We start from the raw sequence: 56,378 nt of genomic DNA, 5'->3' as shown, positions 1-56,378 counted from the left end.
CTCCGCTGCTCGACGCCGCACAGGAAGTGGATCTTTCTAAGGCGATCGAGGCGGGGTTGTACGCGGAGCACCTGCTCGACGAGGGGGAGCAGCCCGCGGGCATCCGCGAGTCGGAGCTGGCCAGGCTGGTCGCAGACGGGGAGCGGGCCAAGGACCAGTTCATCCGGGCCAACCTGCGCCTGGTCGTGTCGATCGCCCGGCGGTATGTCCGCTCCGGGATGCCGATGCTCGACCTGATCCAGGAGGGCAACACCGGCCTGGTGCGGGCCGTGGAGAAGTTCGATTACGAGCGCGGATACAAGTTCTCGACGTACGCGACGTGGTGGATCCGCCAGGCGATCAGCCGGGCGATCGCCCAGCAGGAGCGCACCGTGCGACTGCCCGTCCACCTGGTCGAGGACGTCAACCGGATGCGTAACGTGCAGCGGCAGTTGACCCGCGAGCTGGGCAGCGACCCGGAGCCGGAGCAGATCGCGACGGCGCTCGGCGTGCCGGTCGAGCGGGTGCACGAGCTGATCCGCTGGTCGCAGGACACCGTGTCGCTGGACACGCCGGTCGGCGACGACGGGGACACCAACCTGGGCGATCTGGTGGCGGATTCCGATTCGCCCTCGCCTGAGGAGATCGTGCTCGGTGCCCTGGAGCGCCAGCGCATCGAGGGCCTGCTGGGTCACCTCGACGACCGTTCGGCGGGCATCATGCGCGCGCGGTACGGGCTCGAGGACGGCCGGGAGCACTCGCTGACCGAGGTCGCCTCGCGGTTCTCGCTGTCCCGCGAGCGGATCCGGCAACTGGAGATCCAGGCGTTGGGTCGGCTGCGTGAGCTGGCCCGGGCCGAGGGCCTTCAGGCGGCATAAGGCGCACGCCAACCGACACGCGGCAGACGACGTAACCGGGCCGGCACCCCTGCGGGGGAGCCGGCCTCGTCGTGTGTCCGGCACGCGTCGCCGGTGCGGCGACGGTGCCGGAATTGTCGTGTCTACGACGGGACGCGGTGCCTGCGACGGATGCCGGCGCCCACGACGGGTGCGACGTCCGCGGCCTATGCCGGGGCGTCGCCGAGCTGAGCGCCCGCCCGTAGCGCGTCGGTCAGCTCCGCCACCTGCCTGCGCAACTCCTGCTGCTCCGCGGTCATCTGGTCGAGCCGGTCGGCGAGGCGCTCGACGAGCCGCTCGGCCTTGCTGTCCGTCTCGTAGTCGTGTTGAGCCAGCTCGGAGGCGATCTGGTCGCTGCGCTTCGCGGCGATCAGCAGGATCGCGCCCTGCAGCGCCGCCAGGCAGCTCAGTACCAGATTGAGCAGGATGAACGGGTACTTGTCGAAGCCCGCGTTCCGGTTGAAGCCCATCCACGCGGCGAGGAACAGCAGGGCGGCGAAGACGAAGAGCCAGGAGCCCATGCTGTTGCGCATGTGATCCGCCGCGCGCTCGCCGAGGGTCAGCTGACCGTCGCTGCGGACGCCGGGGTGGCGGTGCCAGCCGTGCACCCGGTTGGAATCGTCGGTGGTCGTCATGGGCACCAACGATGGCAGAACCGGGCCGGCCGGGTCGAGGGTGCGGCTACCGGCGGTACGCGATGACGAAGGTCCGGTTGAATGGCAGGAGCGTGCCGTACGGCTGGCGGGGGAAGGCGGCCCGGAGTTCGGCTGCCACCTCGGCGCGGAACTCCTCCCGCCGCTCGGGCTCCAGCGCCTGAAGGTACGGCCGCAGCCCGGTACCCGCGTACCAGTCCAGCACCGGGTCGTCGCCGGGCAGCACATGCTGGTACGTGGTGGCCCACGCGTCCACCCGGCAGTCCAGCCGGGCCAGCAGGTCGACGTACTCCCCGGCCGGGCGCACCACCCCGCCGGCCGCCGACGGGCCTGCGGACGCGGCGACCGCGGCCAGCCGGTCGGCGAACCGCGGCCCGGTGGCCACGGTGCGGAAGACCCGCGCGGCCGCGCCCTCGCTGTTCGCTGGCACCTGGAACGCCAGCGCGCCGCCCGGTGTCAGCGCCTCGACCCAGCGGGGCAGCAGATCGACGTGGGACGGCACCCACTGGAGGACGGCGTTCGACACGATCACGTCCACCGGCTCCTCGGGCCGCCAGGTCTCGATCTGGCCCGGACGGAACTCCAGCCCCGGGCGGGTCAACTCAACCGCCCTGCCGATCATTTCGGGTGACGAGTCGATGCCCAGCACCGAGGCGTTGGGCCAGCGGTCGAGCAGGGTGACGGTGACGTTGCCGGGGCCGCAGCCGAGGTCCACCACCCGGCCCGGCGACGGCACCGTGATCCGGCCCACCAGATCGGCGAACGGCCGGGCGCGTTCGTCGGAGAAGCCGAGGTAGAGCGCTGGGTCCCAGGTCGGTGAGGTCATAGCTACATGATTTCAGGTCTGGCATCGCCGCCGGCGCCCCGCGAATGGCCGCTGTACATGCGGATCAGCCGATGGCAATGTGTGCCGCGTGACGGATTTTCGGATCACCGAGGCGGCCGAACTGCTCGGCGTGAGCGCCGACACCGTGCGGCGGTGGGCGGACTCCGGACGGCTCAGCGCTCGCCGTGACGAGCACGGCCACAGGCTGGTGGACGGCGTGAACCTGGCCGACTACGTGCGCCGGGTGGGCGAGGGGACGTCACGGGACAGCCGGGCCGCGTCGTCGGCCCGCAACCGGTTCCGGGGTCTGGTCACGTCGGTCACCAAGGACACCGTGATGGCTCAGGTCGAGATCCAGGCCGGGCCGCACCGGCTGGTCTCGCTGATGAGCCGGGAGGCGGTCGACGAGCTGGGCCTGGCGGTGGGCTCGGTGGCCGAGGCCGTCATCAAGTCCACCAACGTCATCGTCGAGTTGCCGCGGGAGTAGGCGTCAGACGGGCACCCGTCCGCGCCCCCGCGGGGAGGTCGGGGGCGCGGACGGGGACGTCGCGGGCCGGCGCGAGTGGGGGGTCAGGCCGGCCCCGCAACGTTCCTTACTACGGACGTCCGTACGCGTAAGGGGTCATCATGTCCACGCTCGCCAGCTTGACGACCTCGCCGGGCTGCGGCGCGTGGATGACCTGGTTGTTGCCGACGTAGATGGCCACGTGCCCGAGGCTCTCGTAGAACACGAGATCGCCGGGTTCGAGCTGACTGCGGCTGATGTGACTCACCGCGCTGTACTGCTCGGCGGCGTTGTGCGGGAGGCTCACGCCGGCCGCCGCCCACGCCTTCATGGTCAGCCCGGAGCAGTCGTACCCGCTGGAGCTCGCGCCGGCCCACACGTAGGGCGTGCCGAGCGCGGCGTACGCGAACTTGACGGCGGCCCCGGCCGCACCCGCCACGGGCGGTGCCTTGGCCGTGGACTTGCTCGCCTTCTCGGTGGCCGTCCCGTACGCCTTGGTGCGTTCCGCGTACAGGGTCTTCAGGTCACCGTTGATCTTCGTGCGCTGTGCCGAGAGCGCGGCCTGCTGGGTGCGTTGCGAGGCGAGGTTGGCGTCGAGCAGCTTCTTCTGGCCGTCGAACTTGGCCTTGGCCGCCTGGTACTGGCTCACCTCGGCCTGCTGTCGCCGGCTGATCTGATTCAGCGTGTTGAGCTGATCGATGAGACCCTGCGGTGAGCCCGCCTGCAGCAGGGCATCCGCGGTCGTGGCGGGTCCGCCTATGTAGGCGGCGACGGCCAGCTTATCGATCTTGTCGGAGGCGGCGTCCAGGCTCGTCTGCAGCGGCTTCATCTGCTGCTGGAGCTTGTTTTCCGCAGCCTGACTGGCGGTCAACTGCCCGGTGACCTTGTCGTACTGTTCGATGATTTTTTCCAGGTTCGTCGAATCCTGGTCGATTTGTTGCTGAATTTGTGCCGCGGTCGGCTCGGCATTGGCGACAGACGCCGGCGCCACGATGGCGACCGCGGCTACCCCGATGAACAGGGCCCGCAACATTGTCCGCGCGGTGCGCAAGGGCAACCCTTTCTTCCTTGACAGAGACACGGGAACTTGAGTCTCCGTCGCCGCCTACCGGGTTAGCTGACGGATTCGGGCCGGAAGTAGCCCTACCGCGAGAATCTCGCGGATTCACCCCAACGAACCTGGTTCCCCGGCTCGCGTTCCCTGCCGTGATGGGGGCAGAGTCGGCAACTCGGCGGTGCCACCCGGTATCGCCTGGAATGGTCGACTGGACTTCCGGTTGGCTTCTTCAAGCTAGCGGGAAGATGCCGACCGGGAAACCCAGTGCGCCGGATCTGCTCCAGATTTGGCCTAACAAGAGGAATGTCTGTTGCGGCGCCGGGACGTGAATGGCATTCACGCGCAGCGGCGAGTGGCCGGTCGACCACTCCGCGCACTCGCGCTAGCTGCGCAAACGTGGGCGCCAAGGATCGCTCGTCGCCCGTGTGTGCCATATCGCTCAATGAAGGAAGTCGAACTGACATATAGCAGATATACAGGCTTCCCTTATACAGGTGGCTGTCGCACAATGAGACTCATCATCATGTTGCGCTACCCGCGCAACGACAGAAGCGGCACCCGGCTGCCACCGGATGCCGCTCAGACCTCACTCCATCGCCCGTCTCAAGAGCCCGGAGGAGACACTTCAATGGAGCGTACCCAGAGGGGTTCCCCCGTACCAGAGCGGAGGCGCCCCGGCGAGACGATCCTGTACAACGCGGACGGGGTCAAGGTCACGGATCGTTGGCTCGTCGTCGGTGGACGCCGGTACCCGATCGAGTCGCTGTGTGAGCTGCGCGTGGTGCGCGCCCCGCACAGCCGGCTGACCATCGACGCGGGGATCGCGTCGGGCGTGATCGCGTTCGGCATCGTCCTCACCGCGCGCTACCTCGACCCTGCCGGCTGGCTCGGCGCGGCCGTGGTGCTGGCCGTGCCGTTGAGCCTGCTGGTGTACGGCCTGCTGCGCCGGCCCAGGCCGTTCGAGATCTGGGCGCAGTACCAGGGGCTGACGGTTCGGCTGCTCTCAATGCGGGACCCGCGGCGTTTCGGCCAGATCAGGCGGGCGCTGATCCGGGTCCAGGAGTGGGAGCCGGACCTGCCCAGCCGCCCCCGGGACACCGCCGCCTGAGCCCCGCTGACCACGCTCACACCTCGCGCGCGGCGCGATCGATGAGCGCGAGCGAGTCCGTCTCGTCCAGTGCCGCCGAGCGGACCCGCTCGAACAGGTTGGCGTAGGCCGTGACGGCCGGGTGCTGGGTGCGCATCGACTGCACCCCGCGCAGCCCCTCGACGTACAGCGCGGGACCGTCGCCGTCGGCATCGAATTCGAGCAGGACGAAGGTGCCGAGGGTGGCCGCCGTCACCGATGCCGTGAACGGCACCACGTGGATGGCGACGCCCGGCCGGTCCGCGAGCTCCCGCAGGTGGGCGAGTTGGGCGCGCAGGGCGTCCCGGTCGCCGCAGCTCCTGCGCAGGCATGCCTCGTCGAGCAGCGCGACGACCTCCGGCGGCGACTGCTGGCCGAACACGCCGCGCTGCCGTCGTAGCCGGACATTGAGCTCCAGGTCGAGCCGCTGCGGGGGTACCGGTTCGGGTGCTGTGGCCAGGCTCACCGCCCGGGCGTACCGCTCGGTCTGCAGCAGGCCGGGCACGCAGCCGGTCTGGTGGAACTTCAACGCCGACGCGCCGGGCTCCAGGTCGAGGTAGGACTGGAAGGCCGCGGCGAAGTGGTCCCGGTAGGCGTACCACCAGGGCCGGCGGCGGGCCGTCCGGGCGAGTTCGATGAGCCGGGCCGCCTGCTCGCCGTCCTGGACGCGGTACAGCCGCAGCAGGCTCCGCACGTCGTTGACGGAGACGGCCACCGCCCCGGCCTCGATCCGGATCACCTTGGACAGCGACCAGTCCATCTCGGCGGCGACCCGCTCCTGGGTCAGCCCCGCCCCGGCGCGCAACTGCCGCAGGGCGGAGCGCAGCCGTCGCCGGTGGCCGGAGGAGCCCGCGGCATTCGGGTCGATGCCGGCCGTGATCCGGGTATCGGACATCCACCCTCCGTCCGTCGCGCGAGGGTCGCCCGGTCGTGCCCACCCTCGACCGCCCGCACGATCCAACGAACCGTCGCGCGCCGAGGTTGCGTGGCGCGCCGCGAGGCGTCGCCGACAGGGCCTAAGCGGTGTGCAGGCGGATCCGGTCCCCGTGGTGGTCGAAGAGGAAGACCTGGTCCAGGTCGACGGCGAGCGACAGCGGGTCGCCGGGGCGCGGCGGCGGCGCCGGGTGCGGGAATCGCACCGAGACCGTGCCGCCCAGCGACGCCGGCGCGTGCTGGTCCCTCTCGTACACCGGGTAGAAGCCGTACCGGGTGCGCGCGGTGGCCGGCAGCGGCTCGGCGTGCTGGTGCGACCGCAGCCGGGCCAGAGTGCCGCGCAACGCCTCCACGCCGTGGGACTGCGCCGGCCGCTCCGCCACCGTCTCCGCCAGCAGCCCGGGCGCCTCGGGCAGTTCCAACTGGCTCTGCGCCGCCGCGGTCGGTACCCCGCCGATGTCGACCGCGACGACCGCCTCGTTGCCCAGCCGTTCGACGTGGCTCACCCTGCCGTGCAGCGCACCGAGGGTCGACGGCGACACGACCCGCAGCGCGTCCGGGCGCATGCCGACCGTGATCCGGGCGGTGTTGTACTCCGCCAGGGCCGGCGCGCGCGGATCCGACCAGGGCGTGGAGATGGCCTGCTCGCCCAGGTCGAGCACGGCCTCCTCGCCGGGGCGCGCGTAGACCGCCGCCTGCAGCAGGCTGGTGCGGGGAGTGCCGAGGAACGCCGCGACGAACAGCCGCTGCGGGTCGCTGTAGACCTGGCTGGGGGTGCCGATCTGCTCGACCCGGCCCCGCCGCATGACCGCTATCCGATCGGCCATCGCCATCGCCTCGGTCTGGTCGTGCGTGACATACAGCGTGCCGACGCCGAGTCTCCGGGTCATGGTGGAGATCTCGGTCCGCAGATCGGCCCGGACCGCCGCGTCCACATTGGACAGCGGCTCGTCCAGCAGTAGCGCGCTGGGTCGCCGCACGATGGCCCGGGCCATGGCCACCCGCTGCCGCTGGCCGCCGGAGAGCTGGATCGGCTTGCGGTGCAACAGGTCCTCGACTCCGACCAGCCGGGCGACCTCGGCCACCTGCCTGGCGATCGTGGCGTCGTCGACGTGCTCGGTGTGCAGCGGAAAGGCGATGTTCTGCCCGGCGGTCAGATGCGGGTACAGCGCGAAGTCCTGGAACACCATGGACACGCGGCGCTTCCTGATTGAGGCCTCGTCGACCGGGCGGCCGCCGAGCCACACCTCGCCCGCGGTGGCCGTCTCCAGGCCCGCGACGATGCGCAGGATGGTGGTCTTGCCGCAGCCGGTGGGGCCGAGCAGGGTGACGAACTCGCCCTCGTCGACCTCGAGGTCCACGCCATCCACCGCGACCGTCCCGTCGGCGTACACCTTCCCCACGCCGGACAGGGCGATTGCGGCCACCATTCGTATATCTGACTCCCCGCCACCGAGCTGACGCAAGCATCGATACCCGCACGTGATCAATCGACATTTTGCGAACAGCGAAGGGTAACTGTTCTGATGCCCAAAGTATTGTCCGGTGCCGGTGCACGGGCGAATTCACGTGAGCATTCATCTGCGCCATTCATTGAAATGCTCCGGGCCGACCTGATCCGTCCCGAATTACCAGATGCGTGCCGACGCACACAAGAGGTGCGCGGGCGGTGCTACCGTTCGCGGAGTGACGGATCCCACCGCGGCCTGGTCCGCGTTGCTGCGGGTACACGGCACACTGGTGCCGGCCCTGGACCGGGAACTGCAACGGACCCACGGGCTGCCCCTGACGTGGTACGACGTGCTGGCCGAACTCGACGGGGCGCCGCGGCGCCGGATGACGATGAGCGAGCTGGGCAACGTCGCGATGGTCAGCCGGAGCAGGGTCAGCCGGGTGGTCGACGAACTGGTGGCCGCCGGCCTGGTCGCGAAGGAGTCCAACCCGACGGACGGGCGCTCGGCGTACGCGGTGGTGACGACGGCGGGGCGCCGGCGGCTGCGCCAGGCGAGGCCGAGCTACCTGGCAGCCATCGAGCGCGGGTTCACCGCCAAGCTGTCGGCCCGCGAGGCCGAGATGGTGGCGCGGGCGCTGGGCAAGGTGCTGGCGGCGGGCGAGCCGGACGGCGCGGGCGCGTACCGTCGTTGATGTGAAGCTGAAGCTGGACCTCCACGACATCTTCAACCGCGGTCAGGACATCGACCGGGCGCTGCGCGGCGTCATCGACGAGGCGATCGCGAAGAAGGCGTCGGTCGTGGAGATCATTCCGGGCAAGGGGTCCGGGCAGCTGAAGAAGCGGGTGCTGCGGTTCCTGGACCAGAAGGAGATCAAGGCGCTGTACCACCGCGTCGAGAAGGATTCCCAGAACTGGGGCCGGTTGTTCGTCCATTTCCGGCATAAGTAGCCGAGGCCTCGATCGCGGGCAGAGCTTCACATTCGCCTTTCTGACCCCGGGATGGGGCAATCCAGGCGGAACGCCGAACGGTCGGGCGGCGTTGGCCCTGACACCGGCGTCAAGGTTTACCGTTGCAGTATGCGGATCGGGGAACTGGCCGAGCGGGCGGGCACGAGCGCCCGGTCGCTGCGCTACTACGAGGCCCACGGGCTGCTCGAGGCGCGGCGCAGCACCAACGGGTACCGCGACTACGACGAGGGTGATCTCCGGGTGGTCAAGGAGATCAGGTCGCTGCTCGACATCGGGTTCGGTCTGGAGGAGACCCGGCCGTTCGTGGAGTGCCTGCGCGCCGGCAACGACTCCGGTGCGGTGTGCCCCGATTCCATCGCCGTGTACCGGCACAAGCTCTCCGAACTCGACGGCTGCATCGACCGGCTGCAAGCGGTCCGTGACCGCCTGCGGGGAGAGCTGGACGAGGCGATCACGCAGGCCGGCTGAGCAGAACAGAAACGCCGTAAGTGACAGAAGGGAACAACATGACCGCGAGCGTCACCGACGCCACCTTCGCCGACGAGGTCCTCGCCAGCGACATCCCGGTGCTGGTGGACTTCTGGGCCGAGTGGTGCGGGCCGTGCCACCGGATCGCGCCGGTACTGGACGAGCTGGCCACCGAGTACGAGGGTCGCCTGCGCATCGTCAAGCTGGACGCGGACAACAACCCGCAGACGGCCCGCGCGTACAACATCATGTCGATGCCGACGCTGACCGTCTTCCGCAACGGCGAGGTGGTCTCGCAGGTGGTCGGCGCGCACCCGAAGTCCAAGCTGCGCGCGCAGATCGAAGAGGTGCTGGTCAACTCCTGACCGATCGGGTTACCGGCCCGTAACGGCAATGCGCGGCGGCGGCCCGAGTGGGCCGCCGCCGCGCTGCCGTACCGGCGGAGTCAGCCTCTCGGGGACCGGCCCTGCCGCAGCGGCGCGCCGACCTCGTGCAGGTACCGAAGGACCTGCCGGTACGACTCGGTCAGCGTGGTGCTCCGGTAGTCGATGCCCCGCTCGGCGCAGAACTGCGCGACCAGCGGCCGGGCCCGCCGCAGGTTCGGCCGCGGCATGCTGGGGAACAGGTGGTGCTCGATCTGGTAGTTGAGCCCACCGAGCAGCACCCCGACCGCGGCGCCGCCGACGTCGCGCGAGGTGAGCACCTGGCGGCGCAGGAAGTCCAGCCGGTCCCGTTCGGTCAGCACCGGCATGCCCTTGTGGTTCGGCGCGAACGCGCAGCCCATGTAGAGCCCGAACAACCCCTGCTGTACGGCGACGAAGGCCAGCGCCCGCAGCGGCGAGAGCGTCAGCAGCACGGCGGCCGAGTACCCGAGCAGATGCGCGGCGAGCAGCACGGCGTCCCATCGCCGGTGGCGCATCGGCATCCGCAGCACCGCCCGGACGCTGGACACGTGCAGGTTCAGTCCCTCGAGCAGGAGCAGCGGAAAGAACAGGAACGCCTGCCGCCTGGCCAGCGCCGCGAGCAGCCCCCGCCGGGTCGCGGCCTGCTCCCGGGTCCACACCAGGGCGCCCGCGCCGACATCGGGATCGCGGTCCTCGTGGTTGGGGTTGGCGTGGTGGCGGGTGTGCTTGTCCATCCACCAGCCGTAGCTCAGGCCGACGCCGAGGCTGCCGTGCAGCAGGCCGAGGACGTCGCTACGCCCCCGGCGGCCGGATACCTGCCGGTGCCCGGCGTCGTGACCGAGGAAGGCCACCTGTGTGAACGCGACGGCGAGCAGCGCCGCGACGAGCAGTTGCGCCCAGGAGTCGCCCAGCCACGCGAACAGCACCCAGCCGGCGACGAACGCCGCGTCGGTAACCAGGAACCGCACCGCGTAGTAGCGCGAGCGTCGCCGGAGCAGGCCGGCCGCGACGATCCGGCGGGACAGTGCCGAGAAGTCGCTGCCGGTGCTCGGGTTGACGCGGGTCAGGGTCGTCGAGGTCATACCCTCGACTCTGTCGATCGGGGGAGCCGGTGGTAAGCCCGCCAACCCCCGAGGTCGGGGTGGGGTCTACCCCCCGGGCCGCCGGTACGCGCGCAGGTGGGCGGTCCGCGTACCACGCGGATCCCGCCCACCTCGGATAGGCGCCTGCGGCGTGAACCCCCGCTGCCACGCCGCCGCCCGGCTCCACCGGAAGTCTCCGGTCAGGAGCCGCCACCGCCACCGCCGCCGCCGGTCTGGCGACCCGAACTCGGCTGCTGCTCGCGCTGGCCGTCGCCGTGCATCTGCCCCGAGTCGCCGCGCATCTGGTTGGACATGTCGCCGCGCATCTGTTGGCCGGACATGTCGCCGCGGACCTGGCCGGACATGTCGCCGCGCATCTGACCCGAGGACATGTCGCGCTGCGGGGCGTCCGGCGCGTTGTACCCGGCCCGGTTGGTCATCGCCCAGCGGTCGCCACCGGCCACGGCTCCGGCGTCCATCATCCGCGACCCGGTACCCATGCGCTCCTGCGACGGGGTGTTGGCCAGCTGCCAGATCACGAACACGTCAACGGCGATGATCAGGACCGACCAGATCGGATAATAAGGGATGAAGAAGAAGTTGGCGATCGCGGAGATCGCGGCGACGGACACGGCGATGCCGCGAGCGAAGCGCGAACCGGTCAGCAACGAGATGGCGGCGAGCAGCAGGACTCCACCGACAATGACGTGGACGATGCCCCACGAGTGAACGTTGAACCGGTACGTGTAGGAGGCTCGTGGCCTGAAGAAGAACGCCCTGTCGGCCAGGGCCACGATCCCCATGAGGACCTGAAAGACACCGACGACCATCATCATCGCCGATCCGAAGATCATTCCACCGCCTGCCCTGGCGGTGCGGGCGGTGCCGCTGATGTGGCTCATGATTTTCCTCCCGAATTTCTTTCACGAACAATCTTCATTTAGCCGACATTACGTCTGCGGCTCCGGCCCCGCTTTCGAGTCGCGAACTTTTCCGCCGCCACCCGGAGACTCGTTTGCCAAGCCATAAGTCCGGTGACAGAGCGGCCGAAAACGCCGCGATTCTCGAGTACGGCTATGGGCGGACCTTGGGCCTTTCGGGGTGCTGGCGCGATTTGCGGCAATGGCGCTCCGCCGTGCCCGTTTAGGGCCCTATGCCCGATACCGGCGGCCCCCTCCTCGCGGCGGGTACCCGGCCGGAGGCCGCCGGGCCGACGGGCGCCCTCGTCCCCCTGCCCGCCCGGTCTCGGGCCGTTCATCCCGTTCACCGCGACCGGTCGCCGGCCCCTGGCTCCGCTCACCTCGGCACGGCACGGCACGGCACGGCACGCATGGCATGGGTCAGGGTCGGGTCTATGCGGCACGGCAGGCGGCGGCGACTCCGGTCGGGGCGGCGCGGTGGGCGGGAGTGCGGCTTCCGGCGGTACCTCGTGGCGGCCAGGGTGCGGGCGGGGGACCCGGGGTCAGGGCCCGGCGCCAGAGGCCGGGCAAGAAACCGGGGCCGGGAACCGGGGAGCCGAGCGGGGCCGCCCAGCCTCCACCCGGCCCGGCCGATCCGACTCGGTCTGACTGGCCGGCACCGCCGCGGTGAGTCCTATGTGGACGATGAATGAGCCGGATTCCTTTTGTCGCACCGTCTGGCCATGACTCGTCCCCAGTGGACAGCGGCGGGCGGGCGGCCGGCCGGGGTGGGCGGAACCGTCCGATGTGATCTGCGGCGCCGGCCGTCCCTCGCCGATCTTGGGGATGTCCGGGACGGCGGCGCGCGGCTCGGTAACGTACTGGGCGTGGAGGGCGAGAGCATGGTCGGATTCGGGTACAAGCAGGCCTGGCTGGCGATCCGCGACGGGCAGGAGGCGTCCGTGGTGGACGCGCTGGGCCTGCGCGACCTGGGTCCGGTGTCCTGGCGGGACGGGATCGACCTGGCCTACCTGACCGACGATCGGGTGGTGTTGACCCCGCAGCTGCCCGGGGCCGGGGAGTCCCGGTGGCTGCTGGTGACCGGCCGCTGGCTGTTCGGCCCCGGCGCGGCCGTCGACGTCGCGGAGCTGTCCTCCGTTCTCGGCACCGAGGTGCAGTTCTTCGCCACGTACCGGGTCGGCGAGGCGCACCGCTGGGAGCGGGCGGTCGACGGGCGGCTGGTGCGTGCCTTCGGGTACGTCGGGGAGAGCGGCGAGGTCACGGATTGGCGGGGCGAGCCGGACGCCGCCGAGGCGGCCATCGGAATCGTCCGGGCGCCACGGGACGCCGAAACCGACATCCTGGTCTCCGAGGACGACGTGATGCGGCTGGCCGGGGCGTGGAGCGTCGACCCCTCGGTGCTGGGCGCGAAGCCCTCGCCGGGCCCGCTCCGGGCCGCCGCGGCACCCTGAGATAATCGACCCCTCGCGAGGAAGTCGACCCCTCGAATACATTTGATCGGCGCGATAGGGGAACCGTTGGGAAAGCCAAAGGCCGTTGCAATTATCGGAACGAATGCCTCCGGCAAGAGCAGCCTTGGAGTGACCCTCGCGAAGACGTTCGGCGGCGAAGTCGTCTCGGCCGACTCGCGCCAGATATACCGCGGTCTCGACATCGGCACGGGCAAGTTGAGCGCCGAGGAGATGCAGCGGGTGCCGCATCACCTCATCGACGTGGCCGACGTGTCCGAGCAGTTCTTCTCCCTCGCCGAGTACCAGGCCATGGCCTACCGCTCGATCGACGACATCCTCGAACGGCACCGGCTGCCCATCATGGTGGGCGGCACCGGCCTCTACGTGCGCGCCATCGTGGAGGGATACCGGTTCGAGACGGCCCCGCCGGACTACGAGCGACGGCGGCGGCTGGAGACCATGGAGTCAGCCGAACTCTGGTCGACGCTGGCGGGGTACGACGCGGAGGTCGCCGCGCGGTTCGATCCCCGGAACAAACGGAGAATCATCCGGGCCATCGAGATCATTGAACATCGCGGATCTTATCCCGACGAGATCCGGAACGTGGCCCAGTTCGATTTCCTTCAACTCGGCATCACCTGGCCGCCGGAGGTGCTGCGCAGCCGGATCGAACAGCGGCTAACGACGCGGCTCGAGGAAGGAATGGTCGACGAGGCCCGGCGCTTGATGGACCGCGGGGTAAGCGCCGAGATCATGGATTCCCTGGGCCTGGAGTACCGCTACCTGGCGCGGCTGCTCGCCGGGGAGTACAAGGACGAGACCGAGTTCTTCGAAGACCTGAGCCGAGCGATCTACCGGTTCTCCCGGCGGCAGATGTCCTGGTTCCGCAAGGAGACCTCGATCGTATGGCTGGACACGTCCGGCGACTACGTCTCCGAGGCGATCGACCGGGTCACCGCGTTTCTCGGGCGGCCGGATCTTCAGGACGGGTGCCGGTAGCCGGTCCGTCTACAGTGGAGTTCGGCTATTCGCCGCTCGCACGGGTCACGCCGTTGCGGCTGACCTCCCGGAAAAGCCGGCCGCCCGGTACCTCCTCGCCGTGCTCGGCGTAGGTCATCCGGCCGTTGCGCTTGGCGGCGACCGCCATGTGCAGGCGGCGGGCGAGCCGGGACGGCACGAGGTCGTCGAGCTCGGCCGGCGCGACGTACCGGAACTCGGTGATCTCGCCGTCCTCGAAGACGATCCGCCTGAGGTCATCGTCGCTGAGCGGGTCGCCGTCAAAGACGAAAGCTATCTTGTCTCCCTCACTTTCCAGCGGCGCCCAGTCGATGACCAGCATCGAGCCCACGCGCGCGATGACCCCCAGTTCCTCGCCGATCTCGCGCACACACGCCGCGTACGGCGACTCGCCCGGCTCCACGTACCCGCCCGGGATGTCCCAGTACCGCTTGTAGGTGGGCCGAAGCAACAGGATCCGACCGGCGCCGTCGAGGATGAGGGCGCCGGCGGCGACGCGGGGCTGGGCCATGGCCGGCAGCTCGTCAAGGGTCACGTTCAGAAGCCTAGACAGCTCGGCGGCGATTCGCCCCATCCAGGCCGTACCGACGGGCCGGATCGGCGAAGACGGAGGCGGCTTCCGTCTCCTACCATCGCCCGATGCGCATGATCGCCGCGGCCATGCCCGTCGTCGTGCCTGTCGCCGTCGCCGTGCTGCTCGGCCCGGTGGGCTGCTCGAAACCGGAGCCGCACCTCGACAGCAAGGTCGCCGTGTTCCCGCACGATGACGCCACCGACGATCAGCGCGCCGCGATTGACCAGGAGTTGCGCGCGATGCCCGGCGTCCGCGGCGTCAGCTTCGAGAGCAAGCGGCAGGCGTACGAGTCGGCCGCCGCCGCGTACGCCCGGCTGATGAAGGCGTGCCGTGCGCACCTTCCGCCGGCCCGTTTCGGCCCGGCACTCCCTCGATAACGGAGGGTGCGTCGCCGATGGGGTCGACCGCTGCGCTCCGCACGCAATACGCTACAACGTGATGATGCCGGATCCGTTCGGGGCGGGAGCGCTCCGACAACAGCCGTCGAGACGCCTCAACCACGGAGTGCACGGTCCCGCGCCCACGGAGCGGCAGTTGAGGTCCGAACCCCTCGTGACGCTCGTCGTCTGCGGTGCCCCGCTGGCCATCCGCACCCCCGACCTGGTCGCCGCGCTGTGCGGCGAGGGTTGGCGGGTGTCGGTGGTGGGCACCCCGGCCTCGGCGGCCTGGCTGGATCCGGTCGCCATCGCGCGGCTGACCGGCGAGCCACCATGGCTGGAGTTCCGATCGCCGTACCAGCCGAGGCTCATCGACGCCTCGTCGGCGCTGGTGGTCTGCCCGGCCACGTTCAACACCATCAACAAGGCCGCGAGCGGCATCAGCGACACCTACGCGCTGGGCGTGCTGTGCGAGGCGCTGAGCATCGGTCTGCCGATGGTGGCCGTTCCGATGGTGAACCACCGGCTCTGGGGGCATCCGGCCTGGGCCGGCAGCCTGAACTTCATGCGACGCGCGGGCGTGCGGCTGGTCGACGTGGTCAGCGGGGGCACGGTGCCGACCCCGGTCGCCGCGGGCGCCGGCGACCGGGTGGTGGCCGGCTTCGACCCGGTGTGGTTGACCGCGCGGCTCGTCACGCTCTGACCCGGTTGGCGCGTGCCGCCGGTACCGCGTACCGATCCGGGCGCCCCAGCGAATCTGGCAGTCGCCGGCCGGCGTCGCATGCCGCCTTAGGCGTCAAGCCATAACCATCAAGGCCATTCGGGATGTCCTGGGCACAGTTCACTAACGATGACTAGAACGATCCGAGTGGACGCGATGCGTAGCGTCCGGCGAGGTGCGGTGAACGGCTCGGCTTCCGCGCCCGATGGAGTAGCCATGGGGGCAAAAGCCGAGGTCAACGCGATCATGACCCGAGTGTTTCCGCTGGTGCGCCCGGCAGGATTCGAACCTGCGACCTTGAGATTAGAAGTCTCCTGCTCTATCCACTGAGCTACGAGCGCATTGTGCCGACAAGAGGTTACCGCCAGTTCGCGGCCTACTTAATCGGGTTCCGCCAGACCGACGGTATGCTCCGTGCACCCTGATCATCTTTGTCCTGGAATGTCGATCTGATCGGAGTGCTCGTCGCAGATGCGGATCAACTCGTTCCATTCGAGGACTTTTCGTCTCCGAGGAGAGCTACTAAGTTGCTGAAGGTGCAGGTGACGAGCGCCACGTTTCTTCCCGTACTGGTGTCGCCCAGCGATCGTGCCTACAGCGAACGCAACGTGCTCGACGAGTACTTCGACGACCTCGCTGTGGCCTACAGCGTCGGGCCGCCGTACGGGGAGCGGCTGATCACCTGGGCCGACCTGGAGCGCGTCGACCTGTCCCGACGTGACCTGCGCCGGAGGGCCGCCAACAACCTGGACTCGATGCTCGACTCCGTGCGGATCCACGGGCAGCCGCCCGCGCTCATGCTGTCGTTCCAGGGGTTGGAGTCCAGCCTCGTACTGGCGGACCCGTTCTGGGACGGCCTTGAGGAGTCCGTGCCTGGCGAGCTGGTGATCGGGGTTCCGGCGCGGGACGTTGTGATCATGACGGGCTCCGCCTCGCGTGCCGGCATCGCGAAGGCGCGCCGGGCCGTCGACCGGGTGTTCTTCGCGGGCGGGCCGCACCTGCTGGTACAGGACCTGTTGGTGCGCCGGCAGGGCGACTGGGAGGTCCTCTGATCCGTCAGGCCGGCAGGTAGGCGCCGATCCAGCGGTCCAGCTCGTCGAAGAGGCGGGCGCGAACCGCGGGCGCGGACAGGGTCAGGTCGTGCAGGCCATCCTCGATCCGCACTATCGTCACGTGCCGCCCCAGTCCGCTCGCGTACCGCGCGATGTGCTCGACGTCCAGCACGGCGTCGGCACGCATCGCGGCCTCGGTCCACGAGGTGCCCCGGTAGGTCTTCGTGGAGCAGGCGACCAGCACCGGGGCCGGGATGGACAGGCCGGCCTGCAGCCGGGCGTGCGCCGCACGGATCGCGGCGAGCCAGGCGGCCCGGACGGGGAAGCTCTCGAGGGGCTTCCAGGCCAGGTCGTACGTCCACTCGCCGTGGTGGAGCGAGTGGATGCTGTGGCCGTACGCCATGGACGCCGAGCTGCGCACGATCGCGTAGGGGCGCATCCGCGCCATCGCCGAGTACGCGGGGCCGGCCGTGCGCCGCAGCAGCGGTGAGATGTTGAACTCGAAGAACGGGCTGTTGAGGAACAATCCATCCACGATCCCGGCGTCCCGGACCCGGTGCGCCCACAGCGGCGTGATCAGGCCGCCGGTGGAGTGCGCGTTGATCAGCAGCCGCCGGTGGCCGTCCTCCTCGCGGATGATCCGGGCGGCCTCGTCCAGTTCGGGGAAGTACTCGCTGATGCTGCGCACGAAGTTCGGGGTCTGGTGGGGGAGCAGGCTTCTGCCGTACTTGCGCAGATCCAGGGCGTAGAAGTCGAACCCGCGCTCGACGTAGAAGTCGGCCAGGTGCTCCTGGAAGAAGTAGTCCACGAAACCGTGCACGTAGAGGACGGCCCGGTCGGTCTTGGTGGCCGCGGCCCTGCTCACCAGGGTCGCGACGACCGGTCCCTCGTCGTCGGTGCCAAGCTTGATAGTGCGGCGCTGGTATGGCGCGCCGAGGATGTCCGTCTCCACGACCATGGACGCTACCGCGAAAAACGATGACCCCGTCGGGCGGCGTGAGCCGTCGGGATTCGGCCGTTTTGTGCGCGCGGCCCTATCAGATCAACGGGGTACGGGGTCGTCCGTCCACAACCACCCTTCCTGTCCACAGTTGGCGGTCGGGTGCTCGCGTGGTATCCGACCGGCGGCCAGGCTGACGGGAGCCGATCCGCCGGCTGCCGGCCGAGGCCCGTCGACTCTCATCGGGCCGTCGAGGACGCCGGGCTCCCAACCGCTGGGCCCGCCAACCGCCGGGCTCTCACCCGCTGGCTCGCAGAATTCTGGGCTTTCACGAAGGAGACGAGATGTTCGATACCCCGGTCACCATCGTCGGCAATGTCCTGACCGCACCCGAATGGCGGCGCACCACGGTCACCGGCACGTTCGTGGTGTCGTTCAAGGTCGCGTCCAACTCCCGTCGGTATGACCGGGAGCACGCTAGGTGGGTCGACGGGGACAGCTTGCGGGTCCGCGTCGTCTGCTGGCGGCGGCTCGGCGAAAATGTCTCGCTCTCGGTGCAGTTGGGCGATCCGGTCATCGTGCACGGGCGGCTCTACAGCCGGGACTGGACCGACGACCAGGGCAACCGGCGCACCTCCTACGAACTGGACGCGGTCTCGGTCGGTCACGACCTGTCGCGCGGGGTGGACAAGTTCGCCAGGCGCAAGGCGGCCGGGTCGACGGAGGTCGTCAACGAACCGGTGGATGCGACAGCCATCGGCGGCGAACTGACCGAGGAGATGGACAACCCGGGCCGTCCGGACGATCTGCCACCCGATCATGAGCTGTTCGACAACTTCGACCCGGCGGTCTTCGACGCGTCGCCGCTCGCGGCGTCGGGCGCGACCGCGGACGACGATTCGCTGGCCGGCGTGGAGGGTTGACGGCGCGGGGAGGCGACGCGCGGCGCCTCCCCGCCGACCAGTTGCTCGGCCCCGGAGCCGCCGGCGGCCTCGCCGACCGGCGGTTCGGGCCGCTGGATAGGCTTCCGGCAGATCATGGGAGGCAGGATGGCGAAGGCACCGGTCACACGCTGGCCCCGGCCGTCGCGTCGGGCGATCGGGCTCGCCGCGGCCCACGCCGGAGGTCTGCTCGCTGGGGCGGCGCTCGACGCGGCCCTCGGCGATCCCCGCCGGTTCCACCCCGTGGCCGGATTCGGTCAGGTGGCGGCGGCGCTGGAGCGGCGCTGCTACGCGCCCGACCGGGCGGCCGGGGCGCGCTTCGCGGCGATCGCCGCCGGGGCGCCCATCGCGGCCGGGGTGGTGGCGACGCTGGCGACCAGGCGGCGACCGTGGGCACGGGCCGCGCTGGTGGCCGCGACGACCTGGGCGGTACTGGGCGGGACCTCGCTGCGCCGCGAGGCGACCACGCTCGCCGACGCCCTGGACGCCGGGGACCTACCGGCGGCGCGGGACCGGCTGCCGCACCTGTGCGGACGCGATCCCTCCACATTGGACGAATCGGAACTGGCTCGCGCCACCGTCGAGTCCGTCGCCGAGAACACCTCCGACGCCGTGGTGGCGCCCCTGGCCTGGGGTGCGCTGGCCGGTCTGCCGGGGCTGCTCGGATACCGGGCGATCAACACCCTGGACGCCATGGTCGGTCACCGGTCGCCGAGGTACCGGGACTTCGGCACCGCGTCGGCCCGCCTGGACGACGTGGCCAACCTGGGGCCGGCCCGGGCGACGGCGGCGCTGACCGTGGTGACCGCACCGGTGGTGGATGCCAGCCCGTTCGGCGCGCTGCGGGCCTGGCTGCGCGACGGCGGCCGGCACCCCAGCCCGAACGCGGGACAGTGTGAGGCCGCGATGGCCGGCGCGCTGGGGGTCCGCCTCGGCGGACGCAACCTCTACCACGGCCGGGTGGAGGACAGGCCCATGCTCGGCGCTGGGCGCCGGCCGGAGGCGGCGGACATCCGGCGTGCCACCCGGCTGTCCGGTGCCGTCGCGGCCGCGGCGCTGGCCATGGCGGTGGGGCATGCGGCCGCCCGCCCGTGGCGACGCGCCCTGATCGCCCGGGCGCTGCCCCGGGTCGCGAAGGCGGTCGTGCCCGCCCGGCTTGGCAACGTGCGGCGCGCGACCCCGGCGACCCGTCGCGGCGGCGGCCCGGACCGGCCCGGCGACGGCGGGTCGCGGCGATGAGCGCCGGCGGGCTGCTGGTCGCTGGTACCACCTCCGACGCCGGCAAGAGCGTTGTCGCGGCGGGAATCTGTCGCTGGCTGCACCGGCGCGGGGTGCGGGTCGCACCGTTCAAGGCGCAGAACATGTCCAACAACTCGGTGGTCGCCCTCGACGGCGGGGAGATCGGCCGGGCTCAGGCGCTTCAGGCGGCCGCCTGCGGCCTGGAGCCCAGCGTCCGGTTCAATCCCGTGCTGCTCAAGCCGGGCAGCGACCACACGAGCCAGGTGGTGGTGCGCGGCCAGGCGGTCGGTTCGCTGAGCGCGGCCAGCTTCGCGCAGCGGCGCCCCGCCCTGGCCCGGGTGGCCTTCGAGACGCTGGCCGAACTGCGCTCCGACTTCGACGTGGTGATCTGTGAGGGCGCCGGTAGCCCGACAGAGATCAACCTGCGCGAGGGGGATTTCGTCAATCTGGGCCTGGCCCGCCACGCGAACCTACCGGTGGTGATCGTCGGCGATATCGATCGCGGCGGGCTGTTCGCCGCGTTCTTCGGCAGCGTCGCGCTGCTGGCGCCCGAGGATCAGGCGCTGGTCGCCGGCTTCGTGGTGAACAAGTTCCGGGGCGATCGGGGTCTGCTCCAGCCCGGGCTGGACCGGTTGGCCAAGCTGACCGGGCGCCCGGACTTCGGGGTGCTGCCCTGGCATCCCCAACTATGGATGGACACCGAGGACTCGCTGTCCGCCGTGGACGGTCGGCTGGTGGGTCGGCCGGAGGCGCCCGTGGGCGATCAGTGGCTGCGGGTGGCGGTCGTCCGGCTGCCCCGGATCTCCAACTCGACCGACGTGGAGGCGCTGGCCGCCGAGCCCGGCGTGGCGGTCCGGCTGACCACCTCGGCGGCCGAGATCGCCGAGGCCGACCTGGTCGTGCTGCCCGGCAGTAAGTCCACAGTGGACGATCTGGATTGGTTGCGGCGCACCGGCCTGGCCGACGCCGTGGTCCGGCACGCCGCGCAGGGCAAGCCGTTGGTCGGGATCTGCGGTGGCTTCCAGATGCTCGCCCGCGCCATCGACGACCCGGTGGAGAGCGGCCGGGGCGTGGTCGAGGGCCTGGGCCTGCTGCCGATTGAGGTCGCCTTCGACGAGGCGAAGACGCTGGCCCGCTCGACCGGCCGGGCGTTCGGAGTCGAGGTGGGCGGGTACGAGATCCACCACGGCCGGGTGTCGTCCACCTCGGTGCCGCCGCTGATCGAGCCGGCGGAGGGGGCCCGGGCCGGCAACATCTTCGGCACCCACTGGCACGGCACCTTCGAGTCCGGCGACTACCGGCGGGCCTTCCTCACCGAGGCGGCCGGGCTGGCCGGCCGGCACGGCTTCCGGGTCGCGCCGGACACCGATTTCGCGGCCCGCCGGGAGGGGTTCCTCGACCTCCTCGGCGACCTGGTGGAGGAGCACCTGGACACGGACGCGCTGTGGCGGCTCATCGAGTCGGGTGCGCCGGCCGGGCTGCCGTTCCTGCCGCCCGGGGCGCTGTGACCGTGGCCGCCGAGAGGTTCGACGACCTGGCGGCCACGATCCTGAACGGGCCGGCCCGGCTCGGACCGGTGCGGGCGGTGGCCGTGGACGGGCCGACCGGCTCCGGCAAGACGACCTTCGCCGCACGGTTGGCGGAGTCGCTGTCCGCCGCCGGCGCGACGGTTGCCCTGGTGCACACCGACGACCTGCTGGACGGCTGGGACGACCAGTTCTCGTTCTGGCACCGGCTGGAGGAGGGGGTGCTGGCGCCGTTGCGCGCGGGCCGTCCCGGCCGGTACCCCGTCTACGACTGGGTACGCGGTCGATTCGATGGCGTTCGTGACGTACCGGTGCCAGATGTCCTGGTTCTCGAGGGCAGCACTGCCGCGCGTGCCGCCGTCCGCCCGGAACTGACCCGGTCGGTGTTCGTGTACGCCCCCGCTGAACTGCGACTGAACCGGGTTCTGGCGAGGGACGGCGCGGACGTGCGGGAGTCGCTGCTGCGCTGGATGAACGCGGAGGAGGCGTACTTCCTTGCGGACGGAGTCCACGATGGGGTCGACGCTCTGATAGACGGGGCGCCGAAGGTGGGGCACGATCCGAGGAACGAGTTCGTTCGATTGCCGCGACCGGGGGAGACCGATGACTGAGACCGCGCCGGTGCGCCGGCGAGTGGCGCTGACCGGCATAAGCTCACGTGCCTGGGAGCACCCCGCCGACCGTGGAGCCCTGACCGCGCTGCGCGAGCTGCGCGGCTTCGACCAGGTGCTCAAGGTGCTCTCCGGCATGTGGAGCGAACGAGGATGGCGGCTGCAGTACCTCGGCGGCGCGATCCGGGCCGACCACCGGCAGCATCCCCGCGTGTACCGGCTGTTCGCCGAGGCCGCGGCCAGCCTGGACATCTCCACGCTGCCGGAGCTGTACATCGAATTCTCGCCCAACCTCAACGCCAGCTGCGTCGGGATGTCCACCCCGTTCATCGTCATCACCAGTCGGGCGGTCGAACTCTTCGACGACGACGAGCTGCGTTACGTGCTCGGTCACGAGCTGGGCCACCTGGTCAGCGGGCACGCCGTCTACCGCACGATGATGGCGATCCTGAGCCGGATGGCGCTCAACCTGGCCTGGTTGCCGGTCGGCTCGATCGCGCTGCGGGGCATCATCGTCGCCCTGCACGAGTGGTGGCGCAAGGCCGAGCTGTCCTCCGACCGCGCCGGGCTGCTGGCCGGTCAGGACCCGGCCGCCGCGCTGCGGGCGCACATGAAGCTGGCCGGCGGCGGCGACCTCTCCGAGATCGATACGGCGGCCTTCCTGGACCAGGCCGCCGAGTACGACCGGGGCGGGGACCTCCGCGACAGCCTGCTCAAGCTGCGCATGGTGGCGTTCCTGACGCACCCGCTGCCGGTGGCCCGCGCCTCCGAACTGCGGCGCTGGATCGATGACGGCACCTACCAGCGCATCCTGTCCGGGGACTATCCGCGGCGCGAGAACGATGGCGAGGCCTCCCTGTCCGACGACGTCAAGGCCGCCGCCGACGAGTACCGCAGCGCCTTCAACAGGTCCCAGGACCCGTTGGTGGGGCTGCTGCGCAAGCTCGGCGACGGCGCGTCGGGCATGGGGGACTGGGTGGGCACGGGCGCCGGCCGGGTGCGTGACTGGATGGCCGGTGGCCGGCGCACCGGAACCAACGGCGCCGACCAGGAGTCCCCCGGTTCGACCGAGTCGCCGGAGGACCCGCGCGACTGAACCCGGGCGGTGACCGTTCACGCGGTGACTGTTCGCGCGGCAACCGTTCGGCGGTGACCGCTTGGGCGGTGACCGCTTGGCGGCTACTGTCCGCGCGGTGACCGTCTGGGCGGTGACTGCCGAAGGGTGACGATCGTCCGGGCCGGAGCCGGTCGCCGATCTGAAGATCCGGGCCGCAGCCGTGATGCCGGACTGAACATTGCATACGATCGCGGCATGACCCAAGCTGAGCTGCGCGATGCCGTGACCCGGGTGCTGCCCGGAGTGACCGAGGACCTGATCCGGCTGGCCCGGATCCCGGGGATAGCCTTCCAGGGATTCGATCACCAACACGTGGAACGCTCCGCCGAGGCGGTCGCCGAGCTGCTGCGCGGCGTGGGCCTCCCCGAAGTCCGGATCGTGCGCCAGGGCGGTCAGCCCGCCGTGATCGGCCGGCGCCCGGCCCCGCCCGGGGCGCCGACCGTACTGCTCTACGCCCACCACGACGTCCAGCCGATCGGTGACCGGAGCCAGTGGCGCACCGAGCCGTTCGAGCCCACCGAGATCGACGGCCGGCTCTACGGCCGCGGCTGCGCCGACGACAAGGCCGGCGTGCTGGCGCACGTCGCGGCGCTGCGGGCCTTCGGCGACGACCTGCCGGTCGGCATCGTCGTCTTCGTCGAGGGCGAGGAGGAGTACGGCTCCGAGTCGCTGGAGACCCTGCTGCGCACCTACCGCGACGAGATCACCGCCGACGTGATCGTGATCGCCGACTCGGGCAACTGGGACGTCGGGGTACCCGCCCTGACCACCAGCCTGCGCGGCCTGGTGAACCTGTTCGTCGACGTCGCGACCCTGGACCACGCCGTACACAGCGGCATGTACGGCGGGGCGGTACCCGACGCGCTGACCACCCTGTGCCGGCTGCTGGGGACGCTGCACGACGAATCCGGCGACGTGGCGGTGGCCGGGCTGGTGAGCAACGCCGCCGCGCCCCTGGACTACCCGATCGACCGGTTCCGGGAGGAGTCCGGGATCCTCGACGGGGTCGACCTCATCGGTACCGGACGGCTGGTGGACCGGGTGTGGACCAAGCCGACCGCGACGGTGCTGGGCATCGACGCGCCGAGGACCGGCGAGGCCCCGAACGCGCTGCTGCCGTCGGCGCGCGCCAAGGTGTCGGTACGCCTCGCCCCGGGAGACGATCCCGCGAAGGCATTCGAGGCGATCAAGGCGCACCTGGAGGCGCACGCGCCCTGGGGCGCACGGGTCACGGTCACGGTCGAGCAGGACGGTGCGCCCTGCGTCATCAAGGCGGACGGGCCGGCCTACGACGCGGCCCGCGCGGCCTTCCGTACCGCCTGGGACGGCGTGGAGCCGGTGGACATGGGTGTCGGCGGCTCGATCCCGTTCATCGCCACCTTCCAGGAACTGTTCCCGTCGTCGGCGGTCGTGGTGACCGGCGTGGAGGACCCGGACTCGCGGGCGCACGGGCCGAACGAGAGCCTGCACCTGGGCGAGTTCGCCCGGGTTTGCCTGGCCGAAACGCTGATGCTGGCGAATGTCGCGGAAATGGTGCAGCCCGTATCGCGGTGATGATAGTGTTTCGAACATGCGTACGAAGGAATCGATTGAGCGGCTTGATGCCGCCGTGCGTGCTCTCGGCGACGTAGACCTCGCCGACTGGTCCGACGCGACCCTGCGCGGGCACCTCGAGGAACTCTCGGCCGTCCTGTGTCGGGTGGATGGGCAGCTCTCCCGGCTCGCAGAGGCGGTCCGGGCACGGGGCTTCCGAGTCGAGGAAAAGCAGGAGAACCGGGTCGAGATCACGGTCACGATCTGACGATGGTGAGGGCGGGTCCGGCCGTGAGGTCGGGCCCGCCAGCCAACTCGCTCGGCCCGACCAGGGACTGAGAGTCGCTGGCCCGGCCGAGCCGGACGGGCGGCGCCGCTCCGGCGTCGCATCGAGGCGGGCCTCGACGCGACGGCTCGCGGCGGCGGTCTCGAACAGTTGGCTCGCGGCGGCCCGGGGCGGGGGCCGCAGCGAGCGGTCCGGGAGGGCGGCACCGAGGAGCGGCTCGGGACCGCAGTCCAGGGCGGCGAACCACGGCCCGTATCCGGGCGGCGAAACCCTAGGCCCGTATCCGGGCGGCGAAACCCTAGGCCCGTATCCGGGCAGCGAACCAACGGCCCGCGTCCGGGCGGCAACGACGGCGGCGAATCGGGGCGGCGATTCGCCGGTCGGGGCCGAGCCCACTAGCTGGACAGTTCCATCGGAACCAGGGCGGTCGCCGCCCCACCCTGGTCGCTTGAAGAAGCGTCCGAGGCACTCTGCGGGTAGCGGTATCCGAGCCTCCAGAAGTGTCGAGACCCCGAGAAGTGTCGGTAGTGGCTGCGAGGATCCAGTCATGCAGTTCGTGGACCTCGCCGCCACCTCCGCCGCCGTCACGGCCATCTCGGCACGGCGGGGGAAGATCGATCTGCTCGCTGCCGCGCTGCGCGGCCTGGCGCCCGACGAGATCGAGGCGGGCGCGGCCTACCTCGCCGGCGAACTGCGCCAGCGTCAGATCGGCGTCGGTTGGGCCGCCCTGCGGGATGCCCCGCCCCCGGCAGAGCGACCCACACTCACCGTGGCTCGGGTCGACGCCGCGCTGGCCGAGATCGGGGAGCAATCGGGGCCCGGTTCGCAGGCGCGGCGCCGTTCCCTGCTCGGAGCGCTGTTCGCCGCGGCGACGGCCGACGAGCAGCGGCTGTTGATCGGGCTGCTCTCCGGGGAGGTGCGCCAGGGCGCGCAGGCGGGGTTGCTGGTCGACGCGGTGGCGCGGGCGGCCGGCGTGGAGGTGGCCGAGGTGCGGCGCGCGTTGCTGCTGTGTGGTGACCTCAAGACCGTGGCGCGGGCCGCCCTGACCGGCGGCGCGGCGGCACTACGCGGGTTCGGGTTGCAGGTGGGGCGGCCGCTCGCGCCGATGCTGGCCCAGGCCGCGGCCACCGTGGACGCCGCGCTGGCCGCCACCGGCTTCCCCGCCGCGGTCGACGACAAGCTCGACGGCGTGCGGATCCAGGTCCACCGGTCGGGCGACGACGTGGCCGTCTACTCGCGCAGCCTGGCCGACCTCACCGCGCGGGTTCCGGGCGTCGTGGCCGCCGTCAGGGCCCTGCCGGTTCGGCAGATCGTGCTCGACGGCGAGGCGGTCGTGCTGGACGCCACCGGGCGCCCCCGGCCGTTCCAGGAGACCTCGGCGCGGGCCGCCCGCCGGCCCGGCGCCCCCGTCCCGGGCGGTGCTGACCAGGGAGGCGGTGCTGGCCAGGAAGGCGGTGCTGGCCGGGAGGGCGGTGCGGGCCCGGGAGACGGCGCGGCCGGGGACGGCGACCTCGGGCAGGGCGGTGCGGGAGGCGGTGGGGCGCCGGGCAGCGCGCCGGGGGCGGGGGCGGACGCGCTCAGGCCGTACTTCTTCGATCTCCTGCACCTCGACGGCGTGGACCTGCTCGATGAGCCGGGCCAGCGCCGCTGGGCCGCACTGGCCGACGCGGTACCGGGCGGACTGCTGGTGGGCCGCACCATCGTTTCCACGGTGGATGAGGCGAACGCCGCCTTTGACGCGGCGCTCAACGGCGGTCATGAGGGGGTGGTGGTGAAGGCCGCCGGCGCGCCCTACGACGTCGGGCGCCGTGGCTCAGCCTGGGTCAAGGTCAAGCCCCGGCACACGCTCGACCTCGTGGTGCTCGCGGCGGAGTGGGGGCACGGGCGGCGCCACGGCTGGCTGTCCAACCTCCACCTGGGCGCCCGCGACCCGGCGACCGGCGGGTTCGTCATGCTCGGCAAGACGTTCAAGGGCCTCACCGACGAGCTGCTGCGCTGGCAGACCGAGCGGCTGCTGGAGCTGGCGGTCGAGCGCGACGACTGGGTGGTGAGGGTGCGGCCCGAACTGGTCGTGGAGATCGCGTTTGACGGGGTGCAGACCAGCCCGAGGTACCCGGGCGGGGTGGCCCTGCGCTTCGCCAGGGTGCTGCGCTACCGGGAGGACAAGTCGGCCGCCGAGGCGGACACGATCACGGACGTCCGGCAGTTTCACGCCGCGGCGAGCGAGCGCACATAGTTGACCTGCTGGTAGACGTACTGGACCTGGCCCTGATCGCTGGCCGGGATCCGGGCCACGTACTGGTACGGGCCGTTGACGACGTGTACCTGGACGACAGCGTGGTGCCGGGTCTCCCGGGCGAGCAGGAACAGCAGGCTGAAGACGGTGACGCAGAAGAACAGCACGATGGCCAGGACGATCGCCCAGGTCGGGATCTTCTGCTCGGTCATCCACTGATCCGTGACCGTCCACTGCGAGCCGCGCAGCGGGAAGACGCCGGCCGGGGTGCGGACCGTCGTAGCGGTGATCTGGATCTCACCGATCTGCATGACCGTCGGCTCATTGGCACCGTAGGCGGGCTGGGCCGGCGCGAGGCCCGGGTAGGGGTACGTCACGGTCGGGGGGTAGCCCGGCCCGGACACCGGGGTCGGCGGCACGGTGGTCTGCGGAACGGTGGTCTGCGGAACGGTGGTCTGCGGAACGGCCGGCTGCGGCACGGTGGGCTGCGGCGGTGCCCCGGAAAACGGTGGCGTGGAGAACGGCGCCGTGGAGAAGGGTGGCGCGGAGAGCGGTTCGGTGGGCAGCGCGGCGGTGGACTGTGGCCCGACCGGTGGCGGCGGACCGGCCGGCGAGCCGGTCACCGGCACGGTGGGGGCCCACGGTTCGGAATAGGGCTGGGTGCCGTCAAAAGGGGCGCCGTCGAAAGGGGTGCCACCGTAAGGGGCGGGGTAGGTCGGCTCCGGTTCCACCATGATGTCGATTACACCAGTCGGCCCGCCGCGGTGGGTAGTCGATACCGGTGCCGCCCGGGGCTCAGACCGCTGGCGAGACCGGGGCGTCGGGGTGCTCGGCCGTACCCAGGCCCGCCAGGTCCAGGTCGCTGACCTTGGGGTGGGCCTCCCGGTACGCCGTCCACCCGAAGCCGACCAGCGCGATCAGGGCGAAGCACCACCACTGCACCACGTAGCCCGCGTTCAGCGTGGAGTCCTGGTGATCCACCGGAATCTGGCCGAAGGCCGCCGCGTTGGTGGACGGCTGCTGAGCTTCCATGGCCACGTACCCGCCCAGCAGGGGGTACGGCATGACGCTGGCCAGTTTGGCCGGGGCGATCCGGCGCACGGTGAGCTTCCCGTCGACCGGGATGGCCGTCTCGCCCTTGCTCTCCGGCAGGTGCAGCAGCCCGGTGACGGTCACCTTGCCGGTCGGGGTGGGCGGCACGTCGGGCAGGGTGAGCGCGGCGCCGGACGCGGCCGGGGCCAGCCAGCCGCGATCGACGAGCACCGCCGTGCCGTTGGACAGCTTGAGCGGGTCGATGATCTCGAAGCCGACCTGGCTGTTGAGGGTGCGTTCGCGCGCGATGATCTGGTGTGCCGGGTCGTACTGCCCGGTGACTGTGACCTTGGTCCACGCCGCCGCCTTCGACGGCGGTCTCCCGATCCCCATCAGCGAGGTGGCGGGCACCGCCGTCCCCTCCGACACGGCGTCCACGTGCGAGTTGGAGTCAGCGCGCGAGTGGAACCGGTCGAGCTGCCAGAAGCCGAGCCCGACCATGATCACCGCCATGACCACCGTCAGGACAGCGAAGCCGATCCATCTGGATGTGGCGAGGAACCGGTACACGTCGTCTCACGCTACCGGCAGCCTCGGCCGAGTCTGCGTTGGGTATCGTCTCAGTGCCGTGACAGCCGTCCACCGTGCCGGCCTGGATCGAGCAAGTGTTGCCCCGCAGCCGCGAGGAGCCATCGATGATTGCCATTCCGCGTGTTGTGATCGCCGCCCCCTCCTCCGGGCACGGAAAGACGGCGGTCGCGATCGGGCTGCTATCGGCGCTGCGTTCGCGCGGGTTGGTCACCGCGGGGTTCAAGATCGGCCCGGACCCGCTCGACGCCGGCTATCTGGGCGTGGCCGCCGGCCGGCCGGGCCGCAATCTCGACCCCGGACTGGTCGGGGACTCCCGGCTGGCGGCGCTGTTCGCGCACGGGGCGGCGGGGGCCGAGCTGGCGGTGGTCGAGGCCACCATGGGCCTGTACGACGGGCTGTCCGGACGCACCGACGTGCCCTCGAGTGCCCAGGTGGCCGAGTCGCTGAAGGCGCCGGTGGTGCTGGTGGTGGACGTGGCGGCCATGGGCCAGTCGGTGGCCGCCGTGGTGCACGGCTTCCGGGTCTACGACGAGCTGCTCTGGCTGGGCGGCGTGATCCTCAACCAGGTCGCCTCCGACCGGCACGAACGCGTGATGCGGGAGGCGCTGGATGACATCGGGGTGCCGGTACTCGGGGTGCTGCGCCACCGCGAGCTGTCCGGCGAGGCGTTGCCCTCCCGCGGCGAGGGGCTGGTGCCGGTGGTGCACCGCAGCAGTGCCCTGCTGCGCACCGTCCGCCGCCTCGGTGAGGTGATCACGGGCTCGGTGGACCTGGAGCGGGTGCTCGCGCTGGCGCGGTCGGCGCCCGAGTTCGGGGTGCCGGCCTGGTCACCCACGGAGGCGGTCGGCCAGTGGCGGACGCCGGGCCCGGTCGGGCTCGCGGTGACCGCCGGGGCCGCGCCTGCGGCCAACGGCGAACCGGCGCGTTCGGGCGAGTTTCCGATGGTGAGCGAGCCGATCTCGCCCGCCGGTCCGTGGCCCGCGGCCGGTCCGGTGCCGGCCGATTCCGTGCCGGCCGGTCCGCCGCCGGCGGGCCCGCGGCCGCTCGGGCCGGTGCCCGTGGGGGTCTCGACCGGAGGCCGGCCGATGATCGCGGTGACCACCGGGTACGGGTACCCCGAGACCGCGGAGCTGCTGGTCGCGGCGGGTGCCGAGGTGATAGACGTCGATCCGCTGCGGGACGAGACGCTGCCCGACGGGGTACGTGGGCTGGTCGTGGGCGGCTGGCTGCCCGAGTCGTACCTTGAGGAGCTGTCCGCCAACGGTTCGCTGAACCTGAGCGTGGCGCGGCTCGCCGCCGCCGGGTACCCGATCGTGGCCGAGGGTACCGGGCTGCCGTGGCTGTGCCGCGAGTACGACGGCCGGCCGATGTGCGGGGTCATCGATGCGGCGGGTCGGCCCAGCGACCATCTCGTCATCGGATACCGCGATGCTACGGTACGGTCGGTTTCGCCGGTCTTGCCGGCGGGTACGCGGGTCGTCGGCTATAAACAACATCGTGGCCTGGTGAGCCCCCGGGCGGGTGAACAACCCGCCTGGTCATGGCCGGGCGGAGCGCCGGAGGGTTTCGTGTCGGTAGGGCTGCACGCGTCGTACCTGTGCCTGCACTGGGCCGTCGTGCCCGAGCTGGCCGTACGCATGGTGGCCGCCGCCGCGGGTGGCGCCGGCGAGTTGGGGCTGGCGTCTTGAGCTTTGACGCCCGAAGCGCCGGTGTCCTGCCGGTGCGGGCCTTTCCGCAGTTGACCGTGGCCACGCCGCGCCTGGACGTGCGCGGGCCGGTGGCGGATGACGCGGTGGACGTCACCGAGATCCTCAGCGACAGGCAGACCCGGCGGTGGCTGTGGTTCCCGGACGAGGCCGCCCCGGTCGACGGCCTGTCCTGGTGCACGGAACTGGCCCGGGAGTCCCGGGACAACGGCTCCGGCGACCACTACGCCGTGGTGCGGCGCGAGGACGAGCGGACCGTCGGGCTGATGTGGACCCGGCGCACCGACTGGGCGGCCATGTCGACCGAGATCGCGTTCGCGGTCAGCGCGCACGCCCGCGGGTTCGGGGTGGCGGCCGAGGCCGTGGACGCGCTGACCATCGCGCTGATCCTGGAGCACGGGTTCCAGCGGATCGAGCTGCGCCTGGTACCGGGCAACCGGGCGTCCCGCCGGGTGGCGGAGAAGGCCGGCTTCGTCTACGAGGGGCTGCTGCGCAACGCCGGCCGGGTGCAGAGCGAGCGGGTGGACCTGGAGATGTGGTCGCTGGTCGCCGGCGACCTGAAGTAGCCCTCCGGATGGGGGCGGGCGCCCCCACGCACCCATGGCCCCACGCACCCATGGCCCCCACGCACCCAGGCCCCCCGGCTCGCCGCTGATCGGCGCTGATCGGCGCGGTGGCGCCTACGCCTGCGGGGTGCCGACGATGTTGGCCGGCGGCGGCGTGAAGTTCACCACCGGTACGCCCGCGAGCGCGTCATGAACGGTCAGCGCGACGACGTCGACCGGCTTCTCGGACTCGGCGTCGCCCACCGCGTCCGACGGTTCGTCCGGGTCGGCGACGAAGCTGGCCCCGGCCAGCTGCGGGGTCACCCCGGCGAACCAGGCCGCCCGGGTCGAGTCGGTGGTACCGGTCTTGCCGGCGAACGGCCGTCCGGCCTCCCCGTACGCTCCCGGCGCCGTGGACCAGCTGCCGCAGGGGCCGGCCGCCGCGTTGTACCCGGTGGTGCAGCGCATCGCGTCCACCGCGCCGCGTGCGATGCCGGGGCTGATCACCTGCGTGCAGCGCGGTGAGGCGACCGGTACCTGCGTCCCGTTGGCGCCCTTGGTGGTGACCGGCTTCCCGTCCGGCCCGGTGATCGAGGCCACCGGCAGCGGCTGGCAGAACTTGCCGTCCGCGGCCACCGTGGCGTAGGCGCCGGCCATCTCCAGCGGCGTGGTGTCCGCCACGCCCAGGGTGAACGATCCCCAGCCCGCCGCCTTCTGCGCGGAGGCCTGCTCCTGGTCGACGTCGGTGTGCCAGGTCAGGCCCAGCCGCTCGGCCATGGCCACCGCGTTCTGCGCGCCGATCCGCTCCTCGACCTGGATCCAGTACGTGTTCACCGACTCGCCCCAGCCCGACCACATGGTCTGGTACCCGGTCATGGCCGCGCTGGCGTTGGACGGGCAGTAGTAGATGCCGCACGCGGACAGGCCGGCGCCGCCCAGGTACGGGGTGGTGATGGTCATCGGGGAGTAGATCTTGGTGTTGAGCGTCAGCCCCCCTTCCAGCGCGGCGAGCATGGTGAACAGCTTGAACGTCGACCCCGCCTGGTACCCGTTGATGCCGCCGCCGCCGAGCAGCGGGGTAACGGTGTTCGGGTAGTTGCCCGGGACGCCCGCCGCGCGGTTGTCCGGCGAGGTGCTGGGCCCGTTGCCGGAGGTATCGAGCGAGTATTTTCGATTGACCGCCATCGCCTTGATCAGACCTGTGCCCGGTTCGACGAACACCGATCCGAGCGCGAACGGACTGCTCGTGTTCTCCGCGCTCAGGGTTCGCGACATCGCGGCCGTCTGGACCTTGGGGTCCAGCGACAGCACGATGGTGTACCCGCCGCGGGACAGGTTCTCCAGCCGCTCGTCCGGGTTTTTGCCGAATGCCGGCTGCTGCGACCACCAACTGCGGAATTCGTCGCAGAAGAAGCCCCAGTCGTTGTGGTCGGCGGGGACGGAGGTGCAGCCCTGCGGCTGGTCCGACAGGTGCAGCGTGATCGGGGCCTGCTCGGCCTGCTTGGCCTCGCCGGGCGAGATGTACTCGAGCTGCTGCATCCGGTCCAGCACGTAGTTGCGCCGGTTGCGCGCGGCGGTCTGGTTCGAGCCGGCCGGGTCGTAGGACGAGGGGGCCTGGACCAGGCCGGCGACGAGCGCGGCCTCCTCAAGGGTCAGCTCGGAGGGTGGCTTCGAGAAGTACGTCTCGGCGGCGGCGTAGATGCCGTAGGCCTGATGGCCGAAGTAGGCGACGTTCAGGTACCCCTCGAGAATCTGCTTCTTGGTCATCGTCTTCTCGAGGTTGAGCGCCAGCTTCATCTCGCGGATTTTGCGGTCGGCGTTCTGCACGGTCGCGTCGACGGCCTGTTGCGGGGAGGTGGCGTTGTCGCGCAGCACGTTGCGCACGTATTGCATGGTCAGCGTCGAGGCGCCCTGCGCCACCGTGCCGGCCTGCTGGTTGGCGATGAAGGCGCGCACGGTGCCCCGCCAGTCCACGCCGTGATGCTGGAAGAAGCGGGAGTCCTCGGCGGCCACGATGGCCTCCTGTACCAGCGGCGAGATGGACGTCAGCGGCGTGTACTTGCGGTCCTCCTCGTAGAAGGTGGTGACCAGCGTCTTGCCGTCCGACGCGTAGACATACGTCGTCTCGGGCGGCTGGGTGGCCAGGAGCGTGGCCGGCATGTTCCCATAGGCGTCGGCGCCGATCTTGGCGAGCATCCCGAGGCCGGCGGTGGCGGGGTACGCGGCGGCGGCGACTACCAGAGAGGTGATGAGGATCAGGCGAATGAACCGCTTCTTGCGTTCGGCCGGAGTGAGGGTGTGCTTGACCACTCACTCAACATAGGACATAGCATGTTATGTCGTGATTAAAAGTCCGCCGAATTGAGCGAACTCTGACTGGCACGATCGACGCATGATGAGTCTCGGCTTTCACGGTGACGCGGAGTTGGCGGACGGCCTGGTCGACCTGGCCGTCAACGTGCGTCAGGACCCGCCACCCGACTGGCTGGCCGAGCCGATCGCCGCCTCCCTTCATGATCTCGCCCGGTACCCCGATCCGGCGCCGGCGCGCGCCGCGCTGGCCGGGCGGCACGGCCGCCCCGACGACGAGGTGCTGCTGACGGCGGGCGCCTCCCAGGCCTTCACGCTGCTGGCCCAGGCGCTGCGCTCGGTGCGCCGGCCGGTGGTGATCCACCCGCAGTTCACCGAGCCCGAGGCGGCGCTGCGCGCCGCTGGCCATCCGGTGGAACGGGTCATCTTGGCCGAGAGTGACGGGTTCCGGCTGGATCCGGCCGAGGTCCCGGAGGACGCGGACCTCGTCATGATCGGAAACCCGACCAACCCGACCTCGGTGCTGCACCCGGCCGCGTCGATCGAGGCGCTGGCCCGGCCGGGCCGGGTACTGGTCGTGGACGAGGCGTTCGCGGACACGGTGCCGGATGAGCCGGAGTCGCTCGCCGGCCGGCGGGACCTGCCCGGGCTGGTGGTGCTGCGCAGCCTCACCAAGACCTGGGGGCTGGCCGGGCTGCGGATCGGGTACCTGTTGGGCGAGGCCGAACTGCTCGGTCAACTGGCGGCGGTACAGCCGCTGTGGCCGGTGTCCACCCCGGCGCTGGCCGCGGCGGCCGCGTGCGCGGGGCCGACCGCCCGGGCCGCTGAGCGAGCCATCGCCGCGCACCTGATGGTGGACCGCGAGTACCTGGTGGACCGGCTCAACAAGATCGAGGGAGTCTTGATCGCCGGCGCGCCGACCAGCTCCTTCGTGCTGTTCCGCATCGCGGACGGCGAGCGGGTCCGGGTCCAGCTGCGCTCACGGGGCTTCGCGGTGCGCCGCGGCGACACGTTCCCGGGCCTGGGCCCCGACTGGCTACGGGTGGCGGTGCGGGACACTGCCACGACGGATGCGTTCGTCGAGGCGCTGGCCGCCAGCCGGTAGCGCGAGCCGGCGGGCGGGGGCGGCACCAGCACGGTGCCGGCGATAGCGCAGGCTAGAGCGGCGGTGCCGGGCCTGGCGGCGTCGCTCTAGCCTGGGTTGGCGCCGGTCGGGCCGGCGAGGTGAGGAGTTGCCACGTGCTTGATCAGATCATCGGCCAGATCCGGCCGCTGGACGCCGCGGCCATGGCCGCCGCCCGAGACCGGCAGGCCCGGTTGACTAAGCCGCCCGGCTCGCTCGGGGTGCTGGAAGAGCTGTCGATCCGGCTGGCCGGGCTGGCCGGCACCTGCCCGCCGCCGCTGCCCGAGCCGGTGGCGGTGGCGGTCTTCGCGGGCGATCACGGGGTACACGCCAGGGGTGTGAGCCCGTGGCCGCAGGAGGTGACCGCCCAGATGGTGGCGAACTTCCTGTCCGGCGGGGCGGTGATCAACGCGTTCGCCCGCCAGCTCGGCGCCACGGTCACCGTCGTCGACGTCGGGGTAGCCACCGTCCTTGATCCCCTGCCCGACCGGGACGAGCCCGTGCCCGACCGGAACGAGCCCCTGTCTGACCAGGATGAGCCCGCGCCTGACCGGGACGGGCGCCCCCCGAGGCTGATCATCGCGAAGGTCCGGGCCGGCACCCGGGACCTGTCGGTCGAACCGGCCCTGACCCGCACCGAGACGCTCGCGGCCATCGATGCGGGCATCGCGACGGCCCGTACGCTGCTCGACGCCGGCGCCCGCGCGCTCGTCACCGGTGACATGGGCATCGGCAACACGACCCCGGCGGCGGCCCTGATCGCGGCGTTCACCGGGGCCGACCCGGCCGAGGTCACCGGCCGGGGCACCGGGATCGACGACGCGACGCTGGCGCGCAAGACCGAGCTGGTCGGGGCCGCGCTCGCACGGCACCGGCCGGACCCCGGCGACCCGGTCGGCGTGCTGGCCGCCGTCGGCGGCTGCGAGCACGCCGCGCTGACCGGGTTCATGCTGGCCGCCGCCGCCAGCCGGGTACCGGTGATCCTGGACGGCGTGATCGCGCTGTCGGCCGCGCTGGCCGCCGTGGCGCTGTGCCCGGACGCGCGGGGCGCGATGGTCGCCGGGCACCTGTCGGTGGAGCCGGGCGCCTCGGTAGCGCTGGCCCACCTCGGTCTGGAGCCGTTGATCTCGCTCGGGATGCGCCTGGGTGAGGGCACCGGCGCCCTGCTCGCGACGCCAATCGTGGCCGGCGCGGTACGGGTGCTGCAGGACGTCGCGACGTTCGACTCGGCGGGGGTATCGGAGAAGTGAGCGACCTGTACCCGGTCGGACTGATGCTCACGGACAAGCGGGTGCTGGTGGTCGGCGGTGGCGCGGTGGCCAGCCGTCGGGTGCCGGCCCTGCTGGACGCGGGCGCGGACGTGCTGCTGGTCGCCCCCGAGGTGACCCCGGCGCTGCGGGCACTGGCCGACGCCGGGCGGATCACGTGGGTACCGCGCCCGTTCGAACCGTCCGATGTGGACGATGTCTGGCTGGTACAGGCGGCGGTGGACGACCCGGCAGCCGGGGCGGCGGTGAGCGAGGCGGCCGAGGCCCGGCGGGTGTTCTGCGTCCGGGCCGACGACCGCACGGCCGCGACCGCGTGGACTCCGGCGGTCACCCGGTACGGGCCGGTGACCGTCGCGGTACTCGGCGGCGGCGACCCGCGCCGGGCCATGGCGGTGCGCGACGGCATCCGGGAGCGGCTGGTCGACGGTTCGCTGGACGCCGGCCCGTCCCAGGTGCACTCGGGCGTGGCCCTGATCGGTGCGGGCCCTGGCGACCCGGAGTTGATCACGGTCCGGGGGCGCCGGCTGCTCGCCGCCGCCGACGTGGTGGTGGTCGACCGGCTCGCCCCCGGCCTGCTGCTGGACGAGGTACGGCCGGACGTCGAGGTGGTCGACGCCTCGAAGATCCCGTACGGGCCGGCGCGCGCCCAGGAGGAGATCAACCGGATCCTGATCGACCGCGCCCGGGCCGGCCGGTTCGTCGTCCGGCTCAAGGGTGGCGACCCGTTCGTCTTCGGCCGGGGCGGCGAGGAGTTGCTGGCCTGCGCCGAGGCCGGGGTGCCGGTGACGGTGGTCTCCGGGGTAACCAGCGCCATCGCGGTACCGGCCGCGGCCGGGATTCCGGTGACCCACCGGGGCGTGGCGCACGAGTTCGTGGTGGTCTCCGGGCACCTCGCCCCGGGTGACCCGGCCGGGCTGGTGGACTGGCCGGCGCTGGCCCGGCTGCGCGGCACCCTGTGCGTGCTGATGGGCGTGCGGCACCTGGCCGCTATCTCCTCGGTACTGCTGGAGCACGGCCGGCCGGCCGACACCCCGGCGGCGGTGGTGCAGGAGGGGACCACGGGCGGGCAGCGGTCGGTCCGGGCGCCGCTGTCCCGGATCGCGCGGGCGGCCGAGGAGGCGAATCTCCGGGCGCCGGCGATCATCGTGGTTGGTGACGTAATCGGCACGCTCGACCGGGGTACCAATGCAAACACTTGCACGAATGATGCACTACGCTTGCACACATGACGCGACGTCTCGCTGAAGTGGCTAAGTATGTCGGGGTGAGTGAGGCGACCGTGAGCCGCGTGCTCAACGGGAAGCCCGGGATCTCCGAGGCGACCCGCGCCGCCGTGCTGACCGCGCTGGACGTGCTCGGGTACGAGCGACCGACCAAGCTGCGCGGCGAGCGGGCGCGGCTGGTCGGGCTGGTTCTGCCCGAGCTGCAAAACCCGATCTTCCCGGCGTTCGCCGATGTCGTCGCCGGAACCCTGGCCATTCGCGGGTTCACGCCCGTGTTGTGTACCCGCACGGCCGAGGGCGTGTCCGAGTCCGACTACGTCGACATGCTGCTGGACCAGCACGTGTCGGGGGTGATCTTCGCCGGCGGCCTGTACGCGCAGGCCGACTCCGATCACGACCACTACTTCCGGCTGCACGAGCGCGGACTGCCGGCTGTGCTGGTCAACGCCGCCATCGAGCACCTGGGCTTCGCCCGGGTGGCCACCGACGACGCGCACGCCGTCGACCGCGCGTACCAGCATCTCGTCTCGCTCGGCCACGAGCGGATCGGCCTGGTCCTGGGCCCCGCCGACCACGTGCCATCGCACCGCAAGCGCGGCGCGTTCCTGCGGCGCATCGGCGTTGGGCCCGACGACCCCGAGGTGGCCGAGCGGACCATCTACTCGATGGACTTCTCGATGGAGGGCGGTCACGCCGCGGCCGGGCAGCTGGTCAAGCGCGGGATGACCGGGCTGATCTGCGGCAGCGACGTGCTCGCGCTGGGCGCCATCCGGGCCGTGCGCCGGCTGGGGCTGTCGGTGCCGGAGGACGTGTCGGTGGTCGGGTTCGACGACTCGAACCTGATGAACTGCACCGACCCGCCGCTGACCACGGTGCGCCAGCCGATCGAGGCGATGGGGCAGGCCGCGGTAGCCCTGCTGGTCAGCCAGATCGCGGGCAACCCGGTGCCGGCGGACGAGATGCTCTTCGACCCCGAACTGGTCGTACGTGGCTCGACCGGCGCCGCGCCGACCGGCTCGCGTACCACCCGGATCGCCGCCCAGGTCGGCGCGGACCGGGCCGCCTCCTGACCCGGTCCCCGCGGATCAGCTAGTTCTCCATCCCGCCCCGCCTGGTCTTTCCCGTCCTGCCTACCGCGCTCGCGCCGCGGGGAATGCGGCCGCGTGCGCGGAGGGCTCGCGCGGGTCGGGCCCGACCGCCGGCGGCAAGCGTCGCCGAGGCGGCCGCGCCGCGAGCCGACCGTGGGTCGGGTGGCGCGGCACGATCCGTCCGGCCAGCGCGCCGAGCGGGGTGGCGGCGTGCCCGAGGGTGCGGGCCGCCGTGATGCCCGACCGGCATCGATGCGGCAAAAGATAACGATCAGTATCCGGATCCACGGCCGTCGACTCTCGGTCGTGCAAGTTTCCGAAGACGCGATGTCGGCGCCACGTCATCCTCGACGTCGTTGGGTCGCCGTACGAAGTCCGATTCGCTCGGATTCTTGGCGCATTTCGCCCATCGTCGTGACCGAGTCGTGTCTTTGCAAAACCCTGCCGATATCTTGCGGTCATCTGTCGCTATCAGTACCGTGAAGCCAGCCCGGAGCGATCCGCTCGGCGTCATTCGTTCACGAAGTCGCTCCGAGCCCACTCATGCCTGACAGATCGCTGCTGCACCCCAACCAGAACCTGACGGATCAGTTACAGGGCACTGCCGTGGTGAGGCGTTCATCGCGGCGCAAGCAACTCCCGCCCGGGAAAGGATGAACGGAGATGTCCGCACCGCAATACCGGAAGGTCGCGGCGTTAGCGCTGGTGACTACCGTAGGGCTCAGCCTGGCCGCGTGTACGAGCAAGTCATCGAGCAGCTCGTCGAACGGCAAGACCACGATCATTGTCGACTGTGCGCCGCTGAAGACGGACAACGACGGCAAGAGGCTCGCGCAGTGGAACTCCGACATCGCCGCGTTCGAGAAGATCCACCCCGATATTGAGGTGCGGGGCATCTCTGTCGGTGCCCAGTGCGACACGCCGGCCGACTTCACCGCCCGCCTTCAGGGTGGCACCGAGGCCGACGTCTTCTACGGGTACATGACCGATGTCAACCAGGTGCTCGACGCCGACCAGGCCACGGACATCACGTCGTACATCAACAACACGACCGTTCCGACCTGGGGCGACATCACCGACGGCGCCAAGGCCGCGTTCACCGACGGCGGCAAGGTCTACGCCGTTCCGTTCTACTCGTACACGATGGGTCTGGTCATCAACAAGACCCTGTTCAGCAAGGCCGGCCTCGACCCGAGCAAGCCGCCGGCGACGTGGGCGGATGTCGCCACGGACGCCAAGGCGATCGCGAAGCTCGGTGGCGGCGTCGCGGGTTACGAGGAGTACAGCTCCGGGAACACCGGTGGTTGGCACTTCACCGCCGAGCTCGACGCGCGTGGCGGCTCGGTCGTGTCGGCGGACGGCAAGTCCGCCAACGTCAACACGCCGGAGGGGCAGGCCGTCCTGCAGACCCTCAAGGACATGCGGTTCCAGGACAACAGCGTCGGCAGCAAGCAGCTGCTCGGCTGGGCCGACCTGCTGACCAACGCGGCGGCGGGCAAGGTCGGCATGTACATCGGCGCACCCGACTCGATCCAGTCGATCGTCGACCAGTTCCACGGCAGCTACTCCGACTGGGCGCTGGCCCCGATGCCGGGCGTCGACGGGCCGGCGAAGGCCACCCTCGGCGGTGGCAACGGCTACTTCTTCAAGAAGGGCGACACCCCGGCGCAGATCAAGGCCGGTCTCGAGTGGCTCAGCTACGAAGAGCTCACGCCCGGTCAGGGTCAGTTCAACTACGCCGCGCAGAAGGGCATGGGCCAGCCGGTCGGTCTGCCGCTGAGCGACCTCTGGACCCCGGGCAGCGCATCGGAGAAGAAGTCGGCCTCGCTGGAGCAGGCCAACACGAACCTGAACCTCGCCGACTACACGAACTACGTCAATAACCCGGTTCCGGCCAAGCTCGAGCCGCCGAACGCGCAGGCGATCTACGCGGTCCTCGACGGTTCGATGTCCGCGGTCCTCACGCAGCCGAACGCGAACATCCCCCAGCTGCTCACGACCGCGACCACGAAGATTAATTCGGTGCTGTCCCAGGGCTCCTGACACCGGGGTGCCGGGGGTCCGACCGCAGTCCTCGCGATCTGACGACCACAGTCCTCGCGATCCGCGGACGGGCCCCCGCACCTTCCCCGTGCCACCCGTGAATCTGATCGTCGGCTAGTCAGGAGTTCCCCATGGCGGCCACCACGGCTGTTCCCACGACACCAGCACCCGGCCGCCGGGTTGGATCCGCGAACATTCCGAGACGGCGAGGCGGCCTGCGCCGCAAGGTTTTCGACAACCTCACCGGCTACCTGTTCATGCTCGGCGCGGTGCTCTGCTTCGCGTTCTTCTCCTGGTACCCGATGGTCCGGGAGTTCATCATGAGCTTCCAGCGCACCAGGCGCGGGGTGACGACCTGGGTCGGCTGGGACAACTACATCCGGGTCTGGCACGACCCGGCGTTCGTCACGGCGTGGAAGAACACCGCCTACTTCTCGATCCTCGCGCTCGTCTTCGGCTATGCCCTGCCGTTCTTCATCGCGGTCCTGCTCAACGAACTGCGCCACGCACAGGGCTATCTGCGGGCGCTGGTCTACCTGCCGGTGATGCTGCCGCCGGCGTCGGCGCTGTTTCTCTTCGCCTACGCGTACCAGCCGGACAACTCCGGCATCTTCAACTTCATCCTGCACAGCCTGCATCTGCCGACGTCCCAATGGGTGCAGTCGACGGCCATGACGATGCCGTCCCTGGTGATCGCGTCCACCTGGATGAACATGGGCGGCGCGATCCTCATCTATCTCGCCGCGCTGCAGAACATCCCCGGCGAACTCTACGAGGCATCCGAACTCGATGGCGCCAGGTTGCTGCGCCGCATCTGGCACGTCACGATCCCGCAGACGCGGTTGATCCTCTCGCTGATGTTCCTGCTGCAGGTCGTCGCGACGATGCAGCTGTTCATCGAGCCGCTGATCCTCGCCGGCGGCGACGGCGTCGAAGACCACGCCACGTCGATCGTCTACCTGATGTACCAGCACGCGTTCAAGGAACAGGACCTCAACGGCGCGGCGGCGCTGGGCGTGATGCTGCTGATCGTGCTGGTCGGCTTCTCCGCCGTATATACGCGGCTCAGCCCGCGCGAGGACTAGAAGGGTATGAGCTGACATGGCATCGACGGAAACCTCGACTCGCACCCTGATCGCCTCCGCTCGCCTGAACCGGCCGGGCAGCAGGCGGACCTACTGGGCGATCGTCATCGTCACGGTGGTCGTCTTCTCCTTCGTGTTCCTGGGGCCGCTGTACTGGATGGTGACCGGCGGGCTGAAGAGCGGCCCCGAGATCGCGCAGATCCCACCGACGCTGTTCCCCAAGCACCACGAGTTGTCGAACTACTCCGACGCGTGGGCCCAGTTGAGTCTGGGGAGGCTCATCCTCAACACCCTCTACTACGCGGCCGGCGCGCTCGCCTTCCAGTTGGTGCTCGGCATCGGGGCGGCCTTCGCGTTCTCGAAGCTGCGGCCGAAGCTCGGGAACGCGGTTCTCGGCCTGATGCTCGCGACGCTGATGATCCCATCGACGGTTCTGATCATCCCGCAGTACGTGACGGTCATCGACCTGCCGATCTTCCACTGGAACATGCTCGACTCGCCGTGGGCCATCTGGCTTCCGGCGGTCACGAACGCGTTCAACATCTTCCTGCTGAAGCGGTTCTTCGACTCGATCCCCACCGACCTGCTGGACGCCGCGGCGATCGACGGAGCCGGTCCGCTGCGGCAGCTGTGGTCGATCATCCTGCCGATGTCCCGACCGATCATCGGCGTAGTCTCGATCTTCTCCGTGACGGCCGTCTGGAAGGACTTCCTCTGGCCGCTGCTGGTCGAACCGTCGCCGACGAACCGCACGGTGAACGTCGGCCTGTACGCGTTCTCGCAGGGCATCACGCAGAACGTGCTCGTCGCGGGCGCCGTCATCGCGGCCATCCCGACCATCGTGTTCTTCCTGATCTTCCAGCGGAACATCATGTCCGGCCTCACCACCGGCAGCCTCAAGGGCTGATCGGCAGCACCTCCCAGGTTCGCCGACGGTCAGGGCCGACCGCCGGGACCTTCCACCCGCACGAAACGAGCAGGAAGCAGGTACCGCAGTGCCCGAAAAGGTGTCTACCGCGTGGTGGCGCGGCGCCGCCATCTACCAGGTGTACCCGCGCAGCTTCGCCGACGGGAACGGCGACGGCGTGGGTGACCTGGCCGGCATCCGCGCACGGCTCGGGTACCTGCGTGACCTGGGGATGGACGCGATCTGGTTCAGCCCCTGGTACCCGTCCCCGATGGCCGACGCGGGCTACGACGTCGCAGACTACCGCGACATCGATCCCGCGTTTGGCACGCTGGCCGAGGCCGAGGCCCTGATCGCCGAGGCGCACGCGCTGGGCATGGGCATCATCGTGGACATCGTGCCCAACCACTGCTCCGACGCGCACCCCTGGTTCCAGGAGGCTCTGTCGGCCGGGCCGGGCTCGGCCGCGCGCGAGCTGTTCTGGTTCCGGCCCGGCCGGGGCGAGAACGGGGAACTGCCGCCCAACGACTGGTCCTCCATCTTCGGCGGACCAGCCTGGACGCGGATGCCGGACGGCGAGTGGTACCTGCACCTGTTCGCGCCCGAGCAGCCCGACCTCAACTGGGAGAACTCCAAGGTGCGCGAGGAGTTCGAGTCGATCCTGCGGTTCTGGTTCGACCGGGGCGTGGACGGGGTGCGCATCGACTCCGCCGCGCTGGTGGTCAAGGACCCGACGCTGGCCGACTTCGACCCGGACGACCCGCCGGTACCGCACCCGTACACCGACCGCGACGAACTGCACGAGGTGTACCGCAGCTGGCGGCGCATCGCCGACTCGTACCCGGACAAGCGGGCGCTCATCGGCGAGATCTGGCTGCCCGACACCGACCGCTTCGCGCAGTACCTTCGCCCGGACGAGCTGCACGCCGCGTTCAACTTCGACTTCCTGGCCTGCCCGTGGGACGCGGGTGCGCTGCGCCGGTGCGTGGACGAGACGCTGGCCGCGCACGCCCCGGTCGGCGCCCCGGCCACCTGGGTGCTGTCCAACCACGACGTGACCCGGCACGTGACCCGGTACGGGCGGGCCGACACCTCGTTCGACCACGCCACCCGGCAGCACCAGCACGGCGTGCCCACCGACCTGGCGCTGGGCACCCGCCGGGCCCGCGCCGCCGCCCTGCTGACCCTCGCGCTGCCCGGCTCGGTCTACGTGTACGAGGGCGAGGAGCTGGGGCTGTGGGAGGTCGAGGACATCCCCGGCGAGCTGCGCCAGGATCCCATCTTCCGGCGCACCGGGGGCGCCGACCCCGGCCGGGACGGCTGCCGGGTGCCGGTGCCGTGGTCGGGTGACGCGCCGCCGTTCGGGTTCAGCCCGGCCGGTGCCGACGCCTCGCCCTGGCTGCCGCAGCCGGCGGCGTGGGCCCGGTACACGGCGCAGGCGCAGGAGCCCGACCCGGATTCGATGCTGTCGCTGTACCGCGCCGCGCTGCACCGGCGGCGGGACGAGGCGGACCTGGGCGACGGGCCGATGGCCTGGCTGCCGGCGCCCGACAGCGTGCTCGCGTTCGCCCGCGGCGACGACTTCGCCTGCGTGGTCAACCTCAGCGGCGCGGCCGTGGAGCTGCCGCCGCACCGTGAGGTGCTGCTCGCCAGCGGGCCGCTCGACGGCGGCCTGCTGCCCCCCGACACCGCCGCCTGGCTGCGTCGCTAGCCGGGCCGGCGTCCGGGGCGTCGCGACCGCGTCGGCGGCGCCGCCGGACCGCGGGGTAGACGCTCGGGGGAGGGGTGAGCGGCCCCTCTCCCGAGCACCCCGCGTCATTCGCGGCACGGGAACCCCTGTGGCCGAGAGCAGATAGGAGCGAGGGATCCATGGTTTCGCATGGCGCCGAGACCCGGCGGGGCGACCGGATACTGGTGACCGGGGCCGCCGGCCTGTTGGGCCGGCAGGTGCTCGCGCACTTCGCGGCGCTGGGTACCCCGGTGACCGCGCTGGTCGTCCAGCCCGTACCCGAGCTGAACGCGGACCGGGTGGTGTACGGCGACACGCGGGACGTCGCCGCGGTGCGCAAGGCGTTGGACGGCGCGGGTGCGGTGGTGCACCTGGCCGCGATCCCGTCGCCGGAGCACCATCCCGGCGAGGAGGTCTTCGGCAACAACGCGCTGAGCACGTTCACCGTCCTGGAACAGGCCGGCCTCGCCGGCATCACCCGGGCCGTCATCGCCAGCAGCTACTCGGTGACCGGGCTGCCGTTCGCGCCACGCACCCGGGTGCCGGCCTACCTGCCGGTGGACGAGGCGCTGCCGGTGCAGGTGGAGGACCCGTACGCGCTGTCCAAGCAGGTCGACGAGGCCACCGCGGCGATGATGTGGTGGCGGCACGGGCTGTCCGTGGTGGCGCTGCGCTTCCCGTTCCTGGGCGGCACCGAGCGGCTGGAGGCGCGGGCGCGGCGGTACGCGTGCGATCCGGCCGCCGGCGCCCGTGAGCTGTGGAGCTACCTGGATCTGCGGGACGCCGCCCGGGCCTGTGAGCTGGCGCTGTCGGGGCGGGGTTCGGGGTGTCAGGTGATCGGGCTGGCCGCGCCGTTGACCCTGGCGCCGTACCCGACCGCGGCGCTCCTGGACGCCTTCCTGCCGGACGTGCCGCGGCGTGCCGCGTTCTCCGGCCGGCGGGTGCCGCTGGACCTCAGCCGGGCCGAGCAGCTGCTGTCGTTTCGCGCCGAGCACGAGATGCCCATCGCCGAACTTCCCGGGCCGCCCGCCGGGCTGGGCCGGCGGCCCACGGGTGATGGGGTCGTCGTGACCGATGGCGTCGTCGTGACCGGGGAGCAGTCTTGATCGAAATCTGGCCGGGCCGGGATTCGTTGCGGGTCACCGGGGTGCGGCCGGTGGTCACCGCGCCGGACGGGATCACGCTGGTCGTGGTCCGGGTGGACACCAGCGAACCCGGCCTGTACGGGCTGGGCTGCGCCACGTTCACGCAGCGGCACCGTTCGGTCGCCGCCGCGGTGGACGAACTCGCCGGGCTGGTCGTGGGCCGGCACCCGGCCGACATCGAGGACCTCACCCGCACCGTGCGCTACTCGTCCTACTGGCGTGACGGCCCGGTGCTCAACAGCGCGCTGTCCGGGCTGGACATGGCGCTGTGGGACATCGCCGGGAAGCGAGCCGGCGCGCCGGTCTACGAGCTGCTCGGCGGCAGGTCGCGGGCGGCGGCGCTGACCTACCGGCACGTGGCCGGCCAGACCGTGGAGCAGACGCTGGAGCGCGCCGCCGAGATGGTGGCCGAGGGCTGGCGGTACCTGCGGCTGCAGGTGGGCCAGCCGGGGCTGGGCACGTACGGCGCGCCGGGGATCCCCGGCGGGTACCCCGGGCACCCGTACCCGGACGGCTGGGACGTCCAGCATTACCTGCGCACCACGCCCCGGCTGTTCGCCCGGGCCCGGGAGGCGCTGGGGGAGGAGGTCGAGCTGCTGCACGACGTGCACAGCCGGCTGACCCCCAAGCAGGCCGTGCTGCTGGCCCGCGCCTTGGAGCCGTACCGGCTGTTCTTTCTGGAGGACGTCGTCGCACCCGAGCACTACGACCGGCTGCCCGAGGTGCGGGCCGCCTCGCCGGTGCCGATCGCGGTCGGCGAGCAGGTCTCCTCGGTGCCCGACGCAGTCCGGCTGGTCCGCGACCTCGGCGTGGACCTGCTGCGGCTGCACGTCTCGGCGGTCGGCGGGCTGACCCCGGCCCGCAAGCTGACCGCGCTGTGTGAGCTGCTCGGGGTGCGTACCGCCTGGCACAACCCGGGTGACGTCTCGCCGATCGGGGCGGCGGCGAACGTCGCGCTCGACGTGAACACGCCGGCCTTCGGCATCCAGGAGGCCAACGTGTACGGCGAGGCGGTACACGAGGTGTTCCCGGGCACCCTGGTGCCCAGCGGCGGGTACCTCACCCCGTCCGACGCGCCCGGCTGGGGCGTGGACCTGGACGAGCGGGCCGCCGCCCGGTACCCGGCCGCGACCGGTGGGGGGTTCGGCGAATGGGCGAGCCGGGTGCGCCGGCCGGACGGGGGCGTGGAGCCCCCGTGACCGGCCGGCGGACCGGCTACTTGTTCAGCTCGGCGTCCAGCAGGATCGCGCAGCGGATCAGACCCAGGTGGCTGTACGCCTGCGGGTGGTTGCCCAGGCCGCGTTCGTTCTCCGGGTCGTACTGCTCGGGCAGCAGGCCGGTCGGGCCGGCGCAGTCGAGCATCTGCTCGAACAGCTCCTCGGCGTCGGCCCGGCGCCCGGTGCGCAGGTACGCCTCGATCATCCACGCGGCGCAGATGTGGAAGCCGCCCTCGACGCCCGGCAGCCCGTCGTCCCACTTGTACCGGTAGACGGTCGGCCCGCTGCGCAGCTCGGCCTCGATGGCCAGCACCGTGGACAGGAACCGGGGATCGTCGTCGGCGAGCAGGCCGGACAGCCCGATCCACAGGGACGACGCGTCCATCTCCGGACTGCCGTAGGCGACGCTGTACGCGCCGGCCTCCTCGTGCCAGCCGTGCTCCAGCACGTTCGCGCCGATCCGGTCGCGCAGCTCCGTCCACTCCGGACGGTCCTCGCCCAGGTACTCGCGGGACAGGTGCACCGCCCGGTCCACCGTCAGCCAGCACATCACCTTGGAGTACACATGGTGGCGCGGCGCGAGGCGGGCCTCCCACAGCCCGTGGTCCGGTTCGTGCCACCGGCGCTCGACGGCGGAGACCATCGACTCCAGGACCCGCCACTCCTCGTCGCGTACCGAACCGCGCACCCCCGCGACGCCGGCGATGAGGTCGGCGATCGGGCCGAACACGTCCAGCTGCAGCTGCCGGTTGGCCACGTTGCCGATACGCACCGGCCGTGAGCCGGCGTAGCCGGGCAGCGTCTCGATGACCGCCTCGGGGCCCAGGTCCCAACCGTCCACCGTGTACAGAGGGTGCAGCCGCTCGGGGTGCCCGCCGGTGCGCTCCGTGCACCGGTCCACCCAGCCGAGGAACGCCTCCGCCTCGTCGATCGAGCCCAGGTCCACCAGCGCCCGCGCGGTCATCGCCGCGTCGCGCAGCCAGCAGTACCGGTAGTCCCAGTTGCGCACCCCGCCGATCGTCTCGGGCAGCGAGCTGGTCGCGGCGGCGACGATCGAACCGGACGGCTGGTGCACCAGTCCGCGCAGGGTCAGCGCGCTGCGCAGCACCTGGTCCCGGGCGACCGCGGGCAGGTTGAGCGAGCCCGCCCAGGCGCTCCAGTCCTTCTCCACCCGGTCCTGCCGGACCTCCAGCGGCTCGTCCCACGCGCGTAGCCCGTGCGTGCCGCAGCGCAGCTCCAGCACGCACTGCCCGCCCATGGCGGCCAGGTCGATCTCGGCGCGGGCGGAGTCGTGACCGCCGTCGTCGAAGACCTCCCACTCGACGCCCGGCGAGTACAGCGCCATCGGCTCGTTGGAGCCCAGCACGAGCAGGCCGTCGCCGAGCGGCTGGAGCCGGATGGTCACCTGACCGAACTCGGGCCGCGGCGCGAACGTCACCTTGGCCTTGTGCTTGCCGGTCAGCGTGCGCACCAGCGACGTCGACTCGGGCGCCTCCTCGTTGTCGCCGGGAGGTACGCCGACGTCCAGCCAGTCCGTCACGTACAGGCCGGACCACCGGGTTTCCACGGTCATGGTGCCGGGCCGGTACCGCTGGCCCAGCGGGATGCGCGACTGCCCGTCGGCCGGGCGGATGGAGAAGTGTCCGGCCGGCGCGCCGCCCAGCAGGTCGGCGAAGACCGCCGAGGAGTCCGGGTTCGGGTGGCACAGCCAGGTCACCGTGGCGTCCGGGGTGAGCAGGGCGACGGTGCGGCCGTTGGCCAGCATGGTGTGCCGCTCGATCGGGGTGGCCCGCTCGCCGAACAGCCAGCTGCGCCTGGTCTCCAGCAGCAGGGCGAGCACCCGCACCGCGTCGATCGGCTCGCCCACCCGGAAACCGGCCCGGGTCTGGCCAGGGCCGATCTTGATGCCCACGTCCGGCCCGTGCAGCTGCTTGAACGCGTTCTCGTCGGTCACGTCGTCACCGACGAACAGCACGGCGCTGGCCGAGATCTGCTGGCGCAGCTGGTCGATGGCGGTGCCCTTGTGCGTGGCCAGCACCAGCAGCTCGATGACCCGCTTGCCCTGGGTGACGGTCACGCCCTGCCACGTCGCCGGGCCGGCCAGGATCGCCTCGTTCACCGAGGCGGAGACCTCGGCCGACGCGGTGCGGGTGTGCACCGCGATGCTCGCCGGCTTCGGCTCCAGGCGTACCCCGGGCCGGTCCGCGACGATCTCCTCGATCGCCTTCTGCAGCCGGGTGCGCAGCTCGACCAGTTCCGGCGCCAGGCGCTGGACGAAGCCGATGTCGAACTCGGAGCCGTGGCTGCCCACCAGGTGGACTTCGCTGGGTAGTCGGGACAGCGTGGCCAGGTCGCGCAGCGCTCGCCCGGACACCACCGCGACCGTGGTCTGCGGCAGTGCGGCCAGCGCCCGGACGGCGGCGACCGCCTCGGGCAGCGGTACCGCCTGGGACGGGTCCTCCACGATCGGCGCCAGGGTGCCGTCGTAGTCACAGGCGACCAGCAGCTGCGGCATGCGGGCGATGCGACCTATCGCTCTGCGAAGGTCGGCGTCCATCCGCTCGCTTGCCTCGGCGGCGCCAACGATTGAGGTGCCGCCGGCAATCGGGCGGACCTCAGCGTTCCCGCTCACACAGTTCCTTCCGGGGGGTTGGGCAGCACCGTGGTTGGCACGCCCAGCGCCGACAGGAACGAGTTGGCCCAATGCCGCACGTCGTGGGCCCGCAGGTGCCGGCGCATGGCGCGCATGCGCCGGGCCGCCTCGGACTGGTCGACGTGTACCGCCCGGAGTAGTGAGTCCTTCACGCTCTGCAGGTCGTGCGGGTTGCACAGGAACGCCTGCCTCAGCTCGCCGGCGGCGCCGGCGAATTCGGACAGCACCAACGCGCCGCCGAGGTCCACTCGGGCGGCGACATACTCCTTGGCCACCAAGTTCATGCCATCTCGCAGGGGAGTCACCATCATCACGTCGGCCGCGCAGTAAAGCGCGACCAGTTCGCTGCGACTGTACGACTGATGAAGGTAGTGCACGGCGGGCACTCCGACGCGCCCATAGTCCCCGTTGATGCGACCAACCTCGCGCTCGACTTTGACCCGCAGCACCTGATAGTGCTCAACCCGTTCCCGGCTCGGCGTCGCCACCTGCACCATCACGGTTTCGGGCACCGAGAGCCGGTCCTCGGCGAGCAGTTCGCGGTATGCCTTGAAGCGCTGTTCTATCCCCTTGGTGTAGTCAAGCCGGTCCACGCCGAGAATGACCGTCTTTGGCTCGCCCAGCTCCGCCCGGATCTGCTCGGCCCGCGCCCGGACCAGCGGGCTGGCGGCCAGCCCCTCGATCTCGGCCACGTCGATGGAGATGGGGAAGGCCGCGGCGTGCACGATCCGGCCGTCCACCTCGACGCCGGCGCCGCGCGGCCGCATCCCCAGCAGGTGCCGGGTCAGGCGCAGGAAATTCTGCGCCGCCAGGGGGCGCTGGAAGCCGACGAGATCGGCGCCGAGCAGCCCGCGCAGGATTTCCGCCCGCCGCGGCAGCTGCATGAACAGCTCGACGGGCGGGAACGGGATGTGCAGGAAGAATCCGATCTTGAGGTCGGGGCGAAGTGCCCGCAGCATCGCCGGCACCAGTTGCAGCTGGTAATCCTGCACCCACACCGTGCCGCCCTCGGCGGCCTGGTCGGCGGTGGCCTCGGCGAACCGCTGGTTGACCCGGCGGTAGGACTCCCACCAGCTGCGCCGGTAGGCCGGCGTCTCGATCGCGTCGTGGTAGAGCGGCCACAGGCTGGAGTTCGAGAATCCCTCGTAGTAGCGCTCGACCTCGTCGGTACTCAGGTTGACCGGCCGCAATCGCATGCCGTCCAGCTCAAACGGCTGCGGGGTGGGATCGTCCGGCCCGGCGGCGTTGCCCGGCCAGCCCACCCAGGTGCCGTGTTGCGCGGCGAGCACTGGGTGCAGGGCGGTCACCAGGCCGCCGGGGCTGCGACGCCAGGATCGCCCGCCGGCGGTGGTGACCTCGTCGACCGGTAGGCGGTTGGCGACCACCACAAACGAGCTACGTTCCACGTGTTCCCTCCGGCCGGTCTACCACGGCTTGGTAACGAAGCCTACTTGACGCCGTTGAACCGGCATTGTCGCGCTGCGTTTCAGGAGCGTGACAGCGTGGCGTCGGGCGAATGAAGGCTGGCCGGCGGCCCCGCGACGCTCGGCGATCGGCTCGTGACGGCCGACCGTACCCTCGCCGTCGCCGGCCGGCACGCCGGTACGACCCGGGGTGGGCGGTTCGACGCCAACCTGGGAGTATTGATATGACGGCGCGGGCCTCGACGGGCTTGGCGCGACAATCATGATCAGGCGGAGGTAGGCCGCACCGTGGCCCAGTTTATCTACACGCTAGAAAAGGCCCGAAAGGCCCACGGCGACAAGGTTGTCCTCGACAACGTGACGATCAACTTCCTGCCGGGCGCCAAGATCGGTGTGGTCGGCCCGAATGGCGCCGGCAAGTCCAGCCTGCTCAAGATCATGGCCGGGCTGGACCAGCCCAGCAACGGCGAGGCCCGGCTGATGCCGGGGTACACCGTGGGGCTGCTGGCCCAGGAGCCGCCGCTCAACGACGCGAAGACCGTCCTCGGCAACATCGAGGAGGCGGTCGCCGAGACCAAGGCCCAGCTCGAGCGGTTCAACAAGGTCGCCGAGCAGCTGGCGACGGACTACTCCGACGAGCTGATGGAGGAGATGGGCCGGCTCCAGGAGGAGCTGGACCACGCCGACGCCTGGGACGTCGACTCCAAGCTCGCGCTGGCCATGGACGCGCTGCGCTGCCCGCCGCCGGACGCCGACGTGACCCAGCTCTCCGGTGGTGAGCGCCGCCGGGTCGCGCTGTGCAAGCTGCTGCTGGAGCAGCCCGATCTGCTGCTGCTCGACGAGCCCACCAACCACCTGGACGCGGAGAGCGTGCAGTGGCTGGAGCAGCACCTCGCCAAGTACCCGGGCACGGTCATCGCCATCACCCACGACCGGTACTTCCTGGACAACGTGGCCGAGTGGATTCTCGAGCTGGACCGCGGCCACGCCTACCCGTACGAGGGCAACTACTCCACGTACCTGGACAAGAAGGCGGCCCGCCTGGCGGTGCAGGGGCGCAAGGACGCGAAGCTGCAGCGGCGGCTGACCGAGGAGTTGGAGTGGGTGCGCTCCAACCCGAAGGCGCGCCAGGCCAAGTCGAAGGCCCGTCTGCAGCGGTACGACGAGATGGCCAGCGAGGCGGAGAAGACGCGCAAGCTCGACTTCGAGGAGATCCAGATCCCGCCGGGCCCCCGGCTGGGCAACACGGTCATCGAGGCGAACGACCTCACCAAGGGCTTCGATGGCCGGGTCCTCATCGGTCACCTGAACTTCTCGCTGCCCCGCAACGGCATCGTCGGCATCATCGGCCCGAACGGCGTCGGAAAGACGACACTTTTCAAGACCATCGTCGGGTTCGAGCAGCCGGACTCCGGCGCGGTCAAGATCGGTGAGACCGTCGAGCTGTCCTATGTGGACCAGAGCCGGGCCGGCCTCGACGGCAAGAAGACCGTCTGGGAGCTGGTCTCCGACGGCCTGGACCACCTGATGGTCGGCAAGGTCGAGATGCCGTCCCGCGCGTACGTGGCGGCATTCGGTTTCAAGGGCCCGGACCAGCAGAAGCCGGTCGGGGTGCTGTCCGGCGGCGAGCGCAACCGGCTCAACCTGGCGCTGACCCTGAAGATCGGCGGCAACGTCATCCTGCTCGACGAGCCGACCAACGACCTGGACGTGGAGACCCTGTCCAGCCTGGAGAACGCGTTGCTGGAGTTCCCGGGCTGCGCGGTGGTCATCTCGCACGACCGGATGTTCCTCGACCGCGTGGCCACGCACATCCTGGCCTGGGAGGGCGACGACAAAGACTCGGCAAAGTGGTTCTGGTTCGAGGGAAACTTCGAGGCGTACGAGAAGAACAAGGTCGAGCGGCTCGGTGCCGAGGCGGCGCGACCGCACTCGGTCACCTACCGCAAGCTGACGCGTGACTGATCCGGGGCCCTTCGACGGCGACGGGACCGCGCGGGGCGGGACGGCCAGCCACCTGGCGCAGGTGAGGTGGTCCGACCCGGACACCATGGGCCATGTCAACCACGCGCGGTACCTGTCGTACTTCGAGGACGCCCGGATGGCGCTGCTGGCCCGTTCGCCGACCCGGGTACCGGGCGGTCCCGGCCATCGGGGCTGCATAGCGGCCCGGGTGGCGGTGGACTACCTGGCGCAGGTGACCTTCCGGCCCGACCTGATGCTGCGCGTGGACACCGTGGTCACCAGGATCGGCACCTCGTCCTGGAGCCTGCGCCAGGACCTGTACGCGGATGGGCCCGACCCGGTGGCGCGCTGCGAGTGCGTCATGGTGACCTACGACTACGCGGCCGGCAGGTCGCGACCGATGGACGACGACGAGCGCGGATTCTGGGCGGCACTGTGAGGTTCGTGTACCAATGTCCTGTCCGGTGGTCGGACATGGACGTGTTCGGTCATGTGAACAATGCTCGGTTCCTCACCCTGTACGAGGAGGCCCGGGTGGCGCTGATGTTCATCGGCGCCCGCGAGCGTGGGCTGAACTCGTTCGCGGAGGGCGTGGTCATCTCCCGGCACGAGGTCGACTACCTGCGGCCGGTGGACTACACCGACCCGGTGCGCATCGAGCTGTGGATGGAGGACATCCGGCCGAGCCGGTTCGTGGTCGCGTACGAACTGTTCGAGGGTGACCAGGTGGCGAGCCGTGCACGCTCGGTGTGCGTGCCGTTCGACCTCGCCAACCAGCGGCCCCGCCGGCTGAGCGAGCCGGAGCGGGACTTTCTGACCCCTTGGCAAGGGTGAACTAGGTGAACGGGGTGGACCGGCCGGCGGCCGTCGCGGGCCTGCGCGTCGCCGAGGCCGGCCCGTTCCTGGCCCGCCTGACCCGGCTCGATCCGGCCGCGCTGGTGCGGCTGCGCCCGGCCGCCGCGGGCGCGGTGGCGCTGTGGGGCCGGGTGCCGTGGGGGGTGCTGGTCGCCCGTACCGTCGCCGGGGCCGTGGCCGGGGACCTCACGGTACCGGCGACGGCCCTGCTCGAGCGGATGTCGGCGGGCCGGGTCGACCTGCCCGCCCGGCGCGACCACGACTGGCGCTGGCCGGTGCCGCCGACCTCCGGCGAGGTGGTCGAGTCGGTGCCCGTCGCCGAGTTGCTCCGGCTCGGTCAGGCCGCCGCCGAGACCCTGCGCTCGACCCGTGGCCGGGTCGGCGAGCGGGTGCTGCGCGATGCCCTGCTGGAGCACGTGGCGATCGCGGTGGAGGCCGCGGACGGCGCGGCCGTCGAGGTGCGCCAGGGGGTCGTGCAAGCCGTGCTGCGGATGGGGCTGGTGACTACCGATGGGGACGGTGTGGCCACGGTTCGTACCGTAGGAAATTGGGTTGGATTGGCCACTGCCCACGGCGAAGGTTGGCAGCAAACTGGGGCAAACCTCGCGGTGCGCATCGTCCGTTAAAGCGATTTGGATATCCGAACGGATGAGGGGCTAGTGGCCCATCGGTTTCCTGCGTAGCATTCGGTTTCGCCGTGATACATCCGTCCGGGTAGCGTCGAGCCCCTGGGTCTGCGCACCGTCAGCGCGCGGACACTTTGCGAAGCGAGGAGTTCGGGACATGTCGTGGTGGCCCAAGCGGGGAGGTCAGGCCGGAGACGGGGGTGCGTCGGCGAGTGGGGGTGACGTGGATCTGCGCGTCGAGCTTCCCGCCCAGCGCGCGCCCGAACCCGCCGAGACGCTCGTCGCGGCGGTCGACATGGCGCGGCTGGGTGCCGCGCTGGACCGCCTGGAGATTCGGTACCTGACCGATGGCGATGGCAGCTTGCTCGCCATGTGGGAGCGCCACGCCGTGCTGTTCACGCTCGAGGGTCCGGACGACGAGATCCTGGTCATCCGCGCCCGGCCGCACGGCACGGTGCCGCCGGACTGGGCCGACCGTGCCTACCGGGTGGTCAACGAGTGGAACCACTCGCGCCGGTTCTGCAAGGCATACGTGGGCGACCCGACCGAGCGCGGGCAGTTGCCGATCTACGCGGAGATGCAGGTCCCGCTGATCTCGGGAGCGCACGACGCCCTGCTGGTGGAGCTGATCGACTGCGCCGCGGCGGTGGCGGTGGCGTTCGTCGACTGGATTCACGACGAGGGCGGCCTGCTCTGACGGCCGTCGGTGCCCCGCCGGCCGCTGGTGCCCCAGCGGCCCCGGTGCTCTGACGCCGGCCGCCGCCGGCGAGCGGTCGCCCCTATTCCTCCATCGAGTTGACCATGAACATCGCCGCGCGTTCCAGGTACTCCCAGAGCGTGGCCTCCTGCTCCGCAGGCAGGTTGAGCGTGTCCACCGCGTGACGCATGTGCAGCAGCCAGGCGTCCCGCTGCCGGGGCCCGACCGTGAAGGGCGCGTGCCTCATCCGCAGGCGCGGGTGGCCCCGCTGCTCCGAGTAGGTGCCGGGACCGCCCCAGTACTGGATGAGGAACATCCGTAGCCGGTCGGCGGCCGGGCCGAGGTCCTGCTCCGGGTACATCGGGCGCAACAGCGGATCGTTCGCGACGCCCGCGTAGAACTCCTCGACGAGCTTGCGGAAGGTCGGCTCCCCGCCGACCGCCTCGTAGAAGCCCGGATCGCTCACGACCGCTCCCCGTCACGCAGCTGTTGCTTGCTCATGCCAACAATCCTGCCAGCGCCGCGAGCGGGGCTGTATGGGGGCTCGCTCACATCGACTTGGCCGCCCGGGGCGCGATGGACGGGACCACGTCGTCGGCCGGTGGCCGCTGCCCGGCCACGTTCGCCTGTACCGCGACCGCCGCCTCTGCCTCGGCGTTCGCGGCGCGGGTTCTCGCGATGGCCTCGCTGAATTCGTGCTGGGACGGCCACAGGGTGCTGACCGAGAGCATCAGCACCGCGCCGAAGACGCTCCAGCCGCCGACCACGGTCGACAGGTCGAAGCGGGACGCGAGCAGCCCGGTCAGCACCACGCCGGTGCCCTGCACGAGCTGCAGGCCGCTCTGCATGATGCCGAAGCTGCGGGCCCGGTAGGCGTTCGGAAGCACCTGCACGAACAGCCCGTTGGCGGCCGGGACTATCCCGGCCAGGCACGCGCCGCAGATCCCGGCCAGGACGGCGACCATGATCGTGTCAGGCCGGAACAGCGATGGGATCAGCGCGACCGGCGCGAGCACGCAGAAGGGCCGGATGAGCCGGCGACGCGTGTCGGGCGGCACCAGCCTGCCGATCAGCAGGCCGGCGACGAGATAGCCGAGTGGATTGGCGATCATGATGATGCCCTGCGCCAGCCCCCGGTGGGTCGTGTTGGTCTCCAGCGTGGCCGCCCAGGCCGCGGCGAGACCCTCCGGGACGACCGTGAACAGGTGGGCGGTCAGCACCACTATCGCTATCGCGCGCAGGGACTGGGTGCCGAAGACGAGCCGGAAACCCTCGCCGGTCTCTCGCAGCAGGTGGCGGCGTTGCTCCGAGCGCAGTGCGGCCGGCCGGCGCAGGACGCCGACCCTGGTCATGAAGGCGGAGAACGCGAAGGTGCCCGCGTCCACGAGCAGCGCCGCGTGCGGGTGCCCGGAGGCGAGCGCCGCGCCGATCATGTACCCGATCAGCTGAGCGCCCTGGTTGGCGGCGTTCTGCAGGGACACGCCAACCACGTATCGGTCGCCGGTAAGGATCTGGGGCAGCAGCGCGGAGCGGGCGGCGTCGAACGGCGGGTTGAACAGCGAGGTGAGGAAGAGCAGGACCAGCATGGCCGGGATCGGCATCCGGGGCACGGCGACCAGCGCGATCAACACCATTCGGGTCAGATCGGCGATGATCATTATGTTCCGTTGCGGATACCGCTCGGCGATCGCGGCCAGGATGGGGCCACCGGCCACCCAGGGAAGAAAGCTGATCGCGAAGGTGGCGGCCGACGCGACAACCGACTGGGTCTGGTTGTAGACCAGCGCGGTGACGGCGGCCTTGGCCAGCGAATCGCCGATCCAGGACAGGGCGCTGGCTGAGAAAACGGCCCGGTATTCGGTGCTGGAGAAGGCCTCGCGGAAGGTCGCCGATCTTTCGACATGCGACTCGTCAGACACCGGCACCCTCCCCTCCATCGATGGTGTCGGGCCGGTGGTCTGATCCGAATTCTGCCCGATCATCCGAGTTCACGCTAGTGCGAACGGATGATATGCCGGTCACGCAGCTGAACGAACGGACGATATACGACTAACCGCATGTTGCGCGACCCACGACAGCCGGTTATCGCTCCCGGCGCGATAGTGTCCGTTCGTCGGTCAATCGGTGGCGCCGGGCGCCACCTCGCCGCCGGCGGAGCCGCTACCAGCATCGATGGCGCCGACGGCCGAGTCGGAGACCTCGGCGTCGGCGGGGTCGCGCTCGCCGGCCTGACTCACGATCGCCGGGCGTAGAT

Annotated in this window: 54 protein-coding genes, 1 tRNA gene and 1 riboswitch (2 of these 56 running past the window's edge); of the genes, 37 read left to right on the top strand and 18 right to left on the bottom strand. The window is 71.0% G+C overall.

All coding sequences use genetic code 11. The features are described 5' to 3' along the window. Window positions 1–857, top strand: the 3' portion of a protein-coding gene (locus tag ABEA87_RS10535) for a sigma-70 family RNA polymerase sigma factor (protein ID WP_345628391.1). Its footprint begins 67 nt before the window's first position; the window shows 857 of its 924 coding nt (coding positions 68–924); its start codon lies off the left edge, out of view; its stop codon occupies window positions 855–857. Between the two features lie 185 nt (window positions 858–1,042). On the opposite strand, the gene ABEA87_RS10530 is transcribed toward ABEA87_RS10535, so the two are convergent. Then, window positions 1,043–1,510: a DUF1003 domain-containing protein gene (locus ABEA87_RS10530; RefSeq protein WP_345628390.1), complete on the bottom strand. Its 468-nt coding sequence runs from the start codon at window positions 1,508–1,510 to the stop codon at window positions 1,043–1,045. Between the two features lie 46 nt (window positions 1,511–1,556). Next, window positions 1,557–2,354, bottom strand: coding sequence for a methyltransferase domain-containing protein (locus tag ABEA87_RS10525; protein ID WP_345628389.1), 798 nt, complete (start codon window positions 2,352–2,354; stop codon window positions 1,557–1,559). An 88-nt stretch (window positions 2,355–2,442) separates the two neighbouring features. On the opposite strand from ABEA87_RS10525, the gene ABEA87_RS10520 reads away from it, so the two are divergent. After that, entirely contained in the window at window positions 2,443–2,841 is a 399-nt protein-coding gene (locus tag ABEA87_RS10520; RefSeq protein WP_345628388.1) for a TOBE domain-containing protein, read from the top strand. A 109-nt stretch (window positions 2,842–2,950) separates the two neighbouring features. Here the strand turns inward: ABEA87_RS10520 and ABEA87_RS10515 are convergent, their stop codons facing one another. Next, window positions 2,951–3,916, bottom strand: a complete 966-nt coding sequence (locus ABEA87_RS10515; RefSeq protein ID WP_345628387.1) for a C40 family peptidase — start codon at window positions 3,914–3,916, stop codon at window positions 2,951–2,953. A gap of 31 nt (window positions 3,917–3,947) precedes the next feature. Beyond that, window positions 3,948–4,096: riboswitch (cyclic di-AMP (ydaO/yuaA leader) on the bottom strand. A gap of 448 nt (window positions 4,097–4,544) precedes the next feature. Here ABEA87_RS10515 and ABEA87_RS10510 point away from each other — a divergent pair. Next, the gene (locus ABEA87_RS10510; protein ID WP_345628385.1) at window positions 4,545–5,024 is read left to right on the top strand and encodes a DUF6232 family protein; all 480 of its coding nucleotides are present in this window, start codon (window positions 4,545–4,547) and stop codon (window positions 5,022–5,024) included. A 16-nt stretch (window positions 5,025–5,040) separates the two neighbouring features. Here ABEA87_RS10510 and ABEA87_RS10505 read toward each other — a convergent pair whose 3' ends face one another. Continuing rightward, window positions 5,041–5,937 carry a helix-turn-helix domain-containing protein gene (locus ABEA87_RS10505; protein ID WP_345628383.1) on the bottom strand — a complete coding sequence of 299 codons (897 nt, stop codon included), beginning with the start codon at window positions 5,935–5,937 and terminating at the stop codon, window positions 5,041–5,043. Between the two features lie 121 nt (window positions 5,938–6,058). Then, window positions 6,059–7,405, bottom strand: a complete 1,347-nt coding sequence (locus tag ABEA87_RS10500) for an ABC transporter ATP-binding protein (RefSeq protein ID WP_345628381.1) — start codon at window positions 7,403–7,405, stop codon at window positions 6,059–6,061. 256 nt (window positions 7,406–7,661) lie between these two features. Between ABEA87_RS10500 and ABEA87_RS10495 the strand changes: the two genes are divergently transcribed. The 4 genes from ABEA87_RS10495 to trxA all read left to right on the top strand — a co-directional run bounded on the left by ABEA87_RS10495 (window position 7,662) and on the right by trxA (window position 9,230). Then, window positions 7,662–8,120, top strand: coding sequence for a MarR family winged helix-turn-helix transcriptional regulator (locus tag ABEA87_RS10495; protein ID WP_345628379.1), 459 nt, complete (start codon window positions 7,662–7,664; stop codon window positions 8,118–8,120). Window position 8,121: 1 nt separating this feature from the next. Beyond that, window positions 8,122–8,376 (top strand): Smr/MutS family protein, encoded by a 255-nt coding sequence (locus ABEA87_RS10490; protein WP_345628378.1) that lies wholly within the window; start codon window positions 8,122–8,124, stop codon window positions 8,374–8,376. A gap of 129 nt (window positions 8,377–8,505) precedes the next feature. Beyond that, window positions 8,506–8,865, top strand: a complete 360-nt coding sequence (locus ABEA87_RS10485; protein WP_345628376.1) for a MerR family transcriptional regulator — start codon at window positions 8,506–8,508, stop codon at window positions 8,863–8,865. Between the two features lie 38 nt (window positions 8,866–8,903). Further along, window positions 8,904–9,230: a thioredoxin gene (gene trxA, locus ABEA87_RS10480; RefSeq protein WP_345628374.1), complete on the top strand. Its 327-nt coding sequence runs from the start codon at window positions 8,904–8,906 to the stop codon at window positions 9,228–9,230. Window positions 9,231–9,310: 80 nt separating this feature from the next. On the opposite strand, the gene ABEA87_RS10475 is transcribed toward trxA, so the two are convergent. Then, the gene (locus ABEA87_RS10475; protein WP_345628372.1) at window positions 9,311–10,351 is read right to left on the bottom strand and encodes a fatty acid desaturase family protein; all 1,041 of its coding nucleotides are present in this window, start codon (window positions 10,349–10,351) and stop codon (window positions 9,311–9,313) included. A gap of 200 nt (window positions 10,352–10,551) precedes the next feature. Next, entirely contained in the window at window positions 10,552–11,253 is a 702-nt protein-coding gene (locus tag ABEA87_RS10470; RefSeq protein WP_345628370.1) for a DUF7144 family membrane protein, read from the bottom strand. Between the two features lie 740 nt (window positions 11,254–11,993). Between ABEA87_RS10470 and ABEA87_RS10465 the strand changes: the two genes are divergently transcribed. Both ABEA87_RS10465 and miaA read left to right on the top strand, forming a co-directional pair. Next, window positions 11,994–12,722: a hypothetical protein gene (locus ABEA87_RS10465; RefSeq protein WP_345628368.1), complete on the top strand. Its 729-nt coding sequence runs from the start codon at window positions 11,994–11,996 to the stop codon at window positions 12,720–12,722. Window positions 12,723–12,764: 42 nt separating this feature from the next. Beyond that, entirely contained in the window at window positions 12,765–13,721 is a 957-nt protein-coding gene (gene miaA / locus ABEA87_RS10460; RefSeq protein WP_345628366.1) for a tRNA (adenosine(37)-N6)-dimethylallyltransferase MiaA, read from the top strand. Between the two features lie 25 nt (window positions 13,722–13,746). On the opposite strand, the gene ABEA87_RS10455 is transcribed toward miaA, so the two are convergent. Continuing rightward, complete coding sequence (locus tag ABEA87_RS10455) at window positions 13,747–14,274, bottom strand: NUDIX hydrolase (protein WP_345628364.1); 528 nt, start codon at window positions 14,272–14,274, stop codon at window positions 13,747–13,749. 104 nt (window positions 14,275–14,378) lie between these two features. Between ABEA87_RS10455 and ABEA87_RS10450 the strand changes: the two genes are divergently transcribed. Both ABEA87_RS10450 and ABEA87_RS10445 read left to right on the top strand, forming a co-directional pair. Next, window positions 14,379–14,690, top strand: coding sequence for a permease-like cell division protein FtsX (locus ABEA87_RS10450; protein WP_345628362.1), 312 nt, complete (start codon window positions 14,379–14,381; stop codon window positions 14,688–14,690). Window positions 14,691–14,847: 157 nt separating this feature from the next. Continuing rightward, complete coding sequence (locus tag ABEA87_RS10445; protein WP_345628360.1) at window positions 14,848–15,393, top strand: flavoprotein; 546 nt, start codon at window positions 14,848–14,850, stop codon at window positions 15,391–15,393. Between the two features lie 283 nt (window positions 15,394–15,676). Here the strand turns inward: ABEA87_RS10445 and ABEA87_RS10440 are convergent. After that, a tRNA-Arg gene (locus tag ABEA87_RS10440) sits at window positions 15,677–15,752 on the bottom strand. A 195-nt stretch (window positions 15,753–15,947) separates the two neighbouring features. On the opposite strand from ABEA87_RS10440, the gene ABEA87_RS10435 reads away from it, so the two are divergent. After that, complete coding sequence (locus ABEA87_RS10435) at window positions 15,948–16,463, top strand: DUF1444 family protein (protein WP_345628911.1); 516 nt, start codon at window positions 15,948–15,950, stop codon at window positions 16,461–16,463. Between the two features lie 4 nt (window positions 16,464–16,467). On the opposite strand, the gene ABEA87_RS10430 is transcribed toward ABEA87_RS10435, so the two are convergent. Next, window positions 16,468–17,415 carry an alpha/beta hydrolase gene (locus ABEA87_RS10430; protein ID WP_345628358.1) on the bottom strand — a complete coding sequence of 316 codons (948 nt, stop codon included), beginning with the start codon at window positions 17,413–17,415 and terminating at the stop codon, window positions 16,468–16,470. 332 nt (window positions 17,416–17,747) lie between these two features. On the opposite strand from ABEA87_RS10430, the gene ABEA87_RS10425 reads away from it, so the two are divergent. The 8 genes from ABEA87_RS10425 to ABEA87_RS10390 all read left to right on the top strand — a co-directional run bounded on the left by ABEA87_RS10425 (window position 17,748) and on the right by ABEA87_RS10390 (window position 26,892). Then, the gene (locus ABEA87_RS10425) at window positions 17,748–18,326 is read left to right on the top strand and encodes a single-stranded DNA-binding protein (RefSeq protein ID WP_345628356.1); all 579 of its coding nucleotides are present in this window, start codon (window positions 17,748–17,750) and stop codon (window positions 18,324–18,326) included. Window positions 18,327–18,452: 126 nt separating this feature from the next. Beyond that, window positions 18,453–19,583: a cobalamin biosynthesis protein gene (locus tag ABEA87_RS10420; RefSeq protein WP_345628354.1), complete on the top strand. Its 1,131-nt coding sequence runs from the start codon at window positions 18,453–18,455 to the stop codon at window positions 19,581–19,583. Then, the gene (locus ABEA87_RS10415) at window positions 19,580–21,091 is read left to right on the top strand and encodes a cobyric acid synthase (protein ID WP_345628352.1); all 1,512 of its coding nucleotides are present in this window, start codon (window positions 19,580–19,582) and stop codon (window positions 21,089–21,091) included. The genes ABEA87_RS10420 and ABEA87_RS10415 overlap by 4 nt, the downstream gene beginning before the upstream one ends. Before the next feature lie 2 nt (window positions 21,092–21,093). Then, window positions 21,094–21,720, top strand: a complete 627-nt coding sequence (locus tag ABEA87_RS10410) for a uridine kinase family protein (RefSeq protein ID WP_345628350.1) — start codon at window positions 21,094–21,096, stop codon at window positions 21,718–21,720. Then, window positions 21,713–22,816: a M48 family metallopeptidase gene (locus tag ABEA87_RS10405; protein ID WP_345628348.1), complete on the top strand. Its 1,104-nt coding sequence runs from the start codon at window positions 21,713–21,715 to the stop codon at window positions 22,814–22,816. The genes ABEA87_RS10410 and ABEA87_RS10405 overlap by 8 nt, the downstream gene beginning before the upstream one ends. A gap of 216 nt (window positions 22,817–23,032) precedes the next feature. Continuing rightward, window positions 23,033–24,391, top strand: a complete 1,359-nt coding sequence (locus tag ABEA87_RS10400; protein ID WP_345628346.1) for a dipeptidase — start codon at window positions 23,033–23,035, stop codon at window positions 24,389–24,391. A 16-nt stretch (window positions 24,392–24,407) separates the two neighbouring features. Further along, complete coding sequence (locus ABEA87_RS10395) at window positions 24,408–24,638, top strand: hypothetical protein (RefSeq protein ID WP_345628344.1); 231 nt, start codon at window positions 24,408–24,410, stop codon at window positions 24,636–24,638. 565 nt (window positions 24,639–25,203) lie between these two features. Continuing rightward, entirely contained in the window at window positions 25,204–26,892 is a 1,689-nt protein-coding gene (locus ABEA87_RS10390) for an ATP-dependent DNA ligase (RefSeq protein ID WP_345628342.1), read from the top strand. Here ABEA87_RS10390 and ABEA87_RS10385 read toward each other — a convergent pair. Beyond that, window positions 26,865–27,626 (bottom strand): hypothetical protein, encoded by a 762-nt coding sequence (locus tag ABEA87_RS10385; RefSeq protein WP_345628340.1) that lies wholly within the window; start codon window positions 27,624–27,626, stop codon window positions 26,865–26,867. The two genes, ABEA87_RS10390 and ABEA87_RS10385, sit on opposite strands and share 28 nt — an antisense overlap. Before the next feature lie 61 nt (window positions 27,627–27,687). Then, the gene (locus tag ABEA87_RS10380; RefSeq protein ID WP_345628338.1) at window positions 27,688–28,494 is read right to left on the bottom strand and encodes an SURF1 family cytochrome oxidase biogenesis protein; all 807 of its coding nucleotides are present in this window, start codon (window positions 28,492–28,494) and stop codon (window positions 27,688–27,690) included. 125 nt (window positions 28,495–28,619) lie between these two features. Between ABEA87_RS10380 and ABEA87_RS10375 the strand changes: the two genes are divergently transcribed. Next, window positions 28,620–30,203, top strand: a complete 1,584-nt coding sequence (locus tag ABEA87_RS10375; protein WP_345628336.1) for a cobyrinate a,c-diamide synthase — start codon at window positions 28,620–28,622, stop codon at window positions 30,201–30,203. Then, entirely contained in the window at window positions 30,200–30,787 is a 588-nt protein-coding gene (locus tag ABEA87_RS10370; RefSeq protein ID WP_345628334.1) for a GNAT family N-acetyltransferase, read from the top strand. The genes ABEA87_RS10375 and ABEA87_RS10370 overlap by 4 nt, the downstream gene beginning before the upstream one ends. Before the next feature lie 114 nt (window positions 30,788–30,901). Here ABEA87_RS10370 and ABEA87_RS10365 read toward each other — a convergent pair whose 3' ends face one another. Next, entirely contained in the window at window positions 30,902–33,076 is a 2,175-nt protein-coding gene (locus ABEA87_RS10365) for a transglycosylase domain-containing protein (RefSeq protein ID WP_345628332.1), read from the bottom strand. Window positions 33,077–33,158: 82 nt separating this feature from the next. Here ABEA87_RS10365 and cobC point away from each other — a divergent pair, with 82 nt between their 5' ends. The 10 genes from cobC (at window position 33,159) to ABEA87_RS10315 (ending at window position 45,886) form a co-directional block, all read left to right on the top strand. Next, window positions 33,159–34,181, top strand: a complete 1,023-nt coding sequence (gene cobC / locus ABEA87_RS10360) for an Rv2231c family pyridoxal phosphate-dependent protein CobC (RefSeq protein ID WP_345628330.1) — start codon at window positions 33,159–33,161, stop codon at window positions 34,179–34,181. 182 nt (window positions 34,182–34,363) lie between these two features. Then, window positions 34,364–35,449, top strand: a complete 1,086-nt coding sequence (locus ABEA87_RS10355) for a nicotinate-nucleotide--dimethylbenzimidazole phosphoribosyltransferase (RefSeq protein ID WP_425570847.1) — start codon at window positions 34,364–34,366, stop codon at window positions 35,447–35,449. Window positions 35,450–35,472: 23 nt separating this feature from the next. Further along, the gene (gene cobA / locus ABEA87_RS10350; RefSeq protein WP_345628910.1) at window positions 35,473–36,696 is read left to right on the top strand and encodes a uroporphyrinogen-III C-methyltransferase; all 1,224 of its coding nucleotides are present in this window, start codon (window positions 35,473–35,475) and stop codon (window positions 36,694–36,696) included. Then, the gene (locus tag ABEA87_RS10345; RefSeq protein ID WP_345628326.1) at window positions 36,693–37,760 is read left to right on the top strand and encodes a LacI family DNA-binding transcriptional regulator; all 1,068 of its coding nucleotides are present in this window, start codon (window positions 36,693–36,695) and stop codon (window positions 37,758–37,760) included. The genes cobA and ABEA87_RS10345 overlap by 4 nt, the downstream gene beginning before the upstream one ends. Before the next feature lie 681 nt (window positions 37,761–38,441). Further along, window positions 38,442–39,821 (top strand): ABC transporter substrate-binding protein, encoded by a 1,380-nt coding sequence (locus ABEA87_RS10340; protein ID WP_345628324.1) that lies wholly within the window; start codon window positions 38,442–38,444, stop codon window positions 39,819–39,821. Window positions 39,822–39,952: 131 nt separating this feature from the next. Continuing rightward, window positions 39,953–40,906 carry a carbohydrate ABC transporter permease gene (locus tag ABEA87_RS10335; protein ID WP_345628322.1) on the top strand — a complete coding sequence of 318 codons (954 nt, stop codon included), beginning with the start codon at window positions 39,953–39,955 and terminating at the stop codon, window positions 40,904–40,906. A gap of 16 nt (window positions 40,907–40,922) precedes the next feature. Further along, window positions 40,923–41,813 carry a carbohydrate ABC transporter permease gene (locus ABEA87_RS10330; RefSeq protein ID WP_345628321.1) on the top strand — a complete coding sequence of 297 codons (891 nt, stop codon included), beginning with the start codon at window positions 40,923–40,925 and terminating at the stop codon, window positions 41,811–41,813. 88 nt (window positions 41,814–41,901) lie between these two features. After that, window positions 41,902–43,524: a glycoside hydrolase family 13 protein gene (locus tag ABEA87_RS10325; protein WP_345628320.1), complete on the top strand. Its 1,623-nt coding sequence runs from the start codon at window positions 41,902–41,904 to the stop codon at window positions 43,522–43,524. Between the two features lie 158 nt (window positions 43,525–43,682). Continuing rightward, window positions 43,683–44,648 (top strand): NAD-dependent epimerase/dehydratase family protein, encoded by a 966-nt coding sequence (locus ABEA87_RS10320; protein ID WP_345628318.1) that lies wholly within the window; start codon window positions 43,683–43,685, stop codon window positions 44,646–44,648. Continuing rightward, window positions 44,645–45,886 (top strand): enolase C-terminal domain-like protein, encoded by a 1,242-nt coding sequence (locus ABEA87_RS10315; protein WP_345628316.1) that lies wholly within the window; start codon window positions 44,645–44,647, stop codon window positions 45,884–45,886. Before ABEA87_RS10320 ends, ABEA87_RS10315 begins: the two co-directional genes overlap by 4 nt. A 16-nt stretch (window positions 45,887–45,902) precedes the next feature. Here the strand turns inward: ABEA87_RS10315 and otsB are convergent, their stop codons facing one another. Continuing rightward, window positions 45,903–48,536 carry a trehalose-phosphatase gene (gene otsB, locus ABEA87_RS10310; protein WP_345628314.1) on the bottom strand — a complete coding sequence of 878 codons (2,634 nt, stop codon included), beginning with the start codon at window positions 48,534–48,536 and terminating at the stop codon, window positions 45,903–45,905. Further along, window positions 48,533–49,963 carry an alpha,alpha-trehalose-phosphate synthase (UDP-forming) gene (locus tag ABEA87_RS10305; protein ID WP_345628312.1) on the bottom strand — a complete coding sequence of 477 codons (1,431 nt, stop codon included), beginning with the start codon at window positions 49,961–49,963 and terminating at the stop codon, window positions 48,533–48,535. Before ABEA87_RS10305 ends, otsB begins: the two co-directional genes overlap by 4 nt. Window positions 49,964–50,269: 306 nt before the next feature. Between ABEA87_RS10305 and ettA the strand changes: the two genes are divergently transcribed. The 5 genes from ettA to ABEA87_RS10280 all read left to right on the top strand — a co-directional run bounded on the left by ettA (window position 50,270) and on the right by ABEA87_RS10280 (window position 54,124). Further along, complete coding sequence (gene ettA, locus ABEA87_RS10300) at window positions 50,270–51,946, top strand: energy-dependent translational throttle protein EttA (RefSeq protein WP_345628310.1); 1,677 nt, start codon at window positions 50,270–50,272, stop codon at window positions 51,944–51,946. Continuing rightward, window positions 51,939–52,385, top strand: coding sequence for an acyl-CoA thioesterase (locus ABEA87_RS10295; protein WP_345628308.1), 447 nt, complete (start codon window positions 51,939–51,941; stop codon window positions 52,383–52,385). Before ettA ends, ABEA87_RS10295 begins: the two co-directional genes overlap by 8 nt. Continuing rightward, window positions 52,382–52,780, top strand: a complete 399-nt coding sequence (locus ABEA87_RS10290; protein ID WP_345628306.1) for an acyl-CoA thioesterase — start codon at window positions 52,382–52,384, stop codon at window positions 52,778–52,780. The genes ABEA87_RS10295 and ABEA87_RS10290 overlap by 4 nt, the downstream gene beginning before the upstream one ends. Before the next feature lie 5 nt (window positions 52,781–52,785). Beyond that, entirely contained in the window at window positions 52,786–53,427 is a 642-nt protein-coding gene (locus tag ABEA87_RS10285; RefSeq protein WP_345628304.1) for a hypothetical protein, read from the top strand. Window positions 53,428–53,584: 157 nt separating this feature from the next. After that, window positions 53,585–54,124: a type III secretion system chaperone family protein gene (locus ABEA87_RS10280; protein ID WP_345628301.1), complete on the top strand. Its 540-nt coding sequence runs from the start codon at window positions 53,585–53,587 to the stop codon at window positions 54,122–54,124. 82 nt (window positions 54,125–54,206) lie between these two features. Here the strand turns inward: ABEA87_RS10280 and ABEA87_RS10275 are convergent, their stop codons facing one another. From ABEA87_RS10275 to ABEA87_RS10265, 3 genes are all read right to left on the bottom strand, one after another. After that, the gene (locus ABEA87_RS10275; protein WP_345628299.1) at window positions 54,207–54,590 is read right to left on the bottom strand and encodes a globin; all 384 of its coding nucleotides are present in this window, start codon (window positions 54,588–54,590) and stop codon (window positions 54,207–54,209) included. Window positions 54,591–54,672: 82 nt separating this feature from the next. Next, on the bottom strand, window positions 54,673–56,043 hold the full coding sequence (locus ABEA87_RS10270) for an MFS transporter (RefSeq protein WP_345628297.1): 1,371 nt from the start codon (window positions 56,041–56,043) through the stop codon (window positions 54,673–54,675). Between the two features lie 198 nt (window positions 56,044–56,241). Then, window positions 56,242–56,378, bottom strand: partial view of a mechanosensitive ion channel family protein gene (locus ABEA87_RS10265; protein ID WP_425570846.1) — the 3' portion only. The gene runs 961 nt beyond the window's last position; only the last 137 of its 1,098 coding nucleotides appear in the window; its start codon lies off the right edge, out of view; the stop codon is at window positions 56,242–56,244.

Source organism: Rugosimonospora acidiphila (assembly GCF_039543385.1).
GTDB lineage: Bacteria > Actinomycetota > Actinomycetes > Mycobacteriales > Micromonosporaceae > Rugosimonospora > Rugosimonospora acidiphila.
This window is presented reverse-complemented; position numbering and strand designations above follow the sequence as displayed.

Excerpts from the sequence above, each read along its gene's own strand:
- ABEA87_RS10425 (WP_345628356.1), top strand. The coding sequence starts at position 17,748 with ATGTTCGATACCCCGGTCACCATCGTCGGCAATGTCCTGACCGCACCC.
- ABEA87_RS10395 (WP_345628344.1), top strand. The coding sequence starts at position 24,408 with ATGCGTACGAAGGAATCGATTGAGCGGCTTGATGCCGCCGTGCGTGCT.
- ABEA87_RS10280 (WP_345628301.1), top strand. The coding sequence starts at position 53,585 with ATGTCGTGGTGGCCCAAGCGGGGAGGTCAGGCCGGAGACGGGGGTGCG.
- ABEA87_RS10415 (WP_345628352.1), top strand. The coding sequence starts at position 19,580 with ATGAGCGCCGGCGGGCTGCTGGTCGCTGGTACCACCTCCGACGCCGGC.
- ABEA87_RS10465 (WP_345628368.1), top strand. The coding sequence starts at position 11,994 with ATGACTCGTCCCCAGTGGACAGCGGCGGGCGGGCGGCCGGCCGGGGTG.
- cobC (WP_345628330.1), top strand. The coding sequence starts at position 33,159 with ATGATGAGTCTCGGCTTTCACGGTGACGCGGAGTTGGCGGACGGCCTG.
- ABEA87_RS10355 (WP_425570847.1), top strand. The coding sequence starts at position 34,364 with ATGGCCGCCGCCCGAGACCGGCAGGCCCGGTTGACTAAGCCGCCCGGC.
- ABEA87_RS10390 (WP_345628342.1), top strand. The coding sequence starts at position 25,204 with ATGCAGTTCGTGGACCTCGCCGCCACCTCCGCCGCCGTCACGGCCATC.
- trxA (WP_345628374.1), top strand. The coding sequence starts at position 8,904 with ATGACCGCGAGCGTCACCGACGCCACCTTCGCCGACGAGGTCCTCGCC.
- ABEA87_RS10525 (WP_345628389.1), bottom strand. The coding sequence starts at position 2,354 with ATGACCTCACCGACCTGGGACCCAGCGCTCTACCTCGGCTTCTCCGAC.
- ABEA87_RS10500 (WP_345628381.1), bottom strand. The coding sequence starts at position 7,405 with ATGGTGGCCGCAATCGCCCTGTCCGGCGTGGGGAAGGTGTACGCCGAC.
- ABEA87_RS10485 (WP_345628376.1), top strand. The coding sequence starts at position 8,506 with ATGCGGATCGGGGAACTGGCCGAGCGGGCGGGCACGAGCGCCCGGTCG.
- ABEA87_RS10470 (WP_345628370.1), bottom strand. The coding sequence starts at position 11,253 with ATGAGCCACATCAGCGGCACCGCCCGCACCGCCAGGGCAGGCGGTGGA.
- ABEA87_RS10530 (WP_345628390.1), bottom strand. The coding sequence starts at position 1,510 with ATGACGACCACCGACGATTCCAACCGGGTGCACGGCTGGCACCGCCAC.
- ABEA87_RS10335 (WP_345628322.1), top strand. The coding sequence starts at position 39,953 with ATGGCGGCCACCACGGCTGTTCCCACGACACCAGCACCCGGCCGCCGG.
- ABEA87_RS10450 (WP_345628362.1), top strand. The coding sequence starts at position 14,379 with ATGCGCATGATCGCCGCGGCCATGCCCGTCGTCGTGCCTGTCGCCGTC.
- ABEA87_RS10320 (WP_345628318.1), top strand. The coding sequence starts at position 43,683 with ATGGTTTCGCATGGCGCCGAGACCCGGCGGGGCGACCGGATACTGGTG.
- ABEA87_RS10385 (WP_345628340.1), bottom strand. The coding sequence starts at position 27,626 with ATGGTGGAACCGGAGCCGACCTACCCCGCCCCTTACGGTGGCACCCCT.
- ABEA87_RS10405 (WP_345628348.1), top strand. The coding sequence starts at position 21,713 with ATGACTGAGACCGCGCCGGTGCGCCGGCGAGTGGCGCTGACCGGCATA.
- ABEA87_RS10400 (WP_345628346.1), top strand. The coding sequence starts at position 23,033 with ATGACCCAAGCTGAGCTGCGCGATGCCGTGACCCGGGTGCTGCCCGGA.
- ABEA87_RS10505 (WP_345628383.1), bottom strand. The coding sequence starts at position 5,937 with ATGTCCGATACCCGGATCACGGCCGGCATCGACCCGAATGCCGCGGGC.
- cobA (WP_345628910.1), top strand. The coding sequence starts at position 35,473 with ATGCTCACGGACAAGCGGGTGCTGGTGGTCGGCGGTGGCGCGGTGGCC.
- ABEA87_RS10340 (WP_345628324.1), top strand. The coding sequence starts at position 38,442 with ATGTCCGCACCGCAATACCGGAAGGTCGCGGCGTTAGCGCTGGTGACT.
- ABEA87_RS10510 (WP_345628385.1), top strand. The coding sequence starts at position 4,545 with ATGGAGCGTACCCAGAGGGGTTCCCCCGTACCAGAGCGGAGGCGCCCC.
- ABEA87_RS10345 (WP_345628326.1), top strand. The coding sequence starts at position 36,693 with ATGACGCGACGTCTCGCTGAAGTGGCTAAGTATGTCGGGGTGAGTGAG.
- ABEA87_RS10420 (WP_345628354.1), top strand. The coding sequence starts at position 18,453 with ATGGCGAAGGCACCGGTCACACGCTGGCCCCGGCCGTCGCGTCGGGCG.
- ABEA87_RS10375 (WP_345628336.1), top strand. The coding sequence starts at position 28,620 with ATGATTGCCATTCCGCGTGTTGTGATCGCCGCCCCCTCCTCCGGGCAC.
- ABEA87_RS10330 (WP_345628321.1), top strand. The coding sequence starts at position 40,923 with ATGGCATCGACGGAAACCTCGACTCGCACCCTGATCGCCTCCGCTCGC.
- ABEA87_RS10475 (WP_345628372.1), bottom strand. The coding sequence starts at position 10,351 with ATGACCTCGACGACCCTGACCCGCGTCAACCCGAGCACCGGCAGCGAC.